Genomic DNA, 57,671 nt, shown 5'->3' with positions numbered 1-57,671 from the left:
AAATGATTTATGCCATTCCCTACTGGAAATTTTTTCTTTTCAAAAGGATAATGCGGTAAATCCACACGATTTCGAACCTGTCCCTTGTAATATTCCTCCCAATCAATCCTCACCCCAAAAGTCCATAATTTTCCCAATCTCTCGACAAGAAATGCGTCATCGTCAACTATTTCTTTAGGATGTCGTATAGTGTTCAGTACCCCAAGAGGCCGGTAAGATTGAGCTTGACGGACAAAGGTAGACAAAGTATGCCCAGGTCCTACTTCTATAAGTATCGCTTTATCATCAGATAGAATTTTCTCAAGTCCTTCTTCAAATTTGACACACTCCTGCAAATGATTGCCGTAATAAGAAGGGGATACCGCATCTTCCTCAGTCATCCATTCCCCTGTCAGATTCGCTATATAAGGAATACGAGGCGTGCCGAATGGAACACTACTGCATACTTGTTCAAATGACTTTTTTGCCTCTGCCATAAGCGGAGAATGAAATGCATGATTTGTATGCACTTTAGTAAAACTGAGTTGATTTTCCGCTAGTTTATCTTTATAAGCATTAATGGCCTCCTCTGTTCCAGAAACGGTGCATTGCTCTGGGCTGTTGACAGCAGACAAATATATCCCTTTAGACAACAAAGGTGTTAATATACTTTCAGATGCATTCACACTTAACATGGACCCCCGAGGCATTGATTTCATTAGTTTTGCACGTTCCATTACAAGTCGAATGGCTTCTTCCAGGGATAGTACCCCTGATAAACTTGCAGCGGTGTATTCCCCAATACTGTGACCAATCATTCCGGATGGTCGAATGCCCCAAGACATCAGCAAACGTGACATTGCATACTCGACAACAAACAATGCAATTTGGGCAATGTCCGTTCCTTTAAGTTTTTCTTCATCGCCATCCTTCAAATCCAATAGCAATGTTCTTAGCTCTGTATTTCCATCCTTCTCCACAAGCTGAAGACAAGCTTCTAGCTCTTCTTTAAAACGAGATTCCGATTCATACAGCTGCCGGGCCATCCCTAGGTACTGAGAACCTTGACCTGGGAATAAAAAGTAAACATTTGGTTTAGAAGCTGAAGTGGTTATCTGTTTTTTATCCAAATCATCAGTTAACCTCTGAATTAAATCTTCTATTTCTTTATATGGCATTGTAAAACGTTTCGGTAAATTTCTTTGTCCTACCTGTAAACTCCATGCCAAATCGGAAGAATTCAGTTTTCCCGAAGCGTTATTTAGATAATCAAGATAATGCTTCTTCATTCGTTGTAATGCTTCATCAGTATGGGCAGATAAGCTGAATAGTTTCCAATCCCTTCCTTCACTCGACTCCCCTTGTTCAGGAGGCTCTTCCAATACTAAATGGACATTTGTTCCACCTATTCCAAATGAGCTGACTCCTGCCCGTAATGGGTAGTACTCATCAGATTCATTGTCTTTCTTCGGTCTATGCCAATCCTTTGTTTCAGTAACAACATAAAAGGGACTTTTGTCCAATTCCATTTTTTTGTTTGGTTTTTCAAAGTTTATGCTTGCAGGTAACACCTTATGTTTGAGTGCCAGCGATGTTTTTATTAAAGAAGAAATACCAGCGGCTACATCCAGGTGCCCAATATTTGACTTTAATGAACCAATGCCACACGAAACTGGGTGTGATGATGAAAAAGCCTTTTTTAATCCATCTATTTCTATAGGGTCACCAATGTTAGTCCCTGTACCATGGGTTTCTACATATGAAATACTGCTCGAAGGTACATCCGCCATATTCAGTGCACGTTTAATCACATTAGCCTGTCCATCAATACTAGGTGCCGTAAATCCTGCTTTCCGATTCCCATCATTATTAGAGGCTGAACCCCTGATTACGGCATAGATTCGATCATTATCCTTTATTGCTTCATCAAGCCTTTTTAAAACTACAACACCGACTCCGTTACCTTCAACTGTCCCATCAGCATTCTCATCGAAAGGCCGACAATGGCCATCAGAGGATAGTATCATTCCTTCTTGATGCATGTATCCATTCTTTTCAGGTAGAGTTAAGCCACTTCCCCCTGCAACGGCCAAAGTACATCCGCCTGTTAGTAGATGACGACAAGCGACATCTACGGCATATAGGGAGGTTGAACAAGCACTATGTACCGTGACACTCGGTCCATGTAAATTCAGGCTATATGCAATACGCGTAGCTGCAAAGTCTTTATCATTGAATTGAACAGCACTCAAGTGATTTTCATTTTTATTCATACCAGATTGCAAGGTATCCATTTCCCAAGCAAAATTACCCGTCGATCCCACAAACAGACCAATATCTACGTTCTCCTCTGAAGCATAGCCAGCATCCTCAAGCGCATGATAGACTTCCTCGTGCAATGCACGAACCTGGGGATCTAAGAGCGATGCATCGCCAGGAGTATAATCGAAAAATTCAGCATCAAAGTTTTCTATATCTGGAAATAACCCTTTAGCTTTTACAAACCTTGAATTTGACAACAGCTCTGGATCTACACCCGCATCTAAAAGAGCCTTATCACTGAAAAAGCTTATGGATTCCTTACCTTCTGTGAGATTCCCCCAAAATTCCTCCGTATCTTTTGCTCCTGGAAAGCGACCCGCTATACCTATTACTGCGATTTCTAACCCAGTATAATTCGTTTTAACGTCCATTTATACCCTCCTTTTTTGGATAAGTGAATTTGTTCTCAACAAGACATTCTTGGCTTGGGAGATCGCTTGTTCTTCACTTTTATTTTTTTCGTCGTCTTCCCCAGACTCTAAATAATTAGACAGACTAGCCACACTTGTATGTTCAAATAAAGCTGTTAATGTAATTTCTCTATTAAATCGCTTTTTAAGGCGGTTATTAAAACTAATCATGTTCAGAGAATTGCCTCCGATATCAAAAAAGTTTTCATTTACTCCTATTTTCTCACTTCTTATACCAAGGACTGAAGCAAAAATTTCAAGCACAATTTTCTCTACTTTTCCAGATGGTTTTGCCGCAGACACTGACCTGTTCTGAGAAAATGGAGTCGGCAACGATTTATGGTCGATTTTGCCGTTCACTGACAGGGGCAAAACATCCATCTTGGTATAGAAAGCCGGGATCATATATTGTGGTAGCACCGAAGATAGCTGTGTTCTGAAACCATTGACATCACTATTTCCCTCGGAGGTGAAATAAGCACATAATTGCTTATCGTGATTGATTTCTCTTACCTGCACTGTAACTTGCCTAATATTCACAATATTCTTCATGACCCGTTCGATCTCATTCAGATCTACTCGGTGACCTCGAATTTTCACGAGAGAATCAGTTCTACCTAAATATTCTATTGATCCATTTGGTAACCAGCGTCCCAAATCACCTGTCCGATACAAACGCCCTCCTGGAACAAAAGGATCTTCCAAGAAACTTTGTGCAGTGATTTTCGGCATTTGATGATAACCCAAACAGACACCGGCTCCCCCAACACATATTTCTCCAACTGCTCCTACTGGAAGGAGATTTAACCCCCGATCTAAAATATACGCCGTTTTATTCTCCAAAGGTTTACCGATTGGGATGTTTGGTGCTTCAAAATCTATCTCTCTTATGATATGAACTGTTGAACACGTTGTATTTTCAGTAGGACCATATCCATTGGTTATCTTTAAACCTGGGTTTTTCTCTAGAACTTGCCTGCAATGCCTGATTGAAGCTGTTTCACCACCAATTAACACATCTGTAAGTGGGGCAAATAAATGAGGAGATTCATCACTTATCTTATTGAACAATGCTGTTGTTAAAAACATCGTTCGAACTCCTTTTTCAACTAACAGGGGTTCCAGTTGATCAAAATCCAGAAGCTCCTCTCTACTCGCTAGAATAAGAAGACCACCATGAAGAAGAGAGCCCCAAATATCGTGGATACTGGAATCAAAAGCCGGTGACCCCGTCTGTAGAATGACCTGGTGTGGCCCAAAATCAATAAAATTTGGCCCAAATACCAGACTTAAAATATTTTGATGACTAATAATACATCCTTTTGGTTGACCGGTAGACCCAGATGTATACATTAAATACGCCTGTTCTGTAGCTTTATGAGTCAAGTTTATTGGGGGATTCCTCAGTTCACTATCATTAGAGCTTAAGGTTTGATCCAAAGATAATACATTCAGATCATCAGGAATCCTGGCACTCAAATTGGAAAGGGTACAAACCAACTTTACTCCGGCTTCTTCCAACATAATTTTCACCTGTTCATTAGAATTGAACATATCAATAGGAACACAAGATGCCCCTGCTTTTAAAACCCCCAGTAAACCAGCTACCATTTCAGGACAACGGGGGACATATAGACCTACCGTGTCATTTTGTCCTATACCCATATTAAAAATTTGTCGAGCGATCTGGTCTGACCAAACATCCAGCTCTTGGTAGGTAAAAGTTTGTTCCCTATACTTCAGTGCTTCCTTTTCTGGAAATTTATTAACAACATCTCGAAATATTTTATCTATGGTTGAATTTGAAGTATAAGGTTTTTGAGTTTGATTAAATTTCTTAAGGTTCGTGTTTTCGTCAAAACTTGAACATAGATTTAACTGTTCCACCGAATTTTCGGGATTAGATAATGCAGAATTTAGTAATGTAATAAGGCTACTATGCAAATCCTCAATTGTTTCCTTAGAATAACGATTTTGATTATAAATGAAATTGATGACAAATTTTTTCCCAGGATTTGCAACGATGCTGAAATCATAATTCGCATGCTCAAATACTTCTACATTTTCAATATTGATAGGTCCGCTATTATCAGATCCTAATTCCTGCAACTGTTCAGACAATGGATAGTTCTCAAATGCAATAACATGATCCAATAGGTTATTTTTTAATAGTGAATTCCCTTGAATTTCGTACAATGGAAAGTATTCATAAGGTGAAGAGGCAAAAGATGCCTGATGAACTTTTTGACATAAGGTGATAAAACTGTCTCCTTTTTCTGTATGCACTCTTAGTGGCTGGGTATTTATAAAAATACCCACCATTGACTCAACCCCCATTAAATCAGTCGGCCTGCCGGATACAACCTTACCAAAAGCAGCATCATTGGTATAATTGTATTTTTGAAGTAAAATCCCCCATACTGTTTGGAAAATCGTATTAGGTGTTAACCTATATGATTTTGCTAACGTGTTCAAACCTTCATTTAATTTATCTGGCAGAGTGAAAGTATGTTTTGCATAAAGATAGGATTCATCATCTTGAAATCTCTTAGAAGGTAGCTTGACAGGTTTTTCATAACCTTTAAGATATTGCTTCCAATAGGATGCCGCTAAGGATTCATCCTGATTTCTTAACCATTTTATATACTCTTTATACGGAATTGCTTCACGTTTAAAAGTGTCATTATCTAACTGACCAGCTTTCAAATATAGATCAAACAATTCACCGAAAATGGGGGCAAGAGACCAGCCATCCAATATAATATGGTGGAAGGTCATTACAAATCTCCATTTACTCTCATTTACTTGTAATAAGGCCCCTCTTAGTAAGACATCCCTGCTTAAATCAAATCCTAATTCCTTATCCTCTTCCTTATAATTTTCTATCGCTTCTCCCGGATCCCGAAAGCCCCGTAAGTCTTTGACGAATAATTCGGGTGACCGCTTCTGTAGAACAACTTGTCTAGGATGATCAGTTTTGCGATAGGAGAATACTGTCCGCAAAATATCGTGGCGATCCAACAAACGAGTCAATGCTTTTCTCATCCGGTCAGGATCAATATCTCCACTTATACTAAAATCAAATTGTTCTATATAAGCTAAAGAAGAATCCATTGCATGACTGAATAGCATATATTTTTGCATTGGTGATAATTCGTAAATATCTTGGACATTTCCCTTTTCCAACATAATTTCACCACTTTCTACTACCTATTTATATCCAAATCTTCTAGTATGTCTTCGAATTCATCCTGCTGTAATGGAGTCACTGTGAAATCCGAAGCTGTCTTTTCGCCATACCTATAATCTAAACAGCAATTCGCCACTTCGATTGCCGCTTCATCTAACAGATTTAACAAGATTTCCATTTCTCTGTCAGTGAATAATTTGTTAGGATAACGAATGTCTATACAAATACCGGAATCTGACTGAAATGCTATAATATCCAAGGCCCATTCGGTTTGATAATTCTTATCGATTGCCAATTCTGTGGATAAATTTTCAACCACAATTCCATCCTGGTTACTTTCCTCCTGTTTACCTAGATAGTTGAAATTAATGACAGGCCTTAATTGCTCCAACATGTCCTTATCCTCTTGTGATAAATCAGGGGTTAGCGACTTTAACACTCCAAATCCAAACCCACGATGTGGGATACCTCGAATCGATTCCTTAACCAACTTTATAGCATCTTTTACATCGCCGTTCCCTCGTAAAACAATAGGGAAGCGACTGGTGAACCAGCCTACTGTACGACTGACATCCAATTCACTACTAATCGGCTCACGACCATGACCTTCAAGGTTAACTAATAAAGCTGATGTTTGCGCAAATGAACTGAGTGCCCGTGATAAAAATGCTAGAAAAAGATGAACAGTTTCTGTGTGGAATGCTTGGTTTCCTTCACCACATAAATACTGACTCGTCTTTCTATCAATCCAATGCTTAACACTTGAAGTTTCCTCGTATCGTGACGTTACCTCTGGGAATGGTGCAACTATATCTTGAGCTTCTTTTGCCACCTCTCTCCAATAAGGTAATTCATCCTTTGCTCCGCCATTTTTCGCCCATTCTGTAACAGCTCGTGTCCATTCTGGAAATGGTGTTGTCTTCTTCGGTAGCAACGCTTTGGGATTTGCTAAAATGGTAGAGATATCCTCCAAAATGGGAGTCCAAGATACAACATCCACCGCTAAATGATGGATAGCCAAATAAAGTTCTTTATTCTCATATCTTGCCACCGCAACCAATAAAGGGCCATTATATAAATCAATCTGTTGCTGGGCTTTAATTAACGAGTCATGAAGTTGGTCTTCTTCCATATGTGAAGGAAGTTCTATCAAATGGAACAAGTTTCCTTCATCCTGTTTTTTAAGACGCAAATTTTTATTAGAATCGATAACTAATCTTAAGAAATCATGATGACTGCATACACGTGTCAAAGCATTCTCTAGACGATTCTGCTCCAGATGTTGGATACCATAAATCCCCATAAGTTGAGTGAAATGGTTTGGCAAATGCTCATTGTCTAATAAGCTCGATTGGATTACAGTCGGAAGGCTATGTCCATACACTTCCCCTTGCTCAATATTTACCCTTTGTTTTTCTCTTAAATGTGGGGTAAGAGATTCGACAGTTTGATACTGAAATAAGTCAGCCATAACCATTTCCAAACCCATATCTTGAACTCTAGCAATTACTTGAATCGCTTTAATAGAATCTCCCCCAAGTGCAAAAAAGTTATCGTCAACACTTGGAGTGACACCCAAAACCTTCAACCATATATCAACTAATATTTCTTCACGTTCATTTCGTGATTCTTTTCGTTTCCCTTCGACAATCATTGCTGGTGGTGTCAACATCTTTTTGTCGACCTTGCCGTTTTTATTCAAATGGAGCTTTTCCATCGGAATAATAAAATTTGGAACCATATAATCTGGTAACTTTTGTGTCAATAATTTATGCAATCCCTTAGTATCAAAATTAGTTGGGTTCCCCTCTGAAGTTACCCAGATACAGAGATTTCGTCCGCTACCATTTTCAGTCGTATAGACATCTGCATATGCTTCACGCACATCCGAATACTGTAATGTATGCCTCTCGATTTCGGACAATTCAATTCGATAACCTCTGAGTTTAATCTGTTTATCTCGACGTCCAAAGAAACGTAGATATCCATCTTCACCCCAAACAACCATGTCACCGGTTCGATAAATACGTTCATTTATTTTAAAAGGAGATTCTAGAAATTCTTCTGCTGTAAAGTCAGGTTGGTTTAAATAACCAACGGCAAGACCTTGTCCACCAATATACAACTCTCCCGGTACTCCCAATGGTTGAAGGCGCATTTGCTCATCAAGAACATAAAGAGTTGTATTGCCAATTGCCTTTCCTATTGGAAGACTTTGATTCTCTGGAACTTCGTTAACCGGATAATATGTTGCAAAAACCGTTGTTTCCGTTGGCCCGTATACATGGATTAACCTACCAGATCCGAGACGTTCAAAAGCTTTACGTACATGATGAATGGATGCAGCTTCTCCGCCAAATAACACTTTCCTTGTATGATCAAAACATTCAGGAGCAGCTTCGACCAATGCATTAAAAAGAGCTGTTGTGATGAAAAACACGGAAACACCGTTTTGCCTAATACGTCTGGCCAATTGTTTTGGTTCTGTTACTTCAGACTTGTGCAGTAACACTAAGCTGGCACCATTTAACAATGCCCCAAATATATCAAATACTGCTCCATCAAAGGAATAATTGGAGAGCTGAAGAAGTACATCATCATGTTGGATATTTAAATATCCTGAATCACGTACCACTCGAATAACTCCTTCTTGCCTAATCACCGTTCCTTTTGGATTCCCTGTGGAACCCGAAGTATATTTAATATAGGCTTTATTTGTTCCATTGACTTCAATTCCGATGTTGTGAGTTGGCAAATTCGGATCCAAGTTGTCCAGATCCATTATCGATAGGTCTATTGGCTCGCTGCCTAAAATCTCATCTCCCAAATCATTATGTGTTACTAATAGTTCGGTATCACAATCATTAATCATAGTCTGTAAGCGGTCTAATGGCAATTCAGCATCTAACGGCACATAATAACAACCAGCCTTTAAAACACCAATGATTGCAGCAATCATATCAAATGATCGATCTAATAAAATCCCTACTGGAGAATTTGGCGTCCCACCATGTTCTATGATTGCCCGCGCAATCTGATTACTTTGCTTATTAAGCTGATTGTAATTCATATGCTTATTGTCGATGATCAAAGCAGTTGTTTCACCGTTATTCGAAACAACCTCTTCAAAAATAGAAACGATTCCTTGCTTACCCGTATAGGAAGTAGTAGTATCATTCCATTCGTTCAATAAAAGATTGCGTTCTTGCTCATCGATAATTTCTAATTCATCCAAATTCTTATTTGCGTTTAAAACGGTAGAGGCGAGTAAAAATTGGTAATGCGAAGCCATACGTTCCACTGTAGATGGTCTATATAAAGATTCGGAAAATTCCCATTCCATAATCAATCCTTCTTCTGTTTCCCGTGCAACCACTGTCAAATCAAATTTTGCAGTTCCGGAATCAAAATCAATAAGTTTTTCTCCTTCATCACCAGTGATGCCCATATCAATGTTCTGTAAAGCAAAATAAACATCAAATAATGGATTGCGACTAGGATCTCGCTCTAGTTTTAAATCAGAAATCAATGATTCATAAGGGTATTCCTGATTTTGGTATGCTTCCAACATAGTCGTCTTCAATCGATCCAAAAAGTCCAAAAAACTTTCCTGATGCTGTGATTGTGTTCGAATAGGCAGCGTATTAATAAACATACCAACTAAATTTTGGAACTCCGTTCGAGGACGTCCTGATACCGGCGTTCCAATCACGATATCCCTATCTCCACTCAGGCGTGCTAAGAGATTATGAAAAACTGCAATTAACACCATAAAAAGTGTCGCTTTGGAACTTTTTGCAAACCCTTTCACTTGATTAAGAAGTTCATTCGGTATCATGTGAAAAATTCGTGAACCTCGGAAATCTCGAACAGCAGGTCTATATTTATCCGTAGGCAGATTTATAATCGGTATTCCATCAACAAACATGTCCACCCACCATTGACGTGTTTTCATGAATTGCTTATCATTTTTTCGATGATTTACCCAATCAACCCAATCCCTGTATTGTAAGGGCAAAGGAAGTAGTTTTTCTCCACTTGCAAGTCTTAGATAATCGGAGAAAAATATCCCCATAGAAGTTCCGTCTGTAATAATATGATGGAAATCAATGACTAAATAACAGTCATTATCATCAAATTCAAAATAACCTACTCGTAGCAACGGTGCTTTGGATAAATCAAATGGACGTATAAAATCCTTTAACTCCCTATTCATCAACTCCACCTTGCTCATATTTACTTTAGTTTCCAACCATCGTCGCTCAACGTTGAAATCTACTTTTTTGTGTACGACTTGAACAGGTGTATCTCCTTCTAAATGAAAAGATGTACGGAGACTTTCATGACGTTGAATGACTTTTTTTATGATTGACTCAATTTCATTAATATTATGAAAACCTGTAATTTGACGGACTGCTGTTACATTGTAGACCAATGAGTCAGGATTCCAACCTGAAGACAGAAATACCCTGCCCTGAGGTGGCGACAAAGGAAAAGGTGACTCACTTTTATCAGGCATTGCTTCTTCCTGACCACTATCTTCAACATCCACCTGGGAATACAAACCTTCTTCATTTAGCTCGTGCATCACGCTTTTAACAAAATCTTTAAATACTGGTGCTCCCATTAGATTTGAAGCGGAAAGATCAAGTCCATACCCCATATCCAGTATTTGAATGATGCGTAATCCAGTAATGGAGTCCCCTCCCAAGGAATAAAAATCATCCATAGGATTGATAACAGGGTATCCAAGAATTTCTGACCACGACCAAGCTATAAAAGCTTCTGTTTCATTTCTAGAATCATCACTCAAACGAGAGCTAGCTTCCCGGAACTTTTTCCACAACATATCGGCCGTCATTTGTTCCTGATCTGTTGGCCAGGTTTGAGCCACTGGGGTGTTCTGTTTACTTTCATCCCAATATCGTTGATTATTAAACACTTGAGGTGGTAAAGAACAACGTTTTACATTCATTTCACTGAACAGTTGAACAAACTGGATTTCAGCTCCCTGAACATAGTAATTACACAGCCTTTCCCACTCATTTCGGATTTCCTTTTGAGTGGGATCAGCTAAATTCGACACAAGCTTATTCGCCTCTACATCTACATCAACTGCATTATTGGTTATTATAGGTGAATTTTCTGTCGGCCCCCAAACAATGGTAAACTTCTCCCTTTGCATAACCAGATTGCCATTTTCTAGATCACCACTGTCAAGCATCTCATATAAACTTTGCAAACCTGCTAACAAACTGGAAGAATCGCGGCAAAGCACAATGGCACGTTTATTATGATGTTCTCGACCTGTGCTTGCCGTAAAACAAATGTCGTCTAACCGAAGTTCATCATGTTTCTGTAAATACTCGAGATACCTGGACGTTGTTTTCTTTAACAACTCAGGAGAACGTCCTGATATAGGAAATATCAACCAGCTATCGTCTATTCCCCCCCTGTTATCGGATGGCCCCTCTTCTATGACCAAATGTGAGTTTGTACCGTTCAGACTAAATGAACTGATACCTGCCCGACGGGGGGTTTTGTCCACTGACCATTCAGCCAACTTATCCTGGACATACACTGGACTATTGCAAAAATCGATTTGAGAATTTGGTTGACTAAAGTTAATACTAGGTGGTAATGCCTTTTCTCTTAAGGACAACAACACTTTTAGTACGGAAGCCAGTCCAGAAGCACCTATTGTGTGACCGATATTCGTTTTTATGGAACCAATTGCACAAAATTGGCGTTTATTGGTAAACAATGAAAACGCAGAAGTTAATCCTTTTATTTCAATCGAGTCACCAAGACTGGTCCCTGTTCCATGTGTTTCAATATAAGATATGGTTTCAGGGGAAATCTCCGCCCTTTCCCACGCTTTTGTCAAAACATCATGTTGTGCTCTAGCGTTAGGTGCTGTTATTCCATTGGAGGCCCCATCATTATTCACGGCTATCCCACGAATGACCCCATAGATATGATCTCCATCCTGCACAGCCTTGGATAAAGGTTTTATATATATTCCTACGACACCTTCACCCCAACTCGTCCCTCCAGCTTGTTGGTCAAATGCCCTGACTTTATAATCTCCCGAGTGAATATCTGCGTTAAAATTCTCTGGCACGAAAAATAAATTAGCTCCGCCTACAAAGGCAGTTTCACAGTCCCCATTGTTAATGGAGTTGATTGCAGTATCCAAAGCTACGAGCGAAGACGAACAAGCTGTGTCAATTACAGTAGCCGGCCCTTTAAGATTGAATGTATATGACAAACGACTGGCCAATATCCCGGGCAAGGAACCTGTCATTACTTGAAAATCTGTAGCCGTTAAAAAGGATAAGTATGAATCTGTCATTGTGTTTGTGTGATCCTTACCTATAAATACCCCAATTGGTTCACCAATGATTTGTTTCCGACTGTAACCTGCGTCTTCTAACGTTTCTACAAAGATTTGTAGCACATTACGATGAATGGGATCCATCTGGGTAGCCAAACTTGGTGGTATGTTAAAATAGTCTGGATCAAATTTATCTACTGAATCTAGAAAGCCCCCCTTCATCAAGTTTAATTCTCTCCCGGTCTTTCGTTCCCCATCTTTTCTACGCTGTTCCGAGATAGGACCTATAGAATCTTTACCAGCTGCAATGTTATCCCAAAACTCATCAGGGGTTTCTGCATCCGGGAATCTAGAGCCCATTCCTATTATCGCCATATCTTCACGATCTTTACTTTTCTTTGTTGATTGTAATTCTTTGATATATTTTATTGCTAATTCCTTTGGTATGTCGTTCTGCTTCATTTTATTGAGCAAATATAGAGCTAATTCTTTCTTATAGTCTTTGGTTTCATTGGCCATCTTTTCCTCCTCCTTTTAGATGAACCAAGAATTCATCCAAATACTCCGTTCCTTCTAACTCCTGCTCGATTAAATCAATAAGTTCATTGTCTTCATTATCTGTTTGACTTGATGTCTGCTTTTCTTTTGAGATACCATTTTTTTCATCGATATAATCTGATAAATCCTTGACCGATGGATAAGAGAACAGATCTGAAATATCAACTTGACCTGGGATGTGTTTATCTATTAGTTTCAAGAGTTGGGTTGTCATTAAGGAATTTCCCCCCATGTCCTGAAAGCTCGTATAAATGTCAATTTCATCAAGCCCAAGTATATGACCAAACGCATTTCCTATAATTACTTGTGTTTCGGTCGGTTCCATTGTTCCCTTGATTTTTACGTTTACTTCCTGACTACTCTCTGAAGTATGATCACTAGCCGGCTTTTCAGAGGAACTAACGTTTTGAATGAGTCTAGAATCCAATCTAAAAGGTAAACCCTCCTGTAGTTTGACTGCCAATGTGATGTTCAAAGGCGATGGGATAATTCGTCTTTGTGGATTAGTAATGGATTCCTCTAACCATTTCATACCATTTTCGATACTTATATCCTTGAAAATACTTACATCATCAAATGCCATAGCAGATACAGCAGTAACGCCTTCTAAATTAACAGATTTAAACATTCCTTCCTTCTTTTGTTGCTCGTGGAATAATGTCATTCCCAGACTTTTCCAACCTGGCCAATTCACTGCTGACACCTTTAATCCCTCTAACTGACCCATATCAGCTAATGAATCAAGAAACGCATTAGCAGCAGTATAATCACCTTGACCTTCACCACCAGCTAGCGAACTAACGGATGAGAATAATGACAGGAAGCTTTTATTGTTTTTAGGAAGAATCCGTAATAAATTCATGGATCCATCAAGCTTGGGGTTTAAAACTTCTTTAAATTTATTTTCTTCTTTTAACATTAAAAACCCATCGCCTGGCAAACCTGCCGCATGGAAAATCCCATTAATGTGACCATAACGCTTCTTCAAGTCTTGAGCCATCGTTTCAACATCAGATGTATTCGATACATCGATGGAGATATACTCGAGAGTTTTCATTTGTGATTTTAGATTAATCAGTCGGATATACATTTCTTTGGATTTTGCACTACCGGAATTTGCTCGTTCCTCCCATTCCGATTCTGGAGCAAGAGATCTGCGGCCTAATAATACAACTTGAATGTCTCTAGTTTTAGCAAGGTGCTCGGCTATTGACATTCCCACACCGCCTAATCCACCAGAAATTACATAAGCACCTCCAGAATCTGGAGTAAATCCGTTTGTTGGTAATACTTCGTACGGTTTTAATTCCTCAACATAAACTCCGGATTGGCGTAATGCTCTTATTCTATCCTCACATAAACACTCATTAATAACGTCCGAAATTGGTACATCTTCTGCGGCATCAGTAATATCAACCTTTAGATGGCGATACTCCTGTCCAATGACCTTGGCTAAAGCTGCCGTTGAACCAGATAAAGGATTAATAGATGACTCGTTGCCGTCTACCATCCAACCATCACTTGTTAATACCTTTAGATTGTTTATCTGTTTCATATTCCTATTCAGCAATTGTTTCCCTAAATGAAATAATGCATCAACACCAAGTGTTCGCCGTTTTTGGAATACCTGCTGAGAAGTCAGAAGTTGACCTTTCTCCTCTTCTTCGATCGTATAATCACTAGCAAATAATATACCTTGAACACCCCGTTTCTCGGCATCGGTTAGTATAGCGTCAAATCCGTGCTTATCTGGGAAGTACATCAGGTCTGAATGATTACTAGTTCCTAGATGATACGTTGTTACATTTAATCCAGAAGCAATCAGAGCTTCTTCCAATTCCCTCGAACGTAAACCAGGGGTCGAAACCAACGCCCAATCTCCATGAACACTGTTTTCGTTTGAATTATTGCTATCTCTTGGCACCCATTTCATCTGATAGCTTCCGTATTCCATAACACTTTTCCCTAGTGCAGAAATATCCTTTACTTGCTTCACAGTGTAATCGTTAATTTGCGCCAATAGCCGTCCTTCTTTATCAAGCAAATCGATATCATAAGTAGTAATTCCCTCTGAGCCGTCTATGTTATTAAGCTGACGAATGTGTGTATAGACCTCTTTAGCCATCGGGGCATATAATTTAAGACCTTTATAATTAAAAGGAAGAAATACTTTACCTTTTTTCTGACTGATTAGGTTAACAGCATTATCCAACATGGAAGGATGCAACTGGAAATCAGAGAGTTCATGCTGATATTCTTCCTGCAATTCCAGCTTTCCTAATGTTTCACGCTCTGACGACCAGACAGCAGTTACTGTTTCCCAATGTGGACCAAACGTAAATACCTCAGATACATTCTTTTCTTTATAGGCGTCTATCACTGTATCTGCATTGCTCTTTAAGGATGATAGATCCCTTTTCTGTTGATCATCAGCTTTACTTTTTTCCAGTATAGATATTCTGCCTTCCACATAAGGAACCCACCCTCCTGCAGGATTTTTTCCTTTTACTATGAATGAAAAACCGGATGATAATTTTACAAATATTAATCTAACCAACGATTCAGTATGGTCATCAATAACAAGGGGTGATAGGAAAAACACATCTCTGAATTCCAAAGCTGTTTTACCAAATACTTCTGTGGCTGCAAAACGAACCATCTCAAGGTAACTTGTACCAGGTAAGACAGCTTTGTCACCTATACGATGATCATTCAAAACCCAATGTTTATCAACGTGAAATACTGTTTCATAGCAAATCTCTTCATTAGAATGTGAAATTTTCTTTTCTACTAATGGATGTAGTTTCTCTCTCTGTTTAAATTGTTCGACTTTGACTTTAGGCTTCGCCCAAAAACGAATTTTTTCTAGTGGATAAACAGGAGCTTGAATCCGAGAGCGTTTTTCCTCCCGATAAAACAACTTCCAATCCACATCAGCACCTTGAGAATAAAAGGAACAGACTTCCATTAGCAGTTGGGGATTTTCTGCGTTTCCATCGACATATTCCTTTAATTTTGCATTTGCAGTTTTGTTCATTTTCATCAGATCATGTTTTTTCATTTCACCTTGTTCAAGATCTTTTTTATTTTCGTTTGCAATTCGGAATTGTCCTGAATAAATTCCGTTTATATCGGAAGGATTTCCTTCATGGTTCACCAATTCTTGCATTAAAGAACGGAGCTTTTCCTTGGATTCAGCAATAAGAACGACACGATGTTCATAATGACCACGACCAATATTACTCGTATAGCATAAATCCGCTAGTGTCCAAGCATCTTTTTGTAAAAATTGAGCATAGCGTTTCATGTAATTTTTCATAACTTTTTCGTTCTTGGCACTAATTGTTAAGCAATAACGTGGTTGCTTCGCTTCCTTTATTTTTACAACAGGCGGTTCCTCTACTATCATATGGCAATTCGTCCGACTGAAACCAAAAGAACTAATTGCAGCTCTTCGTGGTTTATCACCACTATCCCATGGTTGTAGTCGATCATTGATATATAATGGACTTTCGATAAAATTAATATATGGATTAGGTGATTCAAAATTGAGCATCGGAGCAACCTCTTTATGTTCCAATGACTTGATTACTTTAATTAATGCGGTTGTACCTGATGCTCCTACTAAATGCCCCATATTTGTTTTCAAAGACCCTATAGCACAAAATTGTTTTTCTGATGTGAATCTACGAAAGGCATTATGCAAGGCCTTTACTTCAATTGGGTCACCTAAAACCGTTCCAGTTCCATGTGCTTCTATATAGGAAATGGTTTCTGGGGCGATACCAGCTTTTTTCCATGCATCTACTATGACTTCTTCTTGCATTTCTGCATTAGGTGACGTGATGCTTTTAGAAGCACCGTCATTGTTGATAGAGCTTCCTTTAATAATCGCGCGAATTTGATCGCGATCTTCAATAGCTTTATGAAGAGGTTTTAATATGACCATACCAACCCCTTCTCCCCATAACGTACCAGTCGCCTTTGCATCAAAAGGTCTTACCTTGTCATCTTGAGCCTGAACATCTCCCATGCTTGCACCTTTTTGATACTCTGGTTTTATATCACCATTAAGAGCTAAATTTATTCCACCTGCAATAGCGACATCACAATCACCAGCAATCAAGGCCTGGGCAGCTACATGAACACTGACCAACCCCGAGGAACACGCTGTATCAACAACCATGCATGGTGATTTGAAATCAAAAAGATATGATATTCGACTTGCCATTAAGCTTTCCCAGCTACCTGTCAGTTGCATTGGGTTTTGCACTGAACGTTGACTGTAAAAAGTATTATTAGTTCCTTCTTTTCCAATATATGCCCCTGTTCGGCTTCCATATAATGATTGACCACCATATCCTGCGTCTTCCATCGCCTCATAGGCTACTTCTAGCACCAATCGATGTTGGGGATCCATATGAGTCGCTTCAATCGGTGAAATACCAAAAAAAGGTGCATCAAATTTATCTACTTCTATTAAATATCCAGATTCAGCGAGAGCGAATGGGACATCCTCAGGCCGGATCGAATTTCCAAAAACAAATTCCGAAAGATGCGGATTTCGCAGAACATCCTCTGCATCTTTAAATCTATCTTTAGGGAATTTTCTAATAGAGTTTTTTCCTTCTCTCAACAATTGCCAAAATGATTCAGGATCTGTCGTTTCGGCAAATCGTCCTGCAATTCCAATAATAGCGACATCCGTTTCTGCTGATTGTTCTTGAGCAGTTAATTCTTGTAAGTATTTTTTCGCCTCCTCTTTTGGTAACGCTTGTTTGGCAACTTGAGAAAGTATATATTTTTTTAATTCAGTTGACATTTCATTACCTCCTTTTAGATGGTATGTGTGACATAGCATCCTCTACGGTTAAATCACCTTGGGCAATCCTATCGAGAATATCATCTATGTCCTCATTACCTTCGCTGTCACCTTCATCCTCTTCAACAAATGTGGACACTGACTCAGATTGGCCAAGTTGCGATTTTATATAATTTGCCTGTTCAAGAACAGTTGTATAAGTAAATAAATCCGCAATATCCATCATTCCTGGATAACTTATTTCATATTCGTCGTGTAATTGTATCGTTAATATTGAATTTCCACCCAATGCATCAAATTCATCATCAGCATCCAAAGTGTCCATTAGTAATGTTCTTGCCCAAATATTAGCAACATTCATATCAACCTCATCAGGGTCCAATATGCCTGTCAGATATACGTTCCTTATTTCACCTGTATGCTGTTTCGGTTTATGTTCTACCCTTGTTTCCTTTCTTATATTATCTGTTCTTTGTATTTGACCTGGCATCAAAACTGCTGGTAATGACTCAGGTTGCGACAAAATATGTTCCATGATTACTAAGGCTTCCCTTGTGTCCAATGGCGTAAAGTTCTGGTTTTCAACCACGGCCCCCATCCGTCTGGCCATTCCAGTTTCCCGCCAAGCTGGCCACTGAAGGCTTAAAGCTGGCAATCCCATACGTTGTCTGTAAACAATAAAAGCATCCAAGAACATGTTAGCTGATGTGTAATCTCCTTGACCTGGTCTCGGTTCCAATGATGCAATACTTGAAAAAGTAATAAATATGTCTGGGTTATCCTGTAATGTTGCCAAATGTAAATGAATTGCTCCATTTACTTTTGGAGAATATACATCATAAAAAGTTTCTGTCTGCTTTTTATAAATAAACCCATCACCAGCTTTTCCAGCTAGGTGAAAAACACCTTTGATCCGTCCGTATGCTGAACGTATATCCGATAAAAACTTGGATACTTGCTCATAATTATCAATTGCTACGGAAAGTACCTCTAAGGAATCCAGTTTATTTTTTAGTTCCAGCCATTGCTTCACACGCTGCCTTTCATGCGTTTCATTGGATTGATCAACAATCGATTCCCATAATTCGCGTTGTGGAATAGGACGTTGCCCAAGTAACACGAGACGTCTAACACCAAGTTTTGCTAGGTGTCCAGCGAGTTCTATTCCAAGATCACCCGTACCACCGCTCAGTACATAAACCCCCTCTTCCTTGTCAATGATCTTATTTTGTTTGGCCGGAAGTCGACTTTCCTCTAAACCTGGTTCATAAACTCCTGTAGAACGATATACCAAGAAAGAAGGGCGGTCTTTATTAGCTATCTCGTGAAGTAACAGCTCTGCCGATGTTTCATGATCATAATCGATAACTCTCATGTTTAATGCCTTAAACTCTTGTCTTCCAACTTCCCAAAGTCCTGTTAAAGCGGCTTGGCCTGGCTGGATATTTGTCTCATCTCCATTAACGTCCCAAGCATTTCTAGTTAAAGCTATTACCCCTAATTTGGTTTTAAATTTCATTTTCGACCAGGCCTTCAGAAATTGAAAACCTTCCATCACAGCATCTTCAGATTCCATCTTCCATAAATCCAAATCGGTGCCTAAGTGTTCTGGTGCTGACCAAGTGAAAATAGTTAGAGCCATGTCTACACCTTCCAAAACCTTTAACGACTTTTCTAAATTATTATCGCTAGGAGAAATCTCAATTACGTTGGTTCCCTTTTCCGTCAAAACATCCTTTATGGCTTTGGAAGCAGCATTACTTTTTCCTGCTAAAACAACTGCACCTGAAGGAAGTGTTACTTCTTTAGGCAAGTCATAGGGACGGAATACTCTTTTATAACCATAACCATCTGATTGGTCTGTTCGATTTAATGTGGACGAGGCTGATTTGATACAATAATCTTTTACCTCAACCAATAAATTTCCTGTTGAATCATATATCTTCACATTAAAACGATGAATATTCGAATTATTTGTTTCATCAATTTTTGTCAAATGTGCATATACAGTGGTAGAGAGCTTATTGTAAACAAATAGTTCACCATAAGATAACGGTAAATAAAACTCTTTTTCATCTAACCGAATGTTGATGCCATTCATACATAAATCCATAACAGCGGGGTGTAAATGATAACTCTCTCTATCTTCCTTATATTTTTCTGGAAGGCTCAGTTTAATTAAATATTCCTTTCCCGATTGATCCATTCGACCTTCAATTAATGATTTTGTCCAACGTTCACTCACTATAATGTTTTGACTTTCAGAATTTGATAAATCAATATTTAATGGCGTGTCTACATGTTCCATCAGATGCTCCATATTTACTTTCACGCCATCAGATTGACTTTTTTGTTCCCCTTCGAACGTCGCTTCAGCGTGTTGGACCCATTCATTTTCTTTATTAAGACTAGCAAATTGCATATGTTTTTGAGTACCTTTGTCTTCTATTAATAAATGCAGCTCTTTCGATGCCCCATCTTCCACCGTGAAAGGCTGAATAAATCTGACATCAGTAAAATACAACATTGAATTATTTCCATATACGTTTCTCGCCCACTCCACCATTATTTCTAGTAAAGCAGACCCCGGAAGCGTACTGATCCCCATAATTCTATGTTCAGTCAACTCCCAATAGTTTTCTGGCTGAAACGTTTTCCGAAACACTGTGTGTCCAATTGTGCTGACTGGATAATCCCCAAGCAATGGATGACCTTTTGCTGCGGTCGAAATCGCTTTGGATTCAACCCAACAATGACGGTGTTGAAAAGGATATGTTGGGAGGGGAATACGCCTTGCTTCCCATCCTCTCATCATAAGATCCCACGGTAGCTCAACTCCCAAAATATAGAGTTCTGCTAACTTATTTAAAACTTCATCGGTATAGTTCTTATGATTAGCACTCACCAAATCTTGAGCTTTCTTTTCTAACCTTCGTAATTTGGTTGGCGTTAGGTCTGAGGCTTGTCGTCGTTTACTTTCATTCTCAAATAAACGATGTTCACCATACCAGAGAGAGGAGTCAGGTAATGCATCCTTTCCCAGTGCAGTAAAGCGTCTTAAAGCAGACATCAACTGTTCACGGGTATCAAATCGAATGGCCAAACGTATAGGATGATGCATCCTTCCCTGTGATGCTGTATATACCATATCAGCCAAATTTATTTCCTTATCTTCCAGACGTTGTATGTATTCTGCGGTCAACAACCTTAATGCTTTTAATGTTTTAGCACTTAAAGGCAATAAAAATGGTTGATTGTTTAGATTATTGTTCCTAACACGTTCCTTTGGGGCTGATTCCAATACAAGATGGCAGTTCGTTCCACTTAGTCCAAAACTGTTAATACCCGCTCGTAAAACTTCCTCGTTTTCTTTTGACCACGGTACCGTCTTGTCAATTACATGTACAGGAGACTCAACAAATGATATATTTCGGTTCGGTACAGAGAAGTGAAGACTCGCAGGTAAAACCTTCTTTTTCATTGCCAAGACTAATTTAGCTACACCTCCCAGACCTGACGCATGATCTAAATGTCCAATGTTCGATTTTAAAGAACCTATACCACAAAATTGCTTTTTCTCGGTAAATTGACTGATGGCTCGCTGTATTCCGTCAATCTCTACAGGATCCCCCAGTCTAGTACCTGTACCATGAGCTTCTATATAGCTCAACTGATCTCCTGTCACTCCAGCATCATCTAGAGCTTCAATTATCAACTCTTTCTGAGCCTCTGAATTTGGGGCTGTAATTCCGTTGGAAGCCCCATCCTGATTAGAAGCTCCGCCTAATATGACGGCATAAATATGATCCCCGTCACGCTTAGCTTCTTCCAGAGATTTAAGGACAAATGCAAATGACCCCTCCGCAGTCGTTGTTCCATCAGATGAATCATCAAAGGTCCGTGTTTTGCTATCCGAAGAGCCGATACCAGAAAGGCCTTTAATGCCAGTACGTAATTCTTCGTCATCTAACAAAGGGATTGATTGACTTTTAACGGAACCTGCAATAGCCACAGAGCAATCTCCTCTGTCAATAGACCGGTAGGCATGGTACATTGCCATCAAACCCGAGGAACATGCAGTATCAATTAAGAGAGTCGGCCCCTTAAAATTTAGGTGATAAGCCAGTCGACTGGCAATCAGGGACTTAATATTTCCAAGTGTAGCTACTTCTGGTGCCCCGGGGTTTAAGGTACTCTGTATTTGACGATAATCTACATTAAAGTCTGTCGAGAACCCGACAAAAATACCGGTGTTTGATCCTATAATATCCGTTCCCCCATAGCCTGAATCCTCCAAAGCTTTCCATGCCGTCTCTAAAAAAATTCTCTGATTTGGATCCATGTAATTTGCTTCTTGTTGGGAAATTCCAAAGAATCCTGGGTCAAACCCAGCAATATCAGTCATGTACGTGGAACGCATAACCTCCCTATCATGGATCGATAGATTTTTAGCTTGCAAGAATGCTTCCAAATCCTTGTATCTTTGTGATGGGAGATCCTTAACTCCTTCCCGACCTTGAACGAGCAATCCCCAAAATTCATCTAGATTCTCTGCGGCACCTACACGACCAGAAATCCCTATAATGGCAACTGCATCCCCTTTTGAATCTGACCCTATTTGGTTGGAATGAACCTCAGGTTGACCATCATGATCCACAATTTCATCTAAATCGATCTCGTCCAAATTGAAATTAAATGTACCCATCAACCACCCTCCCTAACCAACTGTAAATCTTCCATTATAAGTGACTCGATAGATGTTGAATGTGAAATTTGTTTTATCCTTTCATTCTGTTCTTGTTCAGGAACACCTTTTGTTTTAAAGATTATTTTCAAATCAGATAAGGCGTGTAACAATTCTTCTTTTTTAGGGGAGCGTTTTTCCTGCTCAATCAAATCATGAACCTTTTGAATTCTTTTATAAGGTTCTATCACCCCTTTTTTATATTCGTCTTCGTTCCAATTCATATTACGGGTAGCTACTGCCGCTCCCAAACAAAGTCCAACAAAATTAGGTAGCTTTGAATTGTCTTTTTCTTTCAATTCATATTCGGATTTTCTTGCATTACGATCTGCTTCCTCGTCATAAGCATATACTCGGGCTTCGGGTATTGTTTGTAATGTCAGGTTTTTAAGAACGCTTTTGGGACCAATTTCTAACCAATTATCTATCCGTTCTTCGGATAACCTGGAAAGCGTCTTGGTCCATCGTACTGGTTGAGTTAATTGGGATACCAAAAATCCCTTAATATCATCTTCTTTAGTATATAAGCGTCCATCTTGTCCACACATCACTGGCACAGACATATCTCCAAGAATGATAGGCTCTAAGGCTTGAGCCAATGGACCTTGTGCATCTGCCATAAATTCACTGTGAAAAGCCCCACTTACATTCAGAGGAATCACATTTGCACCTAAACCTTTCAGATGTTCACCTATCTTGAGCATCTCCTCTGTAATACTTGACAATACCGTTTGAGTTGGACTATTGAAGTTAGCAATCTGAATATTGACCCCTTTAGGATCCGTTTCTGCAATATAAGATTCTACAATGGATGCCTTAATGTTTGTCACTGCGACCATACCAACTTGTTTATCTGTATTACAAGCAGCCATCGCCTCACCTCGAACACGCGCCAGATGCACACCATCTGCAAAGGTAAATACTCCAGATGCAGTCAAAGCCGATAATTCACCAATGCTATGTCCAGCCAAAAATGCAGGTTTAATCTTTTCTTCCTCTAATAACACTTCATACATAGCCACGCTTAATGTTAGAAGAGCTACTTGCGTATTCTCTGTTTTCTTCAACTCATTGGCGGGACCATTAAAACATAATGAAGCCAAGTCCAAACCTAAAATCTCAGAAACTTCTTCAAACCGTTGTCGAACTATCTCATAATTGTCAAACCAATATTTCCCCATTCCAACATATTGGGATGATTGTCCTGGGAACATCACCACTGATTTATCCATTTTTATAACCCCTTTACACTAACCTTTCATCATATTTGAAATGAAAGGCTATATAATTATAGATCAGATGTAAATCTTTATAACATTGAGATAATTTAGTGTGCATTTTACTTCGTACATTACCCGTCTCATTAACAAGAGAAGGCAAGAATAAATTGTCAAAACCGAAAGTGACATTCGACAGTCTTTACTATCCTCGCCTCCAAGTGTTCACCGCTAGTACATTTAGGTCAAACTAACTATTTTTTCTACTACTAGGCTTACCATTTTTACAAATTGTTTGAGTTGGGTCTGTAAAGTATTTGCTGCAGTACGTCTTCCATAAATAATGGATAATTTTATTTGGTCCTGCTTCTTATGAACAACTAAGTAAAAATCAAACTTTTTTAACAGCTTTCTACTATCCATGTCGTTCTCATTTACAAAGCCTACCCGGACATGTTCATCTGAACTCGTAATCAAATCCAGAGAATTGATCGTTTGGAAATCTTTCTGTGTTGGAAAAGAAGCTGATAGATCCTTAAGAACCTGCCCAAGATCAGAATAACTGTGAAAATCAAAATTCACACAAGCAGCACGTTCCATATAGCCAATGGTCCATAAAGGAACTCTCTCCAATCTGTGACTTTTATGCAAATACAAGGCAAATAGACCAAAAAGCGTTTCAGAGAAATCTAAACCATAATGGAACCCTAAATCTTTTACAGCGTTGGAAATCCCTAATTCTAACATTGTCTCAACTTGACCTTCCTCTTTTGAATAAACATCAAACCATGCTTCTGGCAATGCAAACTTCCCTTTATGAACCGTTTTCTGACCTACATCCACAATGTATTCCTTTAATTTTGAAATGGTGGAAAGTGCAAACAAATCAGCTACGGTAACAACACCTGGAAACTTTTTTTCCAGTTCATCATGAACAAGAACAAGACTGAAGGACTTGCCGCCAATATCAAAAAAACTATCGTTAAGTCCAATCTCTTTATCTCCCAAAACCTTTTTCCAGATATTTAGAATGGTATCTTCCACTCGCTCCGCTACGTTTTCATTCGAATGCTCTTTTCTATTTACGTTGGGCAATGGCAATTGTTTCCGATCGGTTTTCCCATTCAATGTTTGTGGAATAAAAGGTAGTTCAACGATAAAATCAGCTTCCATATATTCCGGTAATCGTTCAGCCAACCATTCACTAATCTCACTTTCTATTACAATTTCTTCTTGATGCTTTTGGAAATATGCTACTAACACATGATTTCCAGGACTTAACTCTTGGACTGCTGCTGCACCATTAATAATGGCAGGATGTTCTCGCAAAACTTCTTCAATTTCACCTAATTCGATTCGAAAACCTCGAAGTTTGACTTGATCATCCTCTCTACCGAGTGAAACTAGTTCGCCATCCTTCCACACAGCCCGATCACCAGTAAAATACATTCTCCCATCCGTAAATGGCTCTTCAACAAACCGTTCAGCGGTCAATTCCGGTTTATTATGATACCCATGCGCAACACCTGATCCGCCTATCCATAAATCGCCAATTACTCCTGTAGATACCAAGCGTCTGTTTTTATCCAATACATAAACATTTGTATTGGCAATCGGAAGTCCAATGCTGACTGTTTCAGTTTTTGTTAATTCTTTATACGTGGACCACACACATGTCTCTGTTGGTCCGTATACATTAAAGATACGTAGAGTTGGAAAGCTTTGTAGGAAAGGTAACAGAGGGGTCGGGAAAACCTCTCCTCCAACTATAAGGACTTTTACCGATTTCAAAACTTTATCCGCATTTTTAGAATCAGCACACAATAGCTGTAATCGTGTAGGAGTCATCTGTAGACATTCCACTCCTCCATTGGTCACTATATGTGCCATTTCAGCTGGATTAGCCGCTTCATTATGTGACAATACAACACATCCGCCATGTACAAGGCAAAGTATTGTTTCAAGTAGAAATATGTCGAAAGATGAAGTTGTAAAACAAGCAGTTCTTGCTCCATTCGGCCAGTCTAATGCTTTCGCCATGCCAACCGTAAAATTGGCCAAGGAACCGTGCTCTATTTCTACTCCTTTCGGCTTCCCAGTCGAACCCGATGTATAAATAATGTAAGCTATATCACTTGGTTGTACCTCGTTATTCAAGATGGGGGCTTCTAGATTCCCATTCTTTTCATTCATTTCAAGATTAGCTGGATCTAAGTAAGGTAATGAAAAGTCATGGTATTCCATTATTGTTCTTTCACTTATCAATTGCTGAATAGCGCTGTCTTCCATCATGTATCTCAAGCGCTCCTTTGGAAATGACGAGTCCAAAGGTACAAAAACACACCCTAATTTTATCGCCGCCAACATCGATGCCAGCATATCAGGAGTTCGTGAAAGCAATATTCCTATTTTCCCCCCAGGGCGAACCCCTAATTTCATTAAGTGATCAGCCAACATCCTAGATCGTATACCAAGTTCTTTATAGGATAGTTCTTTTCCTTGAAACCAAACGGCAGATTCCGTGGGTTTATTTTTAAAAACATCAGACAAAAGTTTGTTTACCGTCGTTTTATCATTTTCGTCTTTAACTCCTCTCCCCATAGACAGCAGCTTTTGTTCTGCCCCATGTGTGAGTTCAAAATCTGAAAATGGTATTTCAGGCGCTTTGATGATTTCCTTTAAAAATATCTGAAAACGCTTAATCCAATCATCAATACGTTCCTGTGAGAACAATGGTTTTGCATAATTTAACCTGAAAATTATTTCATCATCACTTTCCAGCACATCTAAAAATAAATCGAACTGGGCATATCGGCGTGGAATTTCATCTCGAACTCCTTTAACATCACCAAATTGATAATCCTTTTGTTCTATCGTATTGTAATTGACCATCACATCAAATAGTGGATTACGACTCATATCTCGTGGAATTTCCAGTTCTTCCAACAACATATCAAAAGGATAATCACCGTTACTATACGCATCCAGAAGGGTATCTTTCATCGTTCGTAAATAATCGATAAAGGAGATGGATGAATCGAGATTCGACCGCAGTATGATTGTTTGAGTAAACATCCCGACATTGTATTTAAAGTCACCCACATTTCGTCTATTCAATGGAACAGCAACACAAAAGTCTGTTTGATTAGACAACTTACCCAAAAATGCAGTCCATGCTGCCAATACTCCCATGAATGTTGTAGCATTATTTTCTTTTGCCAAGGTTTTAATAGCAGCTGTTATATCAGCATCCAGCGTAAATTTACTTATCGAACCTCCAAAGGGGTTTATTTCTGGTCTAGATATATCACTTGGAAGATCCAGCGAATTCGGAAGTGGGTTCAATTGGTTTAACCACCATTCCCGTTGTTTATGGGCCTCTTTGCTATTTAGGAATGCCTGTTCTTTCACTACGAAATCTCGATAATGCTTCGGTACCTCCCTCAAGGGAACTCCATTCAATAAATCAGATAAATCATTCAATATCAGGTTTAAAGCGTACCCATCAGCAATAGTATGATGTGAATTTAAGATCAACCTATATCCTTTATCATCTTGTACTAATCCCCATCTCCACAAAGGAGGCTTAGAAAGGACAAATGGACTTTCAAAGAAATCCTTAAATTTCGCTTCACCATCTTCATCTCGTAGATCTATCTCTGCATACACGGGTTCAATTCTATCGGCAATGTCATAGGTAATATTAGAGCCTGTAATGCGGAAAGAGCTCCGTAGTGTCTCATGTTTATCTGAAATATTCTGAAAGAATTTTTTTAATTTATTGATATCAATCGGATTATCTAACCTATACACCTGAGCAATTTGGTTAGCGACATTTCCACCTTCAAGTTGTGATAAAAAGTAAACTCTTTGTTGATCAGAAGTTAATTCGAGATCCTGCTTGTTACTCTCACCTTTGTTATTATCAACTCTTACAATGTTTTCATCGTTTGGATCTAACGTTGTTAACCTTTCCTCAATGCGGATTAACCGTGTTTCCATTTTTTCCAGCAAGGAGCTTAGAGCTGACATAGACGTCTCTTCCTCAACTCTCAATTCTTGTGCAGAAGCATTAACGGATTCAAAACAATTCTCGTGAATATATTTGCTTAATGCATTAACTGTATTCAAATCAGCAAAGAACATTTTTATTGGAATATCTAAACGATATTGATGCATAATTTTCTCGGAAAGTTGTACAAGCATTAAAGAATCCAGTCCAAATCTAAATAGATTCATAGAATTCGTAATATCTTCACTACGCACCTCTACAATGTCCTCTAGCATGTTCCTTAAAGACTCCTGAATATCAGCATCATTTTCAATCTTCTTCAAATGCGTATCCATTTTTCCCCGGAAATCGTCTATTTGCTGCTCCACTTTTGATTCCAACGTATTCTCAATCTCCTGGGATGTTTGATTGGAAACATTTATATCCGATATCCAGTATTTTTTGCGATCGTAAGGAGTATGTGGAAGATTCTCTGTTCTTGTAAAATCACCACTATAAAGAGCATTCCATTGTATTGGATAACCAGTTTCCCACAATCGGCCTAAGCTTTGGTATATTTGCTTCCATGAAGAACGATTCTTACGTAAACTAGGTAAAAACAACAAATTTTCTCCACTTAAATTGTTTTGCGCTGCCAGTCCACATAGGGTTGCAGTACCTCCAATTTCCAGAAAAACACGGGCTCCTTGTGAAACCGCTGTTTCCAATGCATCAGAAAAGCGAACTGGCTCCACCAAATGTTTTACCCAATAATCCCCATTTAACATGACATCTTCAGGAATAAAATCATCATATACCGAAGAGATAAAACGATAGGATGGTTCATGAAATGTCACTTTTTCAAATTCAGTTTTTAGTAGGTGTGCCCTATCTTTCATCATCACCGAATGGAAAGGATGAGACACTAAAAGATCCTCAACAAAGATTCTCTTTTTTCGTGCTCGAGATACTAAATCGTCCATACTCGACTTTCCACCAGATACTGTGACATTCTCTGATGAGTTAATTGCAGCTATAGAAACATCATCATACTTACTAATCATTTCGCGAACAACAGACTCATTGGCTAACATACCAGCCATACGACCTTCCATAGGCGTTTCATCCATGATATATGCTCTAGTGAAAACCATATGGATAGCATCTTCCATACTTACTACACCATCTAAACATGCAGCTGAATACTCGCCAATGCTATGTCCAATGAACATATCCGGTACTACGCCTAAAGATTCCCAAAAATGAGCTAATGCGATCTGGATGGAAAAGATCAAAGGTTGTGCATATAAAGGGAGATGAATCTCAGCAGTCTCTGGACCATAAATGATTTGTCCCAACGATTTTCCGATTTTCATTTCAAACAATGCATCAAGTTCATCAAATTTCTTTCTAAATACTGAGGATTGTTCATACAAGGTTCGTGCCATATTATGGTAATGTGATCCTTGTCCAGTGAACAGAAAAACTAAAGGTTTTTGTACCTCACCCACTTGAACCCCTAGCTTCTTTGAAGAATTAGCCAGATTGTCCAGTCGTTTTTCCAAAGATTCCAAATCACTTACGGTCAGTGCAAGTCGATGACTGAGTGACGCTCTCCCCCGGTTAAGATTCACACAAAGTTCAGCTATTCCAGCTGTCGGTTGACGACACCAATCTGCTAAATCCCTGACATATTGACGCAAAGCATTCTCACTTTGAGCAGATATCGTACATAAATGTGCATCTGTATTATTTAATGGTAATTCCTTATTATTTTCAGTAGCTGATTCAACCACTAAATGAGCATTGGTTCCACTAATACCAAATGCGCTTATCCCAGCCCGACGCACACCTTGTCTTGCTTTCCATTCTATAGGCTCATGAACAACCTCAAGTGGGATTTTATCCCATTTTATTAAGCGATTCCCTTTTTGGAAATGTAGATTTGCTGGAATCCGACCATGCTTCATCGATAACAATATTTTACACAAACCGGCTATGCCTGCAGCCGCTTCAAGATGACCCAGATTTGATTTTACACTCCCTAAGTGAACCGATTGTTTCCTTTTCTTAAAAACTTCTGCTAATGCATTGACCTCTAATGGGTCACCAATCTTTGTAGCAGAGCCATGTGCTTCCACATAATCGATATCTTCCGGCTTTAAACCACTATCAGATAAAGCATACCGGATCAGTTGTTGTTGGGACAATCCATTAGGAACAGTCAGTCCACCACTACGGCCATCGTGATTAACGGCACCTCCACGGATAACCCCCCACAAATAATCTCCATCCCGCTTTGCATCTTCCAATCGTTTGAGGATAAGAACAGCACTACCTTCACTCCGAATGTATCCGTCAGCAGAATCATCAAAACTTCGGCAACGCTCAGAAGGAGACAATGCTCCAAGGCTGGTTGTACCAACATGTCCCTCTGCCCTTAAAATTAAATTTACCCCTGATACCAATGCGACATCACAACCACCTGACCGTAGTTGTAACATCCCCTGATGTACCGATACCAAAGAAGAAGAACATGCTGTGTCAATAGCCATGGATGGACCTTGCAGACCAAGAACATATGAAATTCGACCAGCAGCAGTATTCAGCAAAGTTCCGGTAAAGGTATAGGGTCCCGGGGAATGCCCAAGGTCACGACCGATCTGAGCATAATCACTGCCAGAAATCCCTACAAACACCCCTGTTTTTGTTCCAGCTAATGATGTTGGATCCCAACCTGCATCCTCTAAAGCTTCCCAATGTAATTCCAGCAAAAGCCGTTGTTGAGGGTCCATTGATTGAGCTTCCTTTGGCGAAATTCCAAAAAACAATGGATCAAACTTTTCTACATCATCAAGGTATGATCCTTTACGTGTAGTAATATTTTTGTTGGTCGACGGATCGTCTTTCCATCTACCTTCAGGTATTTCACTAACCGGATCGATGCCCTTATCCAATAGTTCCCAAAATTTCTCCGGTGTATCTGCACCTCCTGGAAAGCGACAAGACATACTAACTATAGCAATACCCTCATTTTCCCGAATGTCGTTCTCCTCCCTTTTCTCAAACTAACGAAGCTTTTCCATTACTGTTTATGAAGTTCGCAAGAGTTTGTATATTTGGATAATTCAGGGTATCAGAAACTTCTAGATCAACACCTAAACTTTTTTGCAATTGATCTTGTAATACGACCAACTGGGCCGAACTAAGGCCTAGATCAAAAAAATTAGTAGTTACACTTACATTTGTCATTCCTGTCAACTCTTCAACTTCTGCCTTAATTAACTTAATCCATTTATTTTTTTGTTTAATTGACCGACTAGACTGATTTATCTTATCAATGATTTGATTAAACTCCCCTGCTTGGTAATTCTCGACCAATTTATAACGTTGAACTTTATTGCTATCGGTTTTTGGTATTGATTTAATAGGTAATACGTGTGCAGCACGTAGACCATTATGCTTAAATAGCGCTAGTTGAACTTCTTTTACAATGGAATTAAACTGATCGGCCTCTTCCTCTAAATGTACAAATATAATCAAATCCTCTGTGCTTGTTTCTGCATTTGGAACACCACATGCGACATATGCCCCAACCATATTTTTACCAGCACCTTGAACAAGCATATCTTCAATATCCGTAAGAAAGTAATTTTTCCCATTGATGATGATTATGTCTTTAGCACGTCCTATAACAAATAGCTCACCACCAGCAATAAGCCCAATATCTCCAGTCTTTAACCAACCATCCACGGTAAATGACTTTTGTGTAGTTTCTGAATTTCGATAATATCCTGGAGTCACAGTGGGTCCGTTGAGTTCAATATGTCCTACAACGTTCTCAATGCAGGCTGTACCGTTTACAATAATCCTAAGATCAGTATGCTCAATCGGATAACCGACACTCACAATTTCAATAGCATTCATGGAATCAGGTTCAACAATTTTTAGTTCCTGTCCCACACCCAAATGTGTACGATCAACAGAATAAGATAAAGGTAGTTGATTTAAGTCATTCATAGCTACTAGTGCGCTGTTTTCAGTCATACCGTAAGCCGTTATGAATGTCTGATCTGATAACCCCCATGGACTCAACGATTCTAAGAATTCGTTATATAACGATATCGGTATATTTTCTGAACCAAACCAAGTCATCCTGACACAATTAAAATCCCACTCTTCTTTATTAGCTATTTCGGAATTAAAGTGCTTAAGGAAATGACGGTATCCGAAATTTGGAGCACCTATCACACTAACTTGATATTTATGAACAAAACTAAACCAAATGTTAGGATTTGATATAAATACTCCCGGCTGCATATGATATTGATTTAATCCATATAATATCGGAAACAAATGGAAAAGAGTAAAGCCAAATGTATGTGTTAAAGGTATCCAACATAGCATTGAATCTGACTTAATGGGCTTCATTTTTTCTGCCGCATCATATAGGCTTGTCAATAATGATTTATGTGTTATTATAACGCCTTTAGGCTGACCAGTAGAACCTGATGAGAATTGAATATATGCAATATCATCAGCATGAGGCTCATAATATTCAGGTTGTTGATTCACACAATCTACTTGCTCAGGTGAAAACAGATGTGATGACATTGATTCAAAAGTATGGAAAAGATCATTTTCTTTTGCAAATAACTTTAAATTATTTTTAAGTATGTCACTGTTTGTTGCAATCCAAGGTTGCTTAAGTATAGGCCAAAGATTAAACAATCTTTTCTCGTTTCCCTTTGTTTCATCAAATGGAAGTGGAACAGGGATTATTCCCCCAATCAAACATGCCCAAAAGGATATGAGAAATGGACGTTCGGATTCAAATTGTAATATTAATTCATCTCCCTTGTTAACACCCATTTCTTGAAATGCCGTAAGATAATTGCTAGCTTCTGATAAAAGCTCCTCGTATGACATAAATTCCTCATCATTGGCACTATAAATAAATTGGACTCCTTTATCATTTACTGCTCCTTCCTTTAAACTCTCAACTAAAGTCGTGTACTTTTTCATAACCACTCCTCCGTTCCATAGTATTGGTACTATATTTTTGGATTCCATAATCTGCAATTAGAATCTGTTGAATCTGTGAAGTACCTTCTATGATTTCCAAAATTTTTGATTCCCTAAATAATCTTTCAACAGGATATTCATTCCAACATCCGTTGCCTCCTAATACTTGAACAGCATCAGAAGCAACGCGAAATGCTGCCTTGGACGTAAAGTATTTAGCTATGTTCGTTTCCATAATTGCCTCATCGTTATTAGCATTGCGTAACTCTCCCGCTCTATTGCACAAAGATTGAGCGGCATGGACATCCGTTACGGCGTTAGCAATCATTCTTTTAACGAGTTGAAATTGGCCGATTTTTTGACCAAACTGCTCTCTAGTTCTGGCGTATTTCGTCATTTCCTCTAAAGCGGATTCTACAATTGCTAGTCCAGCCCAGGCAATACTGTAACGGCCATAAAAAAGAGCTGTATTAACTACAATATTGAATCCCTTTCCGTATATCCCCACTAATTGTTCTTTTGGAACTTTCATGTCGCGCAAGGTAACTTCGGCCATGTGTGTAGCACGTCCAGCTAACATACCTTTCATTGGTTGAATTTCAATTCCTGGCATTGAACTTTCGACGATAAAGGTCTTTATGATACCTTGTTCCGTTGCGACAACCAAAAATAAATCAGCTACTTCTCCAAATGAAATCCACTTTTTTTTCCCATTCAGAATGAAATAATCTTCTTGCTCCTCACATTTTGTTTGTAAGTCGTTGATATTACTTCCAGCATTTGGCTCCGATAAAGCAAAACACCCAATGCGTCGACCGTTCGCAAGGTCTTTTAAGTACTTTTCCTTTTGGTAGGTACTTCCTAATTTCAACAATGTTTCACATACAAGGGAAGTATGAACAGTCAATAAAGTTCTTGTGGAGGAACATGCTTTCCCAAATATTTTAGTGAAGATACCGTAATTCAAAGGATCTAGTCCTAAACCGCCGTATTCAGTTGGAATGGCTGCTCCCAAAAACCCTCTCTCAGCCATACCGAAAATTACCTCTTCTGATATCGCTTGATTTTGATCAAATTCTCCCGATTGTGGTCTAATGACTGTTTCAACATACCTTGAGGCTCTCTCTAAAATATCGCTCTGCCTTTCAGTTTGCATGAGTATTACGTCCTTTTAGCTGCTTAACCAAATTAGCGATATTATCCACAGAGCTGAAGTTCTCCAAAACTATCATTTCATCTGAAACTTCGATGTCGAATTTACTTTCAATAAAATGAAGTAAACGTATTGCAAAAATGGAGCTTACAAAGCCTTTTTCAAAAATGTTATCGGAATCAGCTAGGTCTTCTCCATCGTTGAATGCTTCCATGTTTTTTATTATGAAGTCACGGATTTGGTTATAAACCTCTGTACGATTCAAAACTTCATACCTCCTGACTATAATGAATACCATCAACAACCACTTGAATATACTGAGGGTATTCCTGAATGATTGTTAAATCATTTTCAAATAAGATTTTGTCTCCTACACGTTGTTTTTCCTTGAAGTTAGCAAATTTATATGTCATCAACATTTGGCGGTTTCGTTCATTTCGTAAAAATTCAGCTGTAAGTAATTTACCTTCCATTTTTGCTTCTTTCATTAAAAGCGATAGCATGACAGTTCCAACACCTCTCGAAACAATTCTGCAGGACATAAGTAATAGACGAATGTGCCAAGAATTATCTTTGACTTCAACAAGTGCTAGTCCTATTTTTCCATAGCTGCCGTATTTGTCTGATAGATCGCAAACCCATAAATGATGCTGTGGAGAATGCAAAAATTTCTTCAGTTCATCAAAGCTGTATTGAATGCCTGTTGAATTAAGCTGGTTTGTTCGAATTGTTAGCTCCTCAGCACGCAACAAATCTTCCTCACGTGCTGTTGAAATCGTGAAAATCATATTTAAACTGGCTAGAAACTCTCCCGATGGACCTACAAAAGACTGTTCATCCTCCTTTCTCTTTTGGTCCTGTATGAACATGAATCTCCGCCGCCTGCTTTCTTCTGTAATCACTTTAGGTATAAGGCGTTTCATAGATGTCAATTGTTGATACTCGTGTGCAAGAACGATAGTAACCTGTGGATGAGTTGACTTAACCTCCTCAGCCTCAAATTCCTGGTCATCAATAAATAGTAAGGTATCCATTCCAATATTAAGATTTTCTTGGATTTCAGCTATCGAATGAGATTTTGCGTTCCATCCAATCTCCGGGTAAACAAAATAGTGATCAATTCCAAACTCCTTCAGCTTAGCCATTGCATGATTATGATTGTTCCTACTTGCTATAGACAAAAGGATCCCTCTAGAATCAAGCGTATGGAGAATATCAAGAATTCCAGGTTTCAGCTTGATTTCATCTCCCTCAAGCAACGTACCATCCCACAAAGTGTTATCAAGGTCCCAAATTACACATTTAACTTCCTTCAAATTAATTATCCTTTCTACAAAGATTAATACGAGTAAAAACCGCGGCCACTTTTACGACCAAGTAAACCAGCATCCACCATCTGCATCAAAAGAGGGCAACAACGAAATTTTGAATCTTGGTAACTATCAAACAAGACTTTAAGAGACTGAACCACGGTGTCCAACCCAATTAAATCAGCCGTTTCCAAGGGGCCCATTTTGTGTGAGTATCCTTTCCTAAAGATTGCATCTATCTGTTCTGGATCTGCTACCCCTTCTTGAACTAAAAATGCAGCCTCATTCATAAATAAGTGTGACAAACGATTAGATACAAAACCGGGAAAATCCCGCTTCACTAATAAAGGTTGTCTATTAATACTATTCAGAAATACCTTGGCGGTGCTTTCAGTTTCGCTTGATGTATGAAATCCATGTACTGTTTCGACAATGTCATTCAGAGGTACAGGATTCATAAAATGCATTCCAATTACTCTATCTGGCCTTGAAAGTTGGGAAGCGAGCTTAGTGATAGGAAGACAACTGGTATTAACAGCAAACAAGGTATCTTGTCCACATCTATGATTTAGTTCTTTATAAAGACTGATTTTGGCATCCAAGTCTTCTGTAATATTCTCTATCACCCATGACACTTCATCAAATGCATCATAGTTATCCGTGAATGTTATTCTGTTCAGAATATCTAATGCATTCCAGTCTTGGAGATCGGTAGAAATCATTTTATAATCCCGAATTTTCTGTCTCATAATGCGTGGTGCTTCCTCTAACACCTCTGGATGTATATCTTTTAAAATAACGTTATAACCATAATATGACAGTGTGGATGCTATATCAGTTCCCATTACACCTGCTCCAACAACTGCAATAACACTCATGTTTATCATATCCTTCGTATTAGTTTTATTAAATTACTTTTTATTTAATATGAAAATGGCTCCAATAAAACCAACGACACCCCAAATCGTTAAATTAATATAATTTCCTAGGTCAGCAGTAAAGGTTGAAGCTGCCATTGATTCACGCATAATCTCTGCCATAGAAAACAATGGTAAAATGGTGTGGAGGGTCTGAAGCCATTCAGGAAGTCGCTCCATCGGAAAATTAATAGGTGAAAACATTAGTGCCCCAAAGGCAAGTACATTTGTAAGTGCCATTGATATTTGCGGAGGCAATGCATATGATAACCCATAGCCAACACCAATTGATGCTAAGGCTATCAGAATTATTGCTGGAATAATTGTCCATGATACATCATACCCTGGATGAAACATAAAGTGTGCACACAAGGATGAAATTACTATCCCTGGAATTGCTATCAGCAACCAGATAACGGTGTCTGCTACCATAACCACTCCCCTGTTCACTGGCCAGGTACGTATAAATTCGATATACCCTTCTGTTTTAGAAGAGGCAATTTGTTGAGGCAAAAGAACGAGACCCGTAATCACCAAAACAAAAGTTGGTGCTCCAGTAGCCAGATAAAGGAGTTCATTAGCATTCGAATCCCCAATCAGATAGGTAAAACCAATTACAATACCCAACGAAATTATTATTTGAACAAAGACATAGAAGGATAGGAAACCTGAATACCTGTTGAATTGCATTTGAAACACATATTTAAAATCGTTAATAAAAGTAGTCATAGACTAACCCCCTTTTCTGAGTCACGATTTATGTCTATTACTTTATCCTTTTCTTTTGTTAAATTGACATAAATATCCTCAAGTGTAGTAGGAGATAATAAATAATCTGAAATAATACCATGCTTCATCTGAAATTCAGCCCACTCAATTGTCTTTGATACAGCGTCCTCGTCTATTGAAATGGTAACCCCTGTACCATTACGATGTGCTGATATTGCCCACTCCGGAACTACCTGTTCTCCAATGCCGGCCAATGGATTTATCACAATACGCCTTTTGTTATTCTCTCTTCTTTTCACTTCCGAAAGGGACCCACTAGCAATGAATTGACCTTTGTGTAAAATGGCTACCCTGTCTACAGCTTTCTCAGCTTCAATAACGTTATGCGTAACTAAGATTACTGAGGTTCCATCATCAGCTAATTGGCGAATCACCTCCCAAAGATAACGGCGGCGAGTCGGATCCACATCATTTGTAGGTTCATCCAGAATCACCAGATTTCCGGGTTTGATCACAGCCATACAAAAAGCTGTCAATCTGCGGATACCACCGGAAAGCTTTATTCCCTGGGTATTGGCCCACTTACCTATATCCAATGCTTCAAATAACATTTCCATTCTCTCACTAACATCTTTCTTGTTACCCCCACGCATTTTCCCCATGGTTGAAACTGCTAGTGACGGGGTCAAAAAACCCAAAGGAAGTTGTGATTGAGGCTGCACGGAACAGAGAGAGCGGGCACGCTTAGGTGAATTTTTCACAGATTCTCCAAGAAGGATAATATCACCACTTGAAGGGGTTGATGTGCCAATAATTTGATTGACAAGAGTGGTTTTACCAGACCCATTATGTCCCAATAGGCCTAGGATTTCTCCCTCTTTTATAGAAATTGTGAGATTATCGTTTGCAACAATCTGGGATTTGTGACGACCACGATAAATCTTAGTTATGCCTTTAATTTCAAGAACCATATAGAATTCAATACCTCCACAGTATGTATTTTGATTAAATAGTTTACACAGGAATCGCAAAATCGTTAGCCTATACATTAGTATCTATTTTTAAAATGAGCCTTGATACAAAATCCAATTAGAAATTAACGTAATGAAAACTATTACAAATATTACATAAGAGAGATACTTTCCCGGAGTCTTTTTAGTACACGAGAAAGATATTTCCCGGAGTCTTTTTAGTACATGAGAAAGATACTTTCATGGAGTCTTTTTAGTACACGAGAAAGATATTTCATGGAGTCTTTTTAGTACATGAGAAAGATACTTTCATGGAGTCTTTTTAGTACATGAGAAAGATACTTTCATGGAGTCTTTTTAGTACATGAGAGAGATACTTTCATGGAGTCTTTTTAGTACATGAGAGAGATACTTTCATGGAGTCTTTTTAGTACATGAGAGAGATACTTTCATGGAGTCTTTTTAGTACATGAGAGAGATACTTTTATGGAGTCTTTTTAGTACATGAGAGAGATACTTTCATGGAGTCTTTTTAGTACATGAGAGAGATACTTTTATGGAAGTCTTGGTGAGGATTTCGATGTGTATTTTGTCTATTTTGTAATCAAAAATGTAAATTGTTTAATTATTTACATAATACTGATATTTTAACAGCCTACCAGTATTGTGTAAATAGGTATAACTACTCAAATATAATTATTGTCATTATGTGAATAGGGTATTTAACCTGAGTCTATCACACTATATTTTAAAAGCTGAAATCGCTAAAAATAATATTATTTTATTTACTTAATAGTGCTTTCGTCTTATATATAGATTACCAACCTTTTCATTTTATCAACAAATCTTTCAACAAAAAAGAGATAAGTTTTAAACTTATCTCACCCTGCCCCGGTAGTAATATTTATTTCCGTGTATAACAATGATACCGGTGGTCGGGGTCGAACCGACACTCCCGTGAAGGAACGGGATTTTGAGTCCCGCAAAAAAACTACCGTGTACCCTACGTATATATGTGACGTACGTTCTGCGGAAAATGCACGTTTATTCGTAACATGACTTACTTTCCTTTGTTATCGCTCATTATAAAACACATAACGAAATTAAGCAAGCCAAGCCCCGTAATTTTGCTACAATTTTCAAAACATCGGGGGTTAAGCACGAAAAAAAAAAAGCGGGCTAGTCGCTATGACCGCCCGTTGTTCCATTCGTATTTTACGCATATACGCCCGTCCTGTAACGTTAAGGTATTCGTCACATGCCCGCCAGCCCGGCGCACATACTCGACAAACTGCGCCCATTCCTCCGTGGAATAAACGATCTGATTCATTGTTACACGATCGCCAACGTTGAGATAACCGGGTCGGCTTCGTACTTGTCCGTCAAATGCGTTTTAAGTGCTTCGCTAATCGTTACACTTGTTGGCACATTAACGGTAATGGCTGACGGCTCCGCTGTTTGGTCCAATAGCGATCTCAATACGTCTGTGATTGCTTCCTCGATAAAGGTTACAACGTCCCCGCCGTTTATTGTGCTATGCGTGTACTCTCTGCCTACCTCGTCCACTGTTGTCGCTTTAAGACTGCGATAGCCGCTCCTGCGCCATGTTTGTTCGTGATTTTTAACCTCGATAGTCATTGTTAATTCCATTTTATCGCTCTCCTTTTATAATTAGTTAGTTTTAAACCCGTGTAATCGGCGTATAAACCGTTTCTGTATGCGCATTGACCGGGTTGTGAATGTTCCGTGGCTCGTCGTCAAAGTATCGGTTTATTAGTTTTAAACGTGTGTATTCCTGGTCAACGCGGTTAGATACGGCGTTAATGCCACGCATGAAGACTTCCTCGCTAGTTAGGCCGGGCTTGGCTTGCTCATACATCGCCTTTACCTTGCGTTCTAGCGCCTTGTCTCCCGCGACGGCGCCCATTAACGTTGGTAATTCTAGCCCGATCGCTTGCTTGCGTTCCTCGGTAATGCGTTCTAGGTCAGTCGCTAACTGGTCCAGCGCTCCGTCGCCGTGCCCTAACGCTAGTTCGCCCGCGATTTGTTTTATTCGTAGCTGTGCCTGGTTGGCGTCAGTCGGGTTAACCGTGATAGACTGCTGGGCAACTGCTTTCTTAGCTTCCTCGCGCAAGGCTTCCAGTGCGTCTTCATAATTCCGCTGTACGGCTTCCACTTCGTCTTTTAAAGTAGCTTTTAACTCGTCTATAGCGCTCTGTTTAAATTGCTCGTCCTTAAAACGCGGGTCTAGGCTGCCCTCAATCTTGCCTACCGCCTTTTTAAACTTGGCGACCGCCTGGCTAGCTTGGTTTTCATACGATTTTAGCTGTGGCATATCGAATTGATACGCTACGTCTGATTCTAGCGCCCTTTTTAGCTGTGCACCCGTTAAGTTGTATATTTGATTTCGTCCATATTTTACTCCCTCAATCGCTGTGCTTTCCGTAAATAATACTTGTGTCATTTCGTAATTTCCCCTTTGTTTAATAGTTTTGTGGCGGGTATTTTTCGCGCCCCCACCCGGCGCCTATCCTACAAGCCTTTAAAACGATCGGCGCACGACGTTCCGACATTATGCGCCTTTCTTCCCCTCCTACGATTTCCCGGCACGTAGTCCAAACGGGGCATATCTTGTCTACCTTGTACGTTTTGCGACTGTCCTCACATACGGCAAGTCAACGTTGGTACTAATATTGCCGTCAATAATGAAGTCATTGTCGGTAGCAAACGCCTTAACGTATTTTTCGGCTTCATAATACGCCGTTAAGCCGTTCTTTTCGGTCTCATAACGTAGCTTGTACACCGTTTTACCTGTTGTGCGCTCAACTGCGAACTCCTTAACCTTGCTACGTTGGCGGTCTATGCGGTCAACTGTTATCCGTGCAATTATACGTCCGTCCATGTTCGGCTCGTCGTACGTGATCTCGCCAGCCTTGTCGCCTAGCCCGAATAGCTTCACTTGCGAAACCTCCTATCGTCGAGTAGTGCGTTTTTTGCTTGTACCTTACGTGGTGGCCTATCACTTTCCATGCGTATGCCGTTTTTATTACGCTGTTTGATTTGCTTTCTCCTCGCCATTGCTCGTCACCTCTTTCTTTCTGCGTTCAAACTCTGCCTTGCTGTCGAATAGCCGTGCCAAGCCTTCCGTTTGCAAAGTCGCCCAGTCTTGATCGAACACGTTATATACGGTGACATCGCTAGACTTGTCAAACACGTCCTTGGCTTGGTACTGTGGCTTTTGTCCTTTGTCTTCGATTCTTACTTTTTTTAATGCCATTTGCTCGCTCCCCAGTTGTTGCGTATTTTTAGGGGTATAACCCCCCTTTTTTGTGACGTATATGATACATATTTGACTAAAATATAGCCCTGTGGCGCAATAACTTTTGTCTTTGCGATACATTACTCACTTAATTGCAAAATTCGCGAGAATCGCCGTATTTTACCTAAATATGCACATTATAAATTTCGCGCCTTAACTCCGAAAACTCGTTCGGCCTGTTCCTTGTTACGATTGCCTAGCGGTATCAAATAACGGTAAGCAACGTCGTACTTAGTATTCGACTTTCCTATAAGCGTCCAGTCTGCTCTCGTAGCGCTGCGCTCTATATTACGTTGTATCTTTTTATCTGACGTGACACCTAGTAAGTGTGAACTGTCTGCATAGAACAAATCGTTTTTCGTCACGCTATAACCTCCCGTACGGTTACCTCGTCAACTACCGCCCTTACCTTGTCCACAAAGCCATTGACGTCATATGACTTCGCTATGATCTCCCCGTCCGAATTGAGTAAGGCTGGTATGATGTGCGCATCGGTCGTCTGTAAAAGGTACAGGCTGTCACTTACCTCGGTGACCACGGTTGGCTCGTCCTTCCGTACGGTGATAAGCCTGTTTAGTTGATGCAAGAATTGGTTAGTCGATAGTTCACCGTTGTAATGACGGTTTAGTAATGCTTGTGCTTGTTTTGCAAAGTTCATGTTCTATCTCCTTCCAGTATCCTGTGACGTTCTACAAACTCATAAAATGCATCCCCGGCTCTAAAGTCTTTAGCTATTCTTGCCTGTACAGTTTCACTAACGCGTCTATTCCCAGCTTCAATGCCTGCAACCGTCGAATAAGATACACCTAGTAATTCTGCAAACTCTGCTTGAGTGAGTCCCAGGTAAGCCCTGATAAGCCGGAATGTACTATTAGTCATTTAATTTCCTCCTTTAACCTCTCATTTTCTTTTGTTTTCTTCATTGTCGTGATAAAAAATAACGGGCTATTTGCCCTCTACTAAACTGTGAAATTCCCACCTGTTTATATAGTTTTACGAATATTCCGTAAATTTATTTCGTACTGCCGTCATTTCTACTTCGTTTAGCACCGCATGACCTCTTTTATCGTGTTCCCCTGGTTGAAAATCCACCAGCACTTCGTCCACCCGACGCCTATACACCGGGTCTATGATCGTGCCAGCACGTTTACGACGCTGTTCGTAATATTTCGGGCAGAGTCCGTTGAAACAAGTCGCAGAACGTCCGTTACGGCTGACGTCGTAAAAGTAGTCGCTACAAACGGCGCACCTTCTAATACGTTTCGGCTCGTATTTTACTTGGCGCCATGTAAGTTTTACGGGCAACGGATAGTGGGCGCAAACCTCGTCTATGGAACGATGGAATTTCCGCCGACTGTACTTGCGTTTGGCTAGTAGAACGTCTCTAAATTCGTATACCTCGGGGCAGTGATCTGTTTCGGCGAAATGGTTGGTAAGCACTTGGAAAAGCTGGACGGTGGCGTCTGCGGGCAAGCCAGCGTCTATTACTGCGGTTACTTCCTTGTTGTAACTTTGCATGGTGTTGTTTCCTCTCCTTTAGCAGTTTGTTTGTATGATTACACTGTCTTGGCGTCCCCTTTTTACTTAAACAACACTTTTAAGCCGTCTAAATGCTTTCCGTTACCAGCATATATAACGTTAGGGTTAACAATAACGTAGCTGCTACGTCTGTCTTTACCGTCGTCCACAAACTTAAAAACTGGCTGGTCGTCGATCTTAATTTCCCGCATGTTTTTTAATAGATGTTTGTAGTCGTCATAACCTAACTTGGCAGCCAAGTCTTGTAATTGCATGGTTTCTATCTTTCCATTTATAACTTGCTGTGGGTTATTGCAGACGATATTAAAGTTAAAGTTTACGTATGGTAGTATCTGATAAACTACGCCTAGCTTTTTAATTGACCTAACCTTAAACTTTGTATAGAGTTCGCGGACGGTTCTACGAAATAATCGGGTATATTGATAATCTCCCTTAATGTCCGCTAGGTTTTCCCCTCGGTAAAACACCGTTGGGTTTAACGCTATTCCGTCCGCCATTTCGTTTATAATTTCTTCGCTAACTAGCCTTTTATAAAACTCTGCGAATCTATTACGACTCATACCTAGTAATTGGCCTAAAGACTTTTTGGTTATTTTCACACCGTTATCATACGTTAGATAGCCGTGGCTTGGCTCTCCTTGGTTGTAAGAAACGTAAGTTCCTAGAAACATTAGCCGGGATAGGTCGGGTTGGGATAAACTCGGAAAACGTTCTTGTATTGACTCTAGCGAGTGAAAAAATGCGAATACGTAACCGCCGTTTTCGTCCTCATGTCGTTTCAAGTTTGCCTTTATCTGCGCCCCTTGTCGCTGTGCAACGGAGACAACCGGTTCTATATACACTTGGTCCGTTATATTCTCGCCTGTTTCGGTGTCGTAGGCCTGTCCGTCTATCACGGTAAAGTTCTGCGTCTTATCTAACGCCTGTCGTTTCAACTCTGGGCTTGCACCTTTCCATACTTGCTGTTCACGTTTAAAATCTCTTGCTGGCTTTGCCATTTTCCATTCTCCTTTCATTTCCTCAAAAAATAGGTCGGTTTTCGGGTGCATTTTCGGGTAGATAGGTTGGTTTTTGGGTGCATTTAAAAATGTCATTTATCGTAAAATAACGCCTATTTTCTAACTTTTACGACGTTTTAATCCGCTTTTCTAAAATACTGGTTCATCTTCTATATCAGTGTCCGTATTAAGTTCTTTTTGTACGGATAGTGTACGCTAGGCACACATTACCGCGGTCTACCTAAAACCAGAAACACCCGGCTCCACTCCACTTCGTTCCGTTACGCCGTACCTTGTCCTTTAAAAGTCCTCTTTGGGTACGATAGAGTAGTAGATTCAATGAAGGCGGTCAGCCGGCATTGCGGGGCGCCAGCCTCGGTAAGGTTGTATAACCCCGCTTGCTACTTACTCCCTAACGCGATCAATTGCTTACGCGCTCGCTAGTGACGTATTACCTCGCCTGTTAAGTACATTCCGTTACTTCCTTTTCCGGCTCCCACCCTGTTTGTTTAATGTAACGAAAGTAGGCCCTAGCAGTTATGGCTTGGTCTAGCGTTAATCTACAATCCGGTAACTGATCAGCTAAAGTTTTCATATCTCCGCGATTAGTTCCAGCACGAATTACGTCAACGTTTTGTACCGAACAATTGAAAGCTTCAGCGATTTGTGCACGGGTGGCGCCTTCTATTAATGGAATAAGAAACACCTCGGCGTCATACATAAAAGATTTTCCGTGTGCCTCGCCCTTACGATACAGGCCACTATCTAACGCGTGGCTAACTTGATCCGACCTACTTGCCCATTCTAAATTTTCTAGGCGATTGTCCGACTTATCGCCGTTAATATGGTTAACCGTCGGCTTGCATTCCGGGTTATCAATAAATGCTAACGCTACTAAACGATGAACGTAATAATCTTTACGACGATTATCACGAGACAATACTAGCCGTTTGTATCCCTGTTTAACTGCACCGGGTTTCATTATACGTCCAAACTTGTTTCTAACGTTTCCCCAGGTTGAAACTTCGTAGTTTTCTCCGTTCTCGACTATCCCGTTTAAGCTTTTCCACTCTATTTTTTTGCTTTCCATGTAAACCACTCCTTTTAAAATTTGTTTAGTTTTTGAGGGTAAAAAAGCGCCTCTATTCATCTAATACCAAAATTGTTACTGAAAATGTAACAATGATTTCCAACTTTTTTCGGTCTCTATATATCTAATAACAAAATAGTCGGCGTTTGTGTAACAACGATCGCCAACTTTTTTAGCCTCATATTCTAATACCACGGTAAACGTCGAATATGGGACATAGAAATTAAAAAAAAGACAAAGAAAGCCCCTTCCCAAAACAGATCTATTATGGGAGGGGATAGTCAATAACACGTTATCTAATTGTAAAAATCACATATATAGTAAATCATCCTTCTATTTTTCGATAAAAAAACCATTAAAAACACAGGTAATATTGTATAGTATAAAAGAGGTAAATATTTATTAGAAAGAAGGTAGTTTCTATGAAAGTTTTTATTAACTCTATTATTATAGTTATCATTTTTCTATTAGGTTATATATTAGGGAATAAAGGAGTAGAGAATATTGTTTCAACACTTATAAGGCAATATAGTAATACAAGTTTTGTAACTTTAGTTGGGAATATTGCTTCTATAATCACAGTGCTGCTATTTTTCACTTATATTATAGGTAAAGTCTTTTTAATAAAACAGATGGAAAAAACATTATTTGAAAGTTTAGATGTAACTTATATTGATAAAGAAAACCATTATAAAATAACTGAAGTTATTAACTTAGGCGAATTAACTAATGAAAAAGTTTATATCTGTGTAGTGCAAAATAGAAGTACAGAGATGTGCAACCAAAACGTACATAACTCTGCACTTCTTTTTTAGATAAAAAAAAGCCTTGCCAGCCATCCAAAATAACTCTACTGTAGTTGGTGTCGAATCAAAACAGTGGAGGTCGAGAGGATTGCTAGCAATGACTAAGATTAATCATATCAAAACTTTAAGAAATCATGAAGACATATCTATAAATAAAATTGCCCAAAGGGCTCAAGTGAATTGGCGTACCGCCAAGAAATATGCGGACGAAGACCAGGTTCCCCAAGAGAAACAAGTAATGAGAAAAGGAATGATGTATGAAGAACATTGGGGAGAGATTGTCACGGACTGGCTTATTGAAGATCAAAAACTAAAGCCAAAACTGAGAAGGAGAAACAAGACCATTTTTCAAGAACTTCAAACGCATGGGTTTACTGGTTCCTATAGGACCGTTTCCTACTTCATAGCTGAATGGAAAGAGGGAAAAGGAAATTCAGATGACGTTAAAGATAAGAATAGTGAAAGACTAAATCACCCTCCGGCTGAAGCTCAAGTGGATTTTGGAATAACAGAAGCTGTGAAAGATGGAAAATTCATCGATGTCCACTGTTTAATAATGAGCCTGCCTTATAGTAATGCAGCTTTTACCATCCCTCTTCCAGGGGAAAACCAAGAATGCTTTTTATATGGGTTAAAGAAAAGCTTTGAACTACTGGGTGGCGTACCACGAAAGCTTAGAATTGATAACTTGAAAGCCGCCGTAATAAAAGCAAGGAATAAGGATGGCGAAGCCATTTTTACAGATGAGTTTCTTCAATTCGCTAATTTCTACCGTTTTGAAATCCAAGCATGTAATGTACGTAAGGGCAATGAGAAAGGACACGTTGAAAATAAAGTAGGGTATGTAAGATATAACTTTGTAACTCCTTCTCCAGTCATAGAAAGCTATGAAGATCTAACTACTATTTTAAGTGAAAAACTGGCACAGGATCGGCAACGCATTCATTACGCAAAGGAAGTTCGTATTCAAGAACTACTTGATGAAGAATTGAATCATGCCTTAGCTCTTCCGGAGGAAGATTATCCGATTTTCAAAGAAACGAAAGTAACAGCTAACAAGTATGGAGAAATCACTATAGACAGTATGAAAGAACATATTCCAAAAGGATATAATTTCAGTTATCTTCATTTGATACTCTATTGGGATAGATATAAAGTGGTATCTCCTTACGGAGAGATTCTCCATTCAGACTATCGGCCATATATGAACAAAAACCGAAATATACCTTGGCTTTCCATTATGAGAGCCTGGGCTTCTAAACCAAGATCGGTTCCTTACTCAAGATATAATCCATATTTGCCTGGCCGAATAGCAGCTTATCTAAGCATAGAGCCTCTTACATTAAGGAAAGAGCGTCTACATTGGTTAATCAACTTATTAATTCAGTATGATATGGAAGAGGTTAATGACAAGTTTTATGATCTTCTACAACAACAACCAGAAAGAACCTTTGATTCTACTTCTCACCCGTATGACGTTGATTGGTCTAAATACGACCTACTACAACCAGTTGCGCAAGAGGATGGGGAGCAACGAGTATGAATATAAAAGAGATGTGTAAAAGTCTACGCCTAGCCTATGTAGCCGATATTTATGAAAAAATCCCGTTTGAAAATCAAACGCAATACTTGGAAACATTATTCCAAAGAGAATTTGAATTGAGAGAGGAAGCAAAAGCTGAACGTCTTATAAAAAAAGCAAAATTCTCCAATCACAAAAGTCTTGCAGACTTTCAATGGGGAGATCAGATAAGATTTCCCCCTCAGGTCGACCGTACTGAATTGAAAGAACTTCACTTTATATCTAAGAAAGAGAATGTCGTTCTTTCCGGTTCCCCAGGTACAGGAAAGACTCATTTAGCGACAGGGTTAGGCCGTGAGGCGTGCAAGAAAGGATATGAGGTGCGGTTCTATCGGGTATCCGATCTAGTTGATACGTTAGAAAGAATGTGGAGAGAAGGAAAGCTTCACCAGTTTAGGAATCGTTTTAAAAAAGTAGATCTTATCATCTTAGATGAAATGGGGTACATTCCATTCAGCAAAGAAGGAGCGGAGCTTCTATTTCAACTGATCACCGATTGGTATGAGCAAAAAAGCATCATCATCACTTCAAATTTGGAATTTAGTCAGTGGAATCGGATATTCGTGGACTCGAGGCTTACAGCTGCTTTAGTTGATCGCGTTATACATCACGCTCATGTACTTACCTTTACAGGAGACAGCTACCGTGTAAGCCACGCATTATCAAGACAAAATTAATTGAAAGTACCGGCTGGCAAGCTTATGTATTTTTTATTGCATTATTATGTACTTTTCTATTGCAAAACACAATATCACTCCATCACAACCTCTACGACATCTCAAAGTATATAACTTTGATACAAATAAATTTAAAAAAGGAAAGTTAATTTCCACTATTGGCCCTATAAAGAATGGACACACAATACAAATTAATACCTACTTAACAGAAGGCATACCTAACTTTGTCATTGAATATCAAAGATTCGACTTTTTAATTGGAAAACTTGATTTAGTAGAAAACGGTAAAAGTGGAGTAATCAGCGAAAATTTAAGAATTCGCCATACTATAAAAAGTTTTATCTATTATTTAGTTAAATAATTACATAGTTAGTATTACAAGGAAGTATATTGTTAAAAGAACAAATTTACTTTTAAGGTTAAAAATAGTAGTTTTGCTAGGTTGAACTAATTAATTTACGATTAAAAAAGGCCAACCGTCGCCAACCGGTCGCCCTTTCACTACGTCGGAAATCCCGCCAATGATGCCGTTACGTTATCTATGTTAAGCCGTGACCATTCCGTAATACAAAAACGCCAACGTCGCCAGGAACGCCAGCAAATACGCCACGTCTGCCTTATCCAACTTGTTCAGCCGTTTTATTTCCGTTATAATCATACGCATAAGGTAAGTAACTCCTTTCTTTCGATTTACCGCTAACCGTACCGCCAAATACGGTAGCAAAGTAATTTGATCGTGACGTCACGCCAATAACGTCGCTAACTAACGAGTCGGTCTCCGCCAAAAGACCGGCTTTTTTATCCGCCGAAAAACCGCATAAGATAGTCCTTTGGCATGGTCGTAAACATCACGCAAAGTACCGTTAAACAGTAGTACACAACGTCCTCAACGTCGGCGTCCGGGTTGCCGAACATAACATCGCAAAACTTACTCCATATTTCGTATATGTTCATTCCGTCGCACCTCCCTTTGCATAAACCGCATTTGGTCATCGGTCCATTCAACTCCGACTACACATGCAGCCATAATCCTCGGATTAATGCCGTGGTTATCGAAGTACCAGCTAAGAATTACGTTTTGTTCTTCCGTCGACATGTCCGCAATGTCTTTATCGCTATATCTCACGCCCAAATTGCCATCCTCCTTTCATCATTTGACTACATTACGTAGTCACAACTATAATATACTATGACCAATTTCCGTTGTCAACCGATTATGATATAATTTACGAAACGAACTAAAAAGGGGAAATACATATGCACGAAGTAAAGAGCAATTTAAAGGCGATTCTAGTCGCCAAGAACGAATCAATCCGCCAGTTTGCAGGTAGAGCCGGCCTACCGTTTGAAACCGTTCGCCGTCTATATAACGATAAGACCGTACAGTACCATAGGGAGACGTTAGCAACCGTATGTATTACGTTGGGGATCGGGATAGAGGAATTACTAACGATAGAGGAAACGAAAAGCGACGAAATGTAAACCGAAATCATTATGGTTATGTGATCGACCATTTTCCCGACATTATATAGAAGAAACACGATAAAAAGGCGGTTTGGTGACGTGCCAGGACGTTTACACAACTATACATATTACGGACATTCGACGGGGCACGGCGTTCACGACGGAGCCACCCGCAAAATAAAAGGGGGCAGCCGTTACTTACCGGCCAACCCCCGTTATATCCTCGTATTCTTTGACGATCTTATAGAAGGTCGTCTTTTTCATGTCTACGTTTTCCATCGTCTGTACCGCCGTTTGTTCGCCGTCCTTCCACCGTCTGTACTGTGCCTTAAATACCTCTTTTTGGTCGGCTGGCAACGTGTTAAACGAAACCTTTGGACGTCCTAAGTGTTTTCCTTTTTGTTTGGCGGTTCTTATGCCTTCTGCCTGCCGTTGGCGAATGTCTAGCCGTTCCTTCTCGGCAAAGGCGGACAACAACGTTAGAATGATGTCGGAAATAGCACGCTGTAACACGTCGCCATTCTCGTCCGTTGCCACCGTGTTTAACATCGGTTCATGAACGAATTGTAAGGAAATGCCGTGATCCACGAACCATTTATACTCGTCCTTTGTATCGTCCATGCTACGGCTCATACGCGTTATACTATCGAATATAACCGTGTCACCTTGTCGTAGAACGGACTTTAACGCCTGGTACTTAGGTCTGTCCGTATTCTTCCCGCTGGCTTTATCTACGTATATATCGCGCTCATGGACGCCTAGTTCTTGCATAGTGTGGACTTGCCGTGCCTCGTTCTGTTCCTTGCTACTAACCCGGATATATCCGAATGTCTTGCCTGTTGCCATGCGACCACCTTCCGTTAGTGTGTTACGTTAATTCTAACCTGTTCGTTCGTAAACGTCAATATATTTTATGAACGTTTATAAAGTTGATTATATAACCTTAACGAACGGACAAACAAGTCCTTTTATATATTCCGTAAAGGTATACTTAAACGAACGCCGTGTAAGCGACGGAAGCACGCTTGGCAAGGTAAAATAGAACGATAGGGGGGCGGGGCGGTGGAATGTTTGTGCCGGCTGCCGGGTGTCCGAAAATTTGCTACGAAATTTCAAAGGTCAAGGGTTTTTATTATGTATTTACAAACAATCGTTAACGTGGTTATAATAAAAGAAAGTCGCCAGCGGCCAACTAGCGACTAAAAATAACTATTTGTGTAGTGACTCTCTTAGTTTAGGGTCACTTTTTTGTTATAGTAAGTGAAAAAGATATGTTTTTTAACACGTAAAGAACGAACAACACCGCATACACTATCTCCATTGAAACCCTCCCCGACAGACAAGCTAGGCGATATTATTTTGTCATATTGTCCTATAAATGTACTCTCCGTTTCTTCGCATAAATATCATAAACCACGATTTTTCGATAATCAAGCAAACAAACCAACGTAATCGTTAAAAAAAGTTATAAATGCTTTAGTATCGCTATATTTCAAGGTATACTAAATTTATAAATATTCCACAAATTTATCTCTTTCCTTTGTTCAACCTAACATTACCTTGCCTATATACACGTTTAGCTTAATATAACTACCTTCGTCACTTTTCGTAATTTGGTCGTTACTCGCAAAAAACTGTATACTGCTGTTAAACACGTTATAGGAGGGTTTTATATTATGACAATATCGCCAGGTTTTCGATGGATCTCATCGAGTGACGAACCTACCGCACAAACGCTAATTGCAGATTACGAACAATCGTCAACAAAGGCCGATCAAATCAAGAAAGAAATAATCAAGCGTTATCTTCGTGAATATGGTTTACCGGCTTTTATCGTTAATAAAGCGGTGAACGCCAACTGGTCGGAAGGCGACTTCGCCAAAATACTTGATTTCGTAAGTAAACTCGATTACTAACGCCAATCATCGTAATACAACGTACTGCGCGCACTAAACTTAAACTACGTCCCATATAAATAAGTTATTAGTACCGAAAACATACACTATGCGCCTATAACACAAGCGCTATTCCGCCAGCCAATCGTAATACAACGGGCTACGCGCACTGCCAACAAGCCGACTGACTTGTTCCGTAACCTTGCGCCATGCTACGTATAGCAAGCCGTTAAAATTGCGTACTTGTCCTAATTTAAGCTTGCGGATTATGTTATGAAATTCGTCAATATACGCTTGTCCGTGTTCTTCAAACGTAATAGAACGGTCTACGGACGCCTTGGCACGTATGAGAATGCCGTAAACGTCGTACAATGCCTTTACGTCAAAGTAAGGCGCCAACGCGTCATATATCGCACTAGGTATGCCCGTTTTAAGCGCACGTTTGCCTAGTTCGTCTGCGTTTGGTTGCGGGTTGGCTTGCTTGTCCCCGTCTCTTTTATGTGTATTACTGTTTTTATTAAGTTTATTAGGCGTGGCTTTATGGTGTGACACGTTGGGTGTGACCTCCGCCGTGACTGCCGGTTGTATAACGGCAGCGCTGCCCGTTTCCCTACGGTCGCCCCCGTCACGCTTTAACCTGTACTGGCGAATAATTCCCTTACGTTCTAGCTTGCTACGAACGCGGGAAGCCGTCTCCCTGCGTATGCCTACGATCATGCCGAGTTTACTATTCGTTAGGAAGCTAACGCCCTTGTACTTGCAACTATGGCGTGCCAGTACGTCCAGGACGTCTCTTTCCGTCTGTGTAAGGTTGTGGGCGTCCTTGTGCTGTTTAATTTCGGCGTCCATAGCTTCAACGCTAGTGAACGTGGATAGATTGCGGTAAGTAGTTTCGTTTGCGATTAAGTACGTTGTCATTTCGTTTGCCCCTCCGATTGTGGACACACGAATACGAATATATGTTCGTTTTCAAGGTCATAGTTAAATAAGCCTTGCATTTAACGGTTTTTCGCGATACAATAACGATTGTCTAGGTCGTGTATTGTAGCGAGTTTTTATATTCGCTTCATGCGCGTCTTTTTTTTTTTATGCGTAACTATTTATTCGCTAAGTGAAACGTTTAGCCGTTGCTTATACGCCATTAGGCGATCATAACGATATTGTTGCGCCCCTGGCTTACGTGCTGTGCGCCGTAATCGGCGACCTTGCGCGTGTAATATGCGATACGTGCGGTTTGCTTGTCCATTCGTGCCCCTCCCTCTATAAATCTCTTAACGGTGAAAATTCCTTGTGCCTATCATTCACGTCGCTAGAATATAAATTTACATAAACGCGTACCATTTCCATCGTGGAATGACCTAGTATTTTCTGTAACTCGAATACTCCTGCACCGTTCATAACGGATAGTTTCGCAAACGTATGCCGTAGTGTATGCGGGCTACACCTTACGCCCTTTATGCCCGCCTGTGTACCGTACTTCGTAACGATCTTTTGTAAACCCGCTCTTGTCATTGCTTCGCCATCAAGCGTTACAAATAAGTGGTTTGACTCGCACGTTCCCCGTATTTTTAAATAACGCCGTAACTGTTCGATCATTTTAGTCTGTATAGGTACGTATCTGTGAAAGTTATTTTTTGTATGACGTACGAATATAACCCCTTCCGCCAGTTTTACGTCCTCTATTAAAATAGCAGCCGACTCCGACAACCTTATGCCAGTTTCTAAAAGCAACAGCATATACGTGTAGTCACGTAAGCCTGTAAATGTTCGTTTATCGGGCGCATTAAATAACGATCTTAGTTGCTTAACAGTGAAAGTTTCAATATTGCCCGCACGGACTTTTAACAACGGATAGTTTTTCGTGGGGCTATTGCGTATATACTTAGAATCAAGTAAGAAACCGAAAAACGCCCTAATTGCTCTTAAATGTGTATTTACAGAACCGTTACTTAGTCCGCGTGTTGCTTTTAAATAGTCCACGTATGCGTCTATATCCGGTCGCATGACCATACGAATAAAGTCCGCCTTATCTTCCGCAACTAGCCAACGTCTAAACATACCTGTCTTGTCCCTGTAATACTGTATTGTGTCCGGACGTAAACCTCGCCGTTGCGCGTCTGCTAGAAACCGTTTAACCGCTTCATCGTACGATAACGTCTCTAGTTCTAGTGGCTCTGTTGCTATGTCGATTTCGTTTACGTTTAATTCGTTGTTGCGACGCTTGCCTGTATTTTTTGTCAATAAAAAACGCCTCCCTCTGATTACTTCAAAGGAAAGCGTAAGTTCGTCTGTATTCACGGGACTAATGTCCACACGTTCTACGTAAAATGAACGCAAAAAAGACGACGCCCTAACGAATAAACTCCGTTAGAACGCCGTCATATCAACGTTTATAGTACCGGTGGTCGGGGTCGAACCGACACTCCCGTGAAGGAACGGGATTTTGAGTCCCGACGCACTGTAATTCCGCCACACGAGCTGACATAACAACGTTTTTCCCCACTTGCTAAAAGCGATGCATGTGATTACTGACTATTATGCTATTGATTAAAAGAAAGGTCAAGAATTATCTTTAAATTTAATTACATAGCCTCCTAAATTCCCTTGCATTGGTCTCCAATTCCTATGAATGATTAAAGAGATACAGCTTAACAACTTTTTAGGCTGATCAGAAACTTCACTAGCGAAATCTATAATGCGATTGTATGTGCCAAAGTAACTTCCATTTTTCCAGACTAAAATCGGTTTATCTTTATTATTTGATTCTGTAGTGGAAGTATAACCTCTGTTGGATATTTCCTCTCGCACACCATCATATTTTAAATTGAAGTCAGCTTTGCCTAAACTTCTATATCTTGTAATCAATTTATTTTCGTATTCTCTAACGTACTGCACATCGTTAAACTCTTTAACAATCTTATATTTAATTAATCCATCTTGCATTAACTTTTTATGTTCCAAATTTCTTCTGGAACTTGATGTCATTCTATTCCATTTCCCTGAACCAACATAAACTACTTTACCTTTGTACCAATGTTCATAGACGATTTGCTTGTCAACTTTTCTTAGCTCATTTGTATTAAGTTTATGCTTTCTAATTAACTGCTGGATTTTTTGATACTTTACACCATATATCTCAGCTATATCCTGATTGGTCATTTTGTCTTTAGATTTAGACATCGATAAGTATTCAAGCCAAGATGAAATTATAAATGTCATGCTCAAAATGGTCCATCAAAAAATTAAAGCTCAGAAAAAATGGGGAAAAGCTCCAATGCACCCTGATACAATTGATCAGGGTTATGAAGTAGTTAAGCACAGTCACTTTGATAATAAAAGTACTTTAATGGATATCCTTGAAGGTTGGAAAATTGGAGATTTTAGTAATGCTGTTTCTGATCAAAATTACTTTTGGGGACTGCAAAATGGCACTGGAGGAAAAGCCACATCGCTTTTACCAGTAGATGAAGAGTTAAGCTATATTAAAAGTAATTTCCAATAGAAGTCAAGATTTAAAAATATTGTTTCTATGGTTAAGAAAGATGCCATTATCTGGTATGATATAGTTAGTTAATCAACTGGAGGAATTCACATGAAGAAGATATTTCTAGTACTAATCGTAGCATTATTTTTAATTGGAGGTAGTGTTGTTATTTTTGCTACATCCAATGAAAGTTCATCAGATGAAAGTCAAAAGAAAGTAAAAGAAGAGTCAGCCGATGAAAAAACTGTTCAAGAAGAGCAAGAACAAGGTCATGGAGATAGTCCAATTAAAGGTTGGTCTATGTCAAAGTTTAAAGAAGTCCAAAATAACTTTTATGGGGCTGCAGATGAATATGGATTTGGAGAAATAGAAACGATAGAAGATGTTAACAGAGAGATCATTCAAATGACTTCTCAAAAAATTGAGTCTGTTAAGACAAGAGAATTATTGGGTGGAGATGCTCCAACATTTCCTTTCACTCCTATTTATCCTTCAGGATTAGGACTATTCGAGTCCACCAATAACTATGCAGCACTGACTTTGGACAATTTAGAATATCTTCAGTACGTTGTTTCAAAACTAGATTTAGATAAAGAAATCAACGAACGTTATCAAGGATTCCTAAGTGAATGGAAAAGAGAAGACTTTAGTAATTTGGTTGAAGTTCATAAAGATCTGTTACATGAATATGCAAATCCAATGGATGGAACAGAACAGTATCTTGAAGTAGACGACTATCGTTTAGCTACGAAGGAAGAAGAAGAAGCCTTCTTAAGTCATTACGGAATCGGTTCCCAATACTAATATAAAAAGAGTGAGCCTTTGTATAAACTACGGGCTCTCTTTTTATATTATAAAATATAAAAGGTGAACTATAATGTATAGTTCGCCCTTTCTTTTACCTTTCTTTATTGTTGAGACTATAATGATCTAGAAAATCTTGCTCTTCTTTTGGAGTAGCTAAGCGATAATCATCTATTTCTTTAAACCTCATCTTATTAGAGAAATCAGCATACTCATGGAAAATCTTCTTATGAACTTCTACTAATCTACTGTAATCCCCTTTCTTCCACTCTTCTAAGAAACTCAGATAATAGCCTTCTGTATCTTTATCTACCTCTAGTTTCTTAACGTATTCTTCCACATACTCTATATTTTCAACAGTTAAAGTTCTGTAGTACGGAGCTAAGTCAAATCCCAAAGTGTTAAGGTAGGCTGGCGTAAAGCTTCCACTACTGCTGCCTCTTATTAATTCCTTTAGCTGATCAGATTCTATTTTTTGAGAAGTCATCTGAATTATTTCTTTATTAACATCGTCTAAGTTTGAAAGATATTCAAATTTTTCTCTTCCCTCTTTTTCCGGCCCCGAAAGGACCTGGTTTGATCCCTCAATATAATTAAATTTCACAAATGCATATGAACCTATGCAGAAAAATAGTATACCAACTAGCGATAAGATGATTTTATTCTTGATGCCACTCTTCATTTTCTTCTCCTTTAAACCCATTTATTTCTATTATACCACGATGAAAAAATCACTTAAAACAGTTTAGAGAAGTCGTACAGTTTCATTATAGACACATCCTTGGCAACTTTTCTAGCTGCTTTAGCTATATTCAGTAAACCATAATTCTTATTCTTTCTAGCTCTATGAATCATTATGGAAGCATATTCATCATATGAGATAATCTTAACTAAGTTAGCATTAGAACAAAATAAAATGAATGGTAAAGGGAGGAGAAGTTCATAACTCTTAACTAAGATTGATAAAGCTTCTTTCTATTCTAGCTTTTTAGCCTCATTAATTAGCTTATATAGTTTAACCGGATGCTTGGGAAATTCCTTTTCAAAAATTTCTCTTGCTTCTTGTTCTGTCAATTATCCAACCTCCCATATATTCCTTGTAAGATATCATCATCTTCTAAATCGTCATAATCCATCATATTTGTGTCATTAAGTACTGATTTAGTTAGTAACTGGCTACGCTGGGGATCTATCTGGAGATTTTCAATTGAGTTTGAAGTAAATTTAAGTTTGCTGATCTCATTCTTACAAACGGAGTTTCAGGAATTTTTTCATATCCCTCTCTGGTTATGATTGTTTGGTAAGAACCATACTTATAAATTCCTTCCTCATCAGTAACATTAGACTTCAATAAACTTAATTCATTTCTTCTTCTAGACATTTTACTACCTCCAATGAATGGGATTCACAGCGCACGATTTTAGCTTTATTCAGTCCCGTAAAAAGGCAATAAAAAAAGACCTTCAACATTAACGTTGAAAGTCAGTTTTTGATAGATACCGAAGGTGGGAGTCGAACCCACATGCTCAGAGAGCACAGCATTTTGAGTGCTGCGTGTATACCAATTCCACCACTTCGGCATATTAATAATCCTACCAATGTGAAGCTAAAATTAAAATCGCACGCTTTTGAGTCCCGCGCGTCTGCCAATTTCGCCACACCGGCATGTGTGTAAATGGAGGCGGTAACCGGATTTGAACCGGTGATAAAGGTTTTGCAGACCTCTGCCTTACCACTTGGCTATACCGCCATAAAAGTAATGGAGCGGAAGACGGGATTCGAACCCGCGACCCCCACCTTGGCAAGGTGATGTTCTACCACTGAACTACTTCCGCATATTGGCTGGGCTACCAGGATTCGAACCTGGGATACACGGGATCAAAACCCGATGCCTTACCGCTTGGCTATAGCCCATTAGATTAAAATGGGGCGATCGATGGGGATCGAACCCACGTGTGCCGGAGCCACAATCCGGTGCGTTAACCACTTCGCCACGACCGCCATACATAGAAATGGCAGGGGTAGTAGGAATCGAACCCACATCAAAGGTTTTGGAGACCTTCGTTTTACCATTAAACTATACCCCTACTTATCTTATTTGATTAAATGGTGGAGGGGGGCAGATTCGAACTGCCGAACCCTGAGGGAGCGGATTTACAGTCCGCCGCGTTTAGCCACTTCGCTACCCCTCCATATATAAATGTTTAAATAAAAAAATGGTGGCTCGGGACGGAATCGAACCGCCGACACAGGGATTTTCAGTCCCTTGCTCTACCGACTGAGCTACCGAGCCATTTAGTTTTTAAGACTTACCAGATAAAGTGGCGGTCCGGACGGG

General features: G+C 39.4%; 38 protein-coding genes and 8 tRNA genes (1 of these 46 running past the window's edge). 7 read left to right on the top strand and 39 right to left on the bottom strand.

The annotated features are described in order from the left end of the window. The 23 genes from BN985_RS13875 to BN985_RS13760 all read right to left on the bottom strand — a co-directional run. On the bottom strand, positions 1-2,672 hold the 5' portion of the coding sequence (locus BN985_RS13875; RefSeq protein WP_052360694.1) for a type I polyketide synthase. 4,477 nt of this gene lie to the left of the window's left edge; the window shows 2,672 of its 7,149 coding nt (coding positions 1-2,672); the start codon lies at positions 2,670-2,672; its stop codon lies off the left edge, out of view. After that, on the bottom strand, positions 2,673-5,900 hold the full coding sequence (locus BN985_RS13870) for a non-ribosomal peptide synthetase (RefSeq protein ID WP_052360693.1): 3,228 nt from the start codon (positions 5,898-5,900) through the stop codon (positions 2,673-2,675). Between the two features lie 17 nt (positions 5,901-5,917). After that, complete coding sequence (locus BN985_RS13865; RefSeq protein WP_052360692.1) at positions 5,918-12,757, bottom strand: non-ribosomal peptide synthetase; 6,840 nt, start codon at positions 12,755-12,757, stop codon at positions 5,918-5,920. Further along, positions 12,747-17,618, bottom strand: coding sequence for an SDR family NAD(P)-dependent oxidoreductase (locus tag BN985_RS13860; protein WP_052360691.1), 4,872 nt, complete (start codon positions 17,616-17,618; stop codon positions 12,747-12,749). The genes BN985_RS13865 and BN985_RS13860 overlap by 11 nt, the downstream gene beginning before the upstream one ends. Positions 17,619-17,622: 4 nt before the next feature. Next, on the bottom strand, positions 17,623-22,323 hold the full coding sequence (locus BN985_RS13855; RefSeq protein ID WP_042224156.1) for a beta-ketoacyl synthase N-terminal-like domain-containing protein: 4,701 nt from the start codon (positions 22,321-22,323) through the stop codon (positions 17,623-17,625). Beyond that, positions 22,323-23,594: an ACP S-malonyltransferase gene (gene fabD / locus BN985_RS13850; RefSeq protein ID WP_042224155.1), complete on the bottom strand. Its 1,272-nt coding sequence runs from the start codon at positions 23,592-23,594 to the stop codon at positions 22,323-22,325. Before fabD ends, BN985_RS13855 begins: the two co-directional genes overlap by 1 nt. Positions 23,595-23,819: 225 nt before the next feature. After that, on the bottom strand, positions 23,820-30,590 hold the full coding sequence (locus BN985_RS13845) for a non-ribosomal peptide synthetase/type I polyketide synthase (protein ID WP_269635362.1): 6,771 nt from the start codon (positions 30,588-30,590) through the stop codon (positions 23,820-23,822). 43 nt (positions 30,591-30,633) lie between these two features. Further along, complete coding sequence (locus tag BN985_RS13840; RefSeq protein ID WP_042224154.1) at positions 30,634-32,595, bottom strand: AMP-binding protein; 1,962 nt, start codon at positions 32,593-32,595, stop codon at positions 30,634-30,636. Then, positions 32,570-33,751, bottom strand: coding sequence for an acyl-CoA dehydrogenase family protein (locus BN985_RS13835; protein ID WP_042224152.1), 1,182 nt, complete (start codon positions 33,749-33,751; stop codon positions 32,570-32,572). The genes BN985_RS13840 and BN985_RS13835 overlap by 26 nt, the downstream gene beginning before the upstream one ends. Continuing rightward, entirely contained in the window at positions 33,741-34,013 is a 273-nt protein-coding gene (locus BN985_RS13830) for a phosphopantetheine-binding protein (protein WP_198030019.1), read from the bottom strand. Before BN985_RS13830 ends, BN985_RS13835 begins: the two co-directional genes overlap by 11 nt. Before the next feature lie 4 nt (positions 34,014-34,017). Then, the gene (locus BN985_RS13825; protein ID WP_408634691.1) at positions 34,018-35,064 is read right to left on the bottom strand and encodes an HAD-IIIC family phosphatase; all 1,047 of its coding nucleotides are present in this window, start codon (positions 35,062-35,064) and stop codon (positions 34,018-34,020) included. 23 nt (positions 35,065-35,087) lie between these two features. Continuing rightward, positions 35,088-35,936 (bottom strand): 3-hydroxyacyl-CoA dehydrogenase family protein, encoded by an 849-nt coding sequence (locus BN985_RS13820; RefSeq protein WP_042224147.1) that lies wholly within the window; start codon positions 35,934-35,936, stop codon positions 35,088-35,090. A 33-nt stretch (positions 35,937-35,969) separates the two neighbouring features. Beyond that, entirely contained in the window at positions 35,970-36,704 is a 735-nt protein-coding gene (locus BN985_RS13815; RefSeq protein WP_042224145.1) for an ABC transporter permease, read from the bottom strand. Further along, positions 36,701-37,675 carry an ABC transporter ATP-binding protein gene (locus tag BN985_RS13810; protein ID WP_042224143.1) on the bottom strand — a complete coding sequence of 325 codons (975 nt, stop codon included), beginning with the start codon at positions 37,673-37,675 and terminating at the stop codon, positions 36,701-36,703. Before BN985_RS13810 ends, BN985_RS13815 begins: the two co-directional genes overlap by 4 nt. Positions 37,676-39,007: 1,332 nt before the next feature. Next, positions 39,008-39,313 (bottom strand): hypothetical protein, encoded by a 306-nt coding sequence (locus tag BN985_RS13805; RefSeq protein ID WP_156960139.1) that lies wholly within the window; start codon positions 39,311-39,313, stop codon positions 39,008-39,010. A gap of 43 nt (positions 39,314-39,356) precedes the next feature. After that, positions 39,357-40,139: a hypothetical protein gene (locus BN985_RS13800; protein WP_042224141.1), complete on the bottom strand. Its 783-nt coding sequence runs from the start codon at positions 40,137-40,139 to the stop codon at positions 39,357-39,359. A gap of 171 nt (positions 40,140-40,310) precedes the next feature. After that, the gene (locus BN985_RS13795) at positions 40,311-40,577 is read right to left on the bottom strand and encodes a hypothetical protein (protein WP_156960138.1); all 267 of its coding nucleotides are present in this window, start codon (positions 40,575-40,577) and stop codon (positions 40,311-40,313) included. A 144-nt stretch (positions 40,578-40,721) separates the two neighbouring features. After that, on the bottom strand, positions 40,722-40,952 hold the full coding sequence (locus tag BN985_RS13790; protein ID WP_042224139.1) for a hypothetical protein: 231 nt from the start codon (positions 40,950-40,952) through the stop codon (positions 40,722-40,724). 403 nt (positions 40,953-41,355) lie between these two features. Next, a complete protein-coding gene (locus tag BN985_RS13780) occupies positions 41,356-41,652 on the bottom strand; it encodes a hypothetical protein (protein WP_042224137.1) in 297 nt (98 codons plus the stop codon). Next, a complete protein-coding gene (locus tag BN985_RS13775) occupies positions 41,649-41,873 on the bottom strand; it encodes a helix-turn-helix transcriptional regulator (RefSeq protein WP_042224136.1) in 225 nt (74 codons plus the stop codon). Before BN985_RS13775 ends, BN985_RS13780 begins: the two co-directional genes overlap by 4 nt. Before the next feature lie 114 nt (positions 41,874-41,987). After that, positions 41,988-42,512 carry a hypothetical protein gene (locus tag BN985_RS13770; RefSeq protein ID WP_042224135.1) on the bottom strand — a complete coding sequence of 175 codons (525 nt, stop codon included), beginning with the start codon at positions 42,510-42,512 and terminating at the stop codon, positions 41,988-41,990. Positions 42,513-42,574: 62 nt separating this feature from the next. Next, positions 42,575-43,531 carry a hypothetical protein gene (locus tag BN985_RS13765; protein ID WP_042224134.1) on the bottom strand — a complete coding sequence of 319 codons (957 nt, stop codon included), beginning with the start codon at positions 43,529-43,531 and terminating at the stop codon, positions 42,575-42,577. Between the two features lie 463 nt (positions 43,532-43,994). Beyond that, on the bottom strand, positions 43,995-44,621 hold the full coding sequence (locus BN985_RS13760; RefSeq protein ID WP_052360689.1) for an HNH endonuclease signature motif containing protein: 627 nt from the start codon (positions 44,619-44,621) through the stop codon (positions 43,995-43,997). 422 nt (positions 44,622-45,043) lie between these two features. Between BN985_RS13760 and BN985_RS13755 the strand changes: the two genes are divergently transcribed. The 3 genes from BN985_RS13755 (at position 45,044) to istB (ending at position 47,686) form a co-directional block, all read left to right on the top strand. Then, positions 45,044-45,436 (top strand): hypothetical protein, encoded by a 393-nt coding sequence (locus BN985_RS13755; protein ID WP_042224133.1) that lies wholly within the window; start codon positions 45,044-45,046, stop codon positions 45,434-45,436. 88 nt (positions 45,437-45,524) lie between these two features. Continuing rightward, positions 45,525-46,970 carry an IS21 family transposase gene (gene istA / locus BN985_RS13750; protein WP_232225537.1) on the top strand — a complete coding sequence of 482 codons (1,446 nt, stop codon included), beginning with the start codon at positions 45,525-45,527 and terminating at the stop codon, positions 46,968-46,970. Further along, the gene (gene istB / locus BN985_RS13745) at positions 46,967-47,686 is read left to right on the top strand and encodes an IS21-like element helper ATPase IstB (protein WP_042221761.1); all 720 of its coding nucleotides are present in this window, start codon (positions 46,967-46,969) and stop codon (positions 47,684-47,686) included. The genes istA and istB overlap by 4 nt, the downstream gene beginning before the upstream one ends. Before the next feature lie 617 nt (positions 47,687-48,303). On the opposite strand, the gene BN985_RS19060 is transcribed toward istB, so the two are convergent. After that, positions 48,304-48,471: a hypothetical protein gene (locus BN985_RS19060; RefSeq protein WP_156960136.1), complete on the bottom strand. Its 168-nt coding sequence runs from the start codon at positions 48,469-48,471 to the stop codon at positions 48,304-48,306. A 143-nt stretch (positions 48,472-48,614) separates the two neighbouring features. Next, positions 48,615-48,818 (bottom strand): hypothetical protein, encoded by a 204-nt coding sequence (locus BN985_RS13740; protein ID WP_042224132.1) that lies wholly within the window; start codon positions 48,816-48,818, stop codon positions 48,615-48,617. Positions 48,819-48,943: 125 nt separating this feature from the next. Here BN985_RS13740 and BN985_RS13735 point away from each other — a divergent pair, with 125 nt between their 5' ends. Then, positions 48,944-49,168 carry a helix-turn-helix domain-containing protein gene (locus tag BN985_RS13735; protein WP_042224131.1) on the top strand — a complete coding sequence of 75 codons (225 nt, stop codon included), beginning with the start codon at positions 48,944-48,946 and terminating at the stop codon, positions 49,166-49,168. Positions 49,169-49,348: 180 nt separating this feature from the next. Here the strand turns inward: BN985_RS13735 and BN985_RS13730 are convergent, their stop codons facing one another. Further along, positions 49,349-49,996: a recombinase family protein gene (locus tag BN985_RS13730; RefSeq protein WP_042224129.1), complete on the bottom strand. Its 648-nt coding sequence runs from the start codon at positions 49,994-49,996 to the stop codon at positions 49,349-49,351. Between the two features lie 830 nt (positions 49,997-50,826). On the opposite strand from BN985_RS13730, the gene BN985_RS13725 reads away from it, so the two are divergent. Further along, a complete protein-coding gene (locus BN985_RS13725; protein ID WP_042224127.1) occupies positions 50,827-51,066 on the top strand; it encodes a hypothetical protein in 240 nt (79 codons plus the stop codon). A gap of 108 nt (positions 51,067-51,174) precedes the next feature. On the opposite strand, the gene BN985_RS13720 is transcribed toward BN985_RS13725, so the two are convergent. From BN985_RS13720 to BN985_RS19360, 3 genes are all read right to left on the bottom strand, one after another. After that, positions 51,175-51,963: a helix-turn-helix domain-containing protein gene (locus BN985_RS13720; protein ID WP_052360688.1), complete on the bottom strand. Its 789-nt coding sequence runs from the start codon at positions 51,961-51,963 to the stop codon at positions 51,175-51,177. A 342-nt stretch (positions 51,964-52,305) separates the two neighbouring features. Next, a complete protein-coding gene (locus BN985_RS13715) occupies positions 52,306-53,286 on the bottom strand; it encodes a tyrosine-type recombinase/integrase (RefSeq protein ID WP_042224126.1) in 981 nt (326 codons plus the stop codon). 318 nt (positions 53,287-53,604) lie between these two features. After that, entirely contained in the window at positions 53,605-54,225 is a 621-nt protein-coding gene (locus BN985_RS19360) for a hypothetical protein (RefSeq protein WP_232225594.1), read from the bottom strand. Between BN985_RS19360 and BN985_RS13705 the strand changes: the two genes are divergently transcribed. Both BN985_RS13705 and BN985_RS13700 read left to right on the top strand, forming a co-directional pair. Further along, positions 54,206-54,547, top strand: a complete 342-nt coding sequence (locus tag BN985_RS13705; protein ID WP_198030030.1) for a DUF6241 domain-containing protein — start codon at positions 54,206-54,208, stop codon at positions 54,545-54,547. The two genes, BN985_RS19360 and BN985_RS13705, sit on opposite strands and share 20 nt — an antisense overlap. 90 nt (positions 54,548-54,637) lie before the next feature. Then, complete coding sequence (locus tag BN985_RS13700; RefSeq protein WP_042224124.1) at positions 54,638-55,333, top strand: DUF6241 domain-containing protein; 696 nt, start codon at positions 54,638-54,640, stop codon at positions 55,331-55,333. Between the two features lie 94 nt (positions 55,334-55,427). Here BN985_RS13700 and BN985_RS13695 read toward each other — a convergent pair whose 3' ends face one another. The 10 genes from BN985_RS13695 to BN985_RS13650 form a co-directional block, all read right to left on the bottom strand. After that, positions 55,428-56,015 carry a DUF6241 domain-containing protein gene (locus BN985_RS13695; protein WP_042224121.1) on the bottom strand — a complete coding sequence of 196 codons (588 nt, stop codon included), beginning with the start codon at positions 56,013-56,015 and terminating at the stop codon, positions 55,428-55,430. A 507-nt stretch (positions 56,016-56,522) separates the two neighbouring features. Beyond that, a complete protein-coding gene (locus BN985_RS13690; protein WP_042224119.1) occupies positions 56,523-56,714 on the bottom strand; it encodes a hypothetical protein in 192 nt (63 codons plus the stop codon). A gap of 116 nt (positions 56,715-56,830) precedes the next feature. Further along, positions 56,831-56,913, bottom strand: a tRNA-Leu gene (locus tag BN985_RS13685). A gap of 96 nt (positions 56,914-57,009) precedes the next feature. Next, a tRNA-Cys gene (locus tag BN985_RS13680) sits at positions 57,010-57,083 on the bottom strand. 10 nt (positions 57,084-57,093) lie between these two features. After that, positions 57,094-57,168: transfer RNA gene (locus tag BN985_RS13675), tRNA-Gly, on the bottom strand. A gap of 4 nt (positions 57,169-57,172) precedes the next feature. Then, a tRNA-Gln gene (locus tag BN985_RS13670) sits at positions 57,173-57,247 on the bottom strand. An 11-nt stretch (positions 57,248-57,258) separates the two neighbouring features. Continuing rightward, positions 57,259-57,334: transfer RNA gene (locus tag BN985_RS13665), tRNA-His, on the bottom strand. A 12-nt stretch (positions 57,335-57,346) separates the two neighbouring features. Further along, positions 57,347-57,420 (bottom strand) — tRNA-Trp (locus tag BN985_RS13660). 20 nt (positions 57,421-57,440) lie between these two features. After that, positions 57,441-57,525: transfer RNA gene (locus tag BN985_RS13655), tRNA-Tyr, on the bottom strand. A 25-nt stretch (positions 57,526-57,550) separates the two neighbouring features. Next, a tRNA-Phe gene (locus tag BN985_RS13650) sits at positions 57,551-57,626 on the bottom strand. Between the last annotated feature and the right edge of the window lie 45 nt (positions 57,627-57,671).

The sequence above is a fragment of the Oceanobacillus manasiensis genome (genome assembly GCF_000724085.1).
GTDB classification, from domain to species: domain Bacteria; phylum Bacillota; class Bacilli; order Bacillales; family Amphibacillaceae; genus Oceanobacillus_B; species Oceanobacillus_B manasiensis.
Note: the sequence above shows the minus strand (reverse complement) of the source record. Positions and strands in the feature narration are given on the sequence as shown.

Coding starts and splice junctions, on each gene's coding strand:
- BN985_RS13760 (WP_052360689.1), bottom strand. CDS start 44,621: ATGGAAAGCAAAAAAATAGAGTGGAAAAGCTTAAACGGGATAGTCGAG.
- BN985_RS13725 (WP_042224127.1), top strand. CDS start 50,827: ATGACAATATCGCCAGGTTTTCGATGGATCTCATCGAGTGACGAACCT.
- BN985_RS13775 (WP_042224136.1), bottom strand. CDS start 41,873: ATGACTAATAGTACATTCCGGCTTATCAGGGCTTACCTGGGACTCACT.
- BN985_RS13870 (WP_052360693.1), bottom strand. CDS start 5,900: ATGTTGGAAAAGGGAAATGTCCAAGATATTTACGAATTATCACCAATG.
- BN985_RS13765 (WP_042224134.1), bottom strand. CDS start 43,531: ATGGCAAAGCCAGCAAGAGATTTTAAACGTGAACAGCAAGTATGGAAA.
- BN985_RS13695 (WP_042224121.1), bottom strand. CDS start 56,015: ATGAAGAGTGGCATCAAGAATAAAATCATCTTATCGCTAGTTGGTATA.
- fabD (WP_042224155.1), bottom strand. CDS start 23,594: ATGGATAAATCAGTGGTGATGTTCCCAGGACAATCATCCCAATATGTT.
- BN985_RS13780 (WP_042224137.1), bottom strand. CDS start 41,652: ATGAACTTTGCAAAACAAGCACAAGCATTACTAAACCGTCATTACAAC.
- BN985_RS13820 (WP_042224147.1), bottom strand. CDS start 35,936: ATGAGTGTTATTGCAGTTGTTGGAGCAGGTGTAATGGGAACTGATATA.
- BN985_RS13755 (WP_042224133.1), top strand. CDS start 45,044: ATGAAAGTTTTTATTAACTCTATTATTATAGTTATCATTTTTCTATTA.
- BN985_RS13790 (WP_042224139.1), bottom strand. CDS start 40,952: ATGGCATTAAAAAAAGTAAGAATCGAAGACAAAGGACAAAAGCCACAG.
- BN985_RS13720 (WP_052360688.1), bottom strand. CDS start 51,963: ATGACAACGTACTTAATCGCAAACGAAACTACTTACCGCAATCTATCC.
- BN985_RS13805 (WP_156960139.1), bottom strand. CDS start 39,313: ATGACTATCGAGGTTAAAAATCACGAACAAACATGGCGCAGGAGCGGC.
- BN985_RS13735 (WP_042224131.1), top strand. CDS start 48,944: ATGCACGAAGTAAAGAGCAATTTAAAGGCGATTCTAGTCGCCAAGAAC.
- istA (WP_232225537.1), top strand. CDS start 45,525: ATGACTAAGATTAATCATATCAAAACTTTAAGAAATCATGAAGACATA.
- BN985_RS13815 (WP_042224145.1), bottom strand. CDS start 36,704: ATGACTACTTTTATTAACGATTTTAAATATGTGTTTCAAATGCAATTC.
- BN985_RS19360 (WP_232225594.1), bottom strand. CDS start 54,225: ATGTCTAAATCTAAAGACAAAATGACCAATCAGGATATAGCTGAGATA.
- BN985_RS13810 (WP_042224143.1), bottom strand. CDS start 37,675: ATGGTTCTTGAAATTAAAGGCATAACTAAGATTTATCGTGGTCGTCAC.
- BN985_RS13800 (WP_042224141.1), bottom strand. CDS start 40,139: ATGACACAAGTATTATTTACGGAAAGCACAGCGATTGAGGGAGTAAAA.
- BN985_RS13795 (WP_156960138.1), bottom strand. CDS start 40,577: ATGGACGGACGTATAATTGCACGGATAACAGTTGACCGCATAGACCGC.
- BN985_RS13865 (WP_052360692.1), bottom strand. CDS start 12,757: ATGGCCAATGAAACCAAAGACTATAAGAAAGAATTAGCTCTATATTTG.
- BN985_RS13860 (WP_052360691.1), bottom strand. CDS start 17,618: ATGTCAACTGAATTAAAAAAATATATACTTTCTCAAGTTGCCAAACAA.
- BN985_RS13730 (WP_042224129.1), bottom strand. CDS start 49,996: ATGGCAACAGGCAAGACATTCGGATATATCCGGGTTAGTAGCAAGGAA.
- istB (WP_042221761.1), top strand. CDS start 46,967: ATGAATATAAAAGAGATGTGTAAAAGTCTACGCCTAGCCTATGTAGCC.
- BN985_RS13855 (WP_042224156.1), bottom strand. CDS start 22,323: ATGGGTACATTTAATTTCAATTTGGACGAGATCGATTTAGATGAAATT.
- BN985_RS13700 (WP_042224124.1), top strand. CDS start 54,638: ATGAAGAAGATATTTCTAGTACTAATCGTAGCATTATTTTTAATTGGA.
- BN985_RS13835 (WP_042224152.1), bottom strand. CDS start 33,751: ATGCAAACTGAAAGGCAGAGCGATATTTTAGAGAGAGCCTCAAGGTAT.
- BN985_RS13840 (WP_042224154.1), bottom strand. CDS start 32,595: ATGAAAAAGTACACGACTTTAGTTGAGAGTTTAAAGGAAGGAGCAGTA.
- BN985_RS13770 (WP_042224135.1), bottom strand. CDS start 42,512: ATGCAAAGTTACAACAAGGAAGTAACCGCAGTAATAGACGCTGGCTTG.
- BN985_RS13690 (WP_042224119.1), bottom strand. CDS start 56,714: ATGTCTAGAAGAAGAAATGAATTAAGTTTATTGAAGTCTAATGTTACT.